Genomic DNA, 55291 nt, shown 5'->3' with positions numbered 1-55291 from the left:
CACCGGTGTTTATCGCCCTGTCAAGAACATCCCAAAAAGTTAGGGGCATCGTTATTCCTTTCCGAGAATTTTCTTACAGACCGCCACGGCCTCAATGGCATCGACGCCATACCCCTCAGCGCCGATATAATGGTTGACCAACCCGTCACCTCGTTTGTAAGCATTCAAGAATTTTATAATTATATCGATCATATCTAACAATTTTTCAATTTAATAAAAACTTTTTGTTCGTGTAAAGCTGCCAAGTTAACGCTCGTGGTCAAAACTCAACTCCAGACCGTTCGACTGTCATTTTCCATTCTCCGAATTGTAATTGAAATAGTGTCGAATAATGGTCGTTGCCCCTCTCGGTAACAAAATCACGCTTTCGTCGGCCGATGAATCTGGCACCGGTTAACGATGGCGGATGAGTTCGCTCACGGAGATCAGAGGTTTTCAGAACGACGCCTGTACAACCTAGCTAGCTGTGTGTATGCCTTCAGTGAATTCTGTGCCTGTTGTATCAGCATCTGGACACTCATTTTGCTAAACCACTCTAAACTTGCGTAGCAAGTTGACGAAATCCTCGGCGATATTTCTGATGGTTCATTCGACTTTCCCTTTCTGCGAGTAGTAGGGTGTGCGGACCGTGGTCCTACGCCGTTGTCCCGGCACAATCACTTCCCCATCCCCTCAAACTGGGCACTGTGGTCTGTGAGAATCTTCTTAGGCTTCGGTGGAAGCCTTTCAAGCAGTCTCATCAGATCGTCTGTATTGGCTCGTGATCAAGCCGAAGACCAGCAAATAGCGGCCATAGTTGTCAATGCAGATGGGAACAAGTATTTTTGCCCGTAGAGTCAGAACGGCCTCTTGGTGTCCAGCTGCCAAAGCTCATCCGGCCTTTTTGCCATGAAACCTTCCAGTCTACTCCTCCCACCCGTACCTGTTGAGCCAGTGTTCCTTCAGGACGTTGTTCATCGCAGTTCTGGACAGGCGGACGCCTTGAACGCATGCAGTCAGCTTTCCTCTCATAAATTTATGAAGAATGGCCAGCGCTTGCTGTACTCTTGCAGTTCTCCATCCGAACGCGGTCTAGATCGCTACGATCGCGGCCTCGACCTTTACGGTTTTTCCCTTCCTTGAGTTCCTCGGCTGGTCCCTAAAGCTTTCTTTTCCACGATGCTTTTTCCGCTTTGTACCACTCCCAAACCGTTTGCCTGCTGACTCCGAAAAACTCTCACTAAATTTTTACTCTCCCCCTCCTAATCATACTCGCCGTCTGGCGGCGTTTGCTGGGTTTTTGTCTAGGCATCGTGAGATGCCTCAATCCACCCTTGCCGGGGGTCTAACTTCTGAGGAATTATGGGGTGTTAAATTAAAAGGTTTACTTTACAGAAGCATAAGCTTTAAAAATTTTATTTTATTATTTTCAAACGGAGGGTCTAAATTGGAAAAGGGTCAAGCAAAAACTTCCGTAGTAATTTATGGGCTATTTGCGGTTGCAGTGATTGCTTTGTTGATCGCAGTTTATGCTATAGTTTCAGTTCCAAAGGTAGTACCAGGCACTACCACGACCGTGATATATACCTATACGACATCACCCACGACTCCGACTCCCACAACTACTCAAACCATAACACCTACAAAAATTAGATTATCTGTAAACACCTATGGGATGGTTTTTGCGCCGTATATTTTGGCCGAGGAAAAAGGTTGGTTCAAAGAAGAACCATTGCTTGATGTTGAGCTTCTTTACTTCGCAGACTGGGGTGGCACATACTCAAGTTTCCTTGTTGGGGACGCTGACATGACTGACATGTCACTGACAGCGGCAGCTACCAACATTATTGAAGGTAAGGACATAGTGATGTTTCACCCTACTTGCACCTATCCTGTGAGGTATTTTGCGCTGAAGACGTCTGGAATTACTAGTGTGGCGGATATGGGAGGGAAAACTTGGGGTTCAGGGGCGCCGGCCTGGACTGGTACTCTACTTTTCAAGATAGTAGCAGGCAAATATGGAATAACAATAGGCGATCCAGTCATCGCGCCAGTCCCAGCGCTTTACGAGTCGATCAAAAAAGGAGAAATAGACGCCGCTTATTTGGATGCGGTAACGTATGCAAAAGCTTGGAATGATCCAGATATGGTTTCCATCAATTTATACGAGGAGTACAAGAAAGTGACCGGAAAGGAATACCCACCAGCCCAGTATATGGTCACTAGATCGGATTTCTTGCAGAAAAATGAGGAAGCACTTAGAGCATTCTGCAGAGTTTTCGAAAAGGCAGTGAACTACCTCAAAGAACACCCGCTGGAGGCAAAGGCATTCTTGCAGATAAAGATGGGAGTGGATGCCTCGACAGCAGCTTTCTATTATGAGAACTATTATGTCTGGCATCTCGGTTTCATCACACAAGAAATGAAAGAGAGCATTATGTTTGCTTGGGATCAACTCTATAGCGTCGGAGCGTTTAAACAGCCAGTTCCTGATCCCGATTCACGAATTGTTGTTCTTAAATAAAATAATAAAACCGCAATAGCCTTTTTTTACTTTTAAAAATAAGTACCGGTCTTTTTAAAAACGCAATTGTTTGATAGTTTTCTACTTTAATATGGATGGTTCCTAAGAAAAATCACTGTTTAAACAAGGCTTTGGTTTTTAAGTCATCTCAAGGCTGGCGGAAAGGCGGACAATGAAAAGGAGGCAATGTCTCTGCAAACAGAACTCATGGGCCCCTTTGTCTGCTCTCCTCCGTAGCCTTCGGAGCGACTACTGAAAGGTTTTAAAAAAATAAAAAACCAAAGGAGAAGGGCCTCGCTTATTGCCTTACTTCCACGAACCAAGCTTCAAAAATACGGCGGCTCTGCGAGGAACTTGGACCGCATACGGTTAATTCGGCCGCGCGCTGCTCCAGCAGGAGGAGCAGAAATGTGGAAGTTCTTCACAGGAGGAAGAACAAAAATTATATCGAGCGACTTTTGAGACAATGAAAGATCACACGAGCGTTTGATAGTTTTCAACCACAGGTTCCGAAAGTGCGAAGATTCTGCTGGGTCTCGCCTCTTTTTGTTACATGTGGCACTATTCGAGGGACCGCCATTAGACAGGGGATGAGGGTTAATATCTAGGTGAAGGTGGGTTTAAATTGTACCGCGAAAAATATTATAAAACTTTTTAAATGATAAAATAAAAAAAATTAACAATATGTACTATCTCGAAGTAAAAAACCTGACAAAAAAATATGGAGACGTTACGGCTCTGTCTAATTTTTCGCTAGAAGTAAAACGGGGTGAATTGGTCTGTGTTATCGGACAATCCGGATGCGGCAAATCCACTTTATTGGGATGTATTTCAGGGATAAAAAGCATTGACGGGGGCACGATAAAGTTTGAAGAGGGTCATAAAAAGCACAAAATAGCGGCAGTATTCCAGGAAGATCGTTTGCTTCCATGGTATACAGCGGAAAAAAATATAGAGCTGGCCGTGGAACAATTTTACTCCGATCCAAATGAAAAAAAGGAACGAGTGGAAAAAGTTTTAGAACTGGTACGTTTGAAAGAGTCCAAGCACAAATACCCTTTGGAATTGTCGGGCGGGATGAGACAGCGCATTTCGATAGCTAGAGCACTAGCCATAGACCCAGACCTCCTTCTTATGGACGAGCCTTTTAGCAGCCTAGACGAGATAACGGCGGAGCATCTTAGAACCGAGTTGGAAAGGATCTGGCAAGAGACCAAGAAAACCATTATTTTCATAACGCACGATATAAGCGAGGCCGTTTGTCTTGGGGATCGGATCATTGTAATGACAGGTGCACCTGGGAGAAACTTTGGTGAAATCAAGGTTAACCTAAAACGGCCGCGAAACAAGACTTCTGAGGCATTTTTCTCTGTTTTGAAAAAATCCATGAGGATGCTTGCCGATGCCTCCAAAGCGTAGAAATATAGAAATTTTCAAGAGGTTATTGATTGGCTTAGTCATCGTGTTGGCAATGTGGTATTTGCTATCGCTTTTGAATCCGCTAGTGCCTCCGCCTCATGTTATTTTAGTTTATATGCTTGATATTGAAAAGATTGGAACTCATTTCTTCACAACCCTTTATCGAATTGGGTTTGGATTTGTGCTGTCAATCTCTGTTGGCTTGTTTCTTGGAATGAGTATGGGTAAATTCAAGACAGTTGAGGCCATTTTAGGTTCTTTCGTTGGATTTGTTTTAACCATCCCAGCAACAGTATGGGCGTTTTTGGCATTTATTCTGTTTGGAGTAACAACTTGGTCCGTGATTTTTGTTGCCATGATAACTACGTTTCCAATGGTGGCCTTCAGCGTCTCTGAGGGTGTCAAAAGCAGAGATGTACGTTACGATGAAATGGCCGATGTTTTCAGGTTCAGCAGATGGAAGAAGATCAGGAGGGTCTTTCTGCCCTATCTGTTTCCCTACATCATCGGCTCGGCAAGGTCGGCTTTCGGAGAGCTCATCAAGATAGCCGTTTTTACAGAATTATTGGGTTCAAATGTTGGAATTGGCTATGTTTTATCTTTCGGATGGAGTGTGGCCTCATTATATCTCATTCTCTCTGCGACTGTTATTGTTGTGGTTTTCATGCTAATAGTTGATTATGGGGTTCTTTACCCCATAGAAATCTATGCCACGAAATGGAAGGGCGGGTCATAAATGAAGCGAAAAGAGATGCTACTGAAAATATTAAAGAACAAATTCGTTGGCACTTTGATGGGAGCATCAATTCTTCTTTTAATCTGGCTGGCGCTTACTTTTGTTTATCCAGATTACTTGGTGCCGCCTATTCAAAAACCATTTGAACTGATTCTTGCTGAACATGATAAGTTCATGTATCACGTCGGCTACACTCTTTACCGAGTTATAATCGGGTTTTCTCTTGCTTTTTTGGTGAGCCTGCCGGTAGGCATAGTAGCTGGTCTGTATAGGCGCGCGAACATTTTGATAATGTCTACAATAAACATTTTGTTTTCTATACCAGCTATATGTTGGGTATTAATATTAATGATAATATTCGGATCAACTGAATTCAGCAGGTTTCTTCTACAAGTTATTGTTTTGTCACCAATAATGATTTTCAGCGTCACCGAAGGAATTAAGAGCAGAGATGTACGTTACGATGAAATGGCCGATGTTTTCAGGTTCAGCAGATGGAAGAAGATCAGGAGGGTCTTTTTGCCCTATCTGTTTCCCTACATCATCGGCTCGGCAAGGTCGGCTTTCGGCGTAGGCGTTAAGTTGATTATAATTGCAGAATTGATAGGCACGACGGTTGGAGCAGGCCTTCAGCTCCTTTATTATTATGGGATGGGAATGTTTGTTTACGTTTACAGCTATGCGATAGTTCTGATAGCCATTTACGTTGTTTTTGACTTAATAGTGTTTGGTGCAATCGAACGTTATGCTACCCGATGGAAAAGACAAGTTTAACCAGCGAGAGTCGGTAGAATAAAATAAAGGATTTTTGAGTAGCTTGATGGTCTTAATAAAAAGTTACTTAAGATCAAGTGCCCTTTTGATGGCCTCACGGTTAAAGCCGACGATAATTTCCCCATTTATATCTAGCACCGGCACACCCATTTGCCCCGATTTCTCCACCATTTCCACAGCGGCAGCTCTATCGCTGGCAACGTTTTTTTCGACAAACTCAATGCCATTTTCCCGCAGAAAGTTTTTAGCCATGATGCAGTAGGGACAGGTCGGGGTGGTGTAAATTTTAACCTCTGGTTGTTTTATCCCCATATCATACCTCATATAATTTTTTAGCTCATGAATATTTTAACTCTTGCGCCGCATTTTTGCCGGGTTAAAAATTGATGATTGCTCCTGCAGATCGATTGAGAGCGTCAAGATCATGAGTTTAATTAGCTATTAAGGGAAGAATCGCATTGAGCTAAATGGTGGTCGGTTCGACGGCAGATTTTATCCGGGCTCTATCTAGGAAAAGTAAAACTTATTATTCAAGGGGAAAACTTTATTGAAGGTGCCAGATGTCAGAATTAAGGGTTAGTATAGACCGGGACAATTGCATTGGCTGTGGTGCCTGTTGGGTGTCTTGTCCCGATGTCTTTGAGCAAAATCAAGCTGATGGCCATAGCCAAGTTGTGGGGCAATACCGGGCCGGAGATAGTCTCAGTGAGGGCAAGATTCCTGAAACTTTGGAGGGCTGTGCCAAAAGTGCTGAGGAAGCGTGCCCGGTGCAAGTCATTCGTTTAACCCGAGCTTAATGGGATAAACTGATTCATGATTTGGTCGGTTTCCAGTTTTTACGTTTCCCCTGTTTTCCCTTTTATTCCTCACAGTAATTATATAACAGAAAGATATAAATACCAGTAATTATTAACTTTTTTCAACTTAAGGTGATGAATCTGGAGAAAACGGCGGTCAGAAAGTCGGTGGCGGAAATAAACGAAAAGATCAAACGAGGCGATGCGGTGGTAGTTACTGCCGAGGAAATGGTCGAGATCGTCAGGGAAAAGGGACCGGTAGGCGCGGCTAAGGAAGTCGATGTGGTTACCACCGGGACCTTTGGTGCCATGTGCAGTTCTGGTGCTTGGCTGAACTTCGGCCACTCGGATCCGCCGATAAAAATGCAGCGCGTCTGGATCAATGACGTTGAGGCTTACACCGGTGTCGCGGCAGTTGACGCCTATATTGGGGCCACGCAGCTGAGCGAGACAAGGGGTATGGAGTATGGTGGCGGCCACGTTATCGAGGATTTAGTCAGGGGAAAAGAGGTTGAGGTCAGGGCCACCGCCTACGGCACCGATTGCTATCCCCGCACCCAGATTGAGACACGAATTACCATTAATGACTTGAATCAGGCGGTGCTCTGCAATCCGAGAAACGCCTATCAGAAATACACCGCCGCTACCAATTCCAGAAACGAGACTATCTACACCTATATGGGTACACTTCTTCCACGATACGGTAATGTCACCTATTCCGGTGCTGGGGAACTGAGCCCGCTGAATAAGGACCCCAATTATGAAACGATTGGAATAGGCACGCGTATCTTCCTCGGGGGGGCTCAAGGCTACATTTTCTGGGAAGGAACCCAGCATAACCCCACCAAGGCCTTGGGCACGATCATGACAGTTGGAAATCTTAAAGAAATGGACGCCCGGTACATCCGTGGCGCAAGTATAGATAAATATGGGACGTCCCTTTTTGTGGGTCTGGGTATCCCGATCCCGATAATAAATGAACGGGTCGCCAAAACTGCCGGAGCCGGGGATGATGAGATTAAGACCAACATCGTCGATTATGGCGTCCCTAGGCGAGATCGCCCGGTGCTCAGGGAAGTAACTTATGCTGAACTGAAGTCGGGTAAGGTCAGGATTGGAGACAGAGACGTGCCGGTTAGCCCGCTGAGCAGCCTCAAGCGCGCAAGAGAGATAGCTAACGTTTTGAAAAAGTGGATAGCCGAGAAGAGATTTTTCCTCACGGAGCCGGTAGAAAGACTCCCAACTGATAGGATTTTCAAGCCAATGAAACAGACGGGGGCAGTCTCTTTCGCGAAGGACTTGATGGTAAAGACGGTGGTGACGGCGAAACCTAATGACACTATTGTCAGCGCAGCCAAGATAATTGCCGAAAAGGGTTTCGACCACCTGCCCATCGTTGATGATGATGGAAGGTTGGTGGGAATAGTTACCTCATGGGACATCGCCGTGGCCGTGGCGACGAAGAAGAAGAAACTTTCCGAGATAATGACGGCGAAAGTCATCACGGCCAAGGAGGATGAGCCAGTAGAACTCGTGGCTAGAAAGCTGGAGAAGTATGGCATCTCGGGAGTTCCAGTAGTGGGATCAAAGGGTGAGCTTAAGGGTATAATCACCAGCGATGATTTATCCAAGTTGCTGAGGCGATAGAATGGTGAGGAAAATTTTGTTGAACTATTCGCTGGAGAGGGTCAAGGAGCCGATATTGTCCTACGTGATCAAGGAAACCGGTCTGGCCTTCAACATCCTCTATGCTGAGTTTGGTGCCAGTGGAGGAGAAATACTTCTTTCCATCGAGGCTCCGGACGCAGAGGTGGAAAGGGCTGTTGAACTCTTCAAGAAGAAAGGAGTGGAAGTAAAGGAGATCAAACGTGCGATTCACCTCGACCGTGATTCATGTATCGATTGCGGTGCCTGCTTGTCTCTCTGCCCCAGCGGCGCCCTGTATCAGGATAAGGATAACACCGTGCTGCTCGACGAGGACAAGTGCGTTTACTGTGAACTCTGTGTGCCAGCCTGTCCGGTAAAGGCGCTGGAGCTTTCCAAGTTCTAGGCGGTTGTCATGCTGGAACGGGTGTGGTCCTTCAAGGAGACCAACCTGCGAATCAAGTGTGACCATGATCGGGCAATAGACGCCGCGATTTCTGCTGCGTTCAAGGCCAGAATGGAAATCGAGCGGTTGATCTTGAGATGTCCTGAGTTTCGTTGGTCTCTTGAACCTTTGAAGCTGAGAGGAGATCATCCCCGCGTCATTGAGCTGATGTTAAGGGCTGGTGAGTTGGCCAAAGTCGGGCCCTTTGCTGCCGTGGCCGGGGCGATTTCCCAGGTCGCGGCAGAGGCGGCGGTGGAAGCTGGCGCTAAAAACGTGATCGTCGATAATGGCGGTGACATCTCGATATTGGGGGAAAGTGACTTTCGGGTCGGCATCTTTGCAGGATTTGCGGCGGGCTCGGGAAAGCTCGGTTTCTTGGTTAAAAAAGAGGAGCTGCCCATCGGGATCTGCGCCAGTTCCGGCACCGTGGGACATTCGCTGAGCTTTGGCTGGGCAGATGCGGCCGTAGCTGTTGCCGACGATGCCGCTCTGGCAGATGCCGCAGCGACAGCGATAGGCAACGCCGTAGTGGGGAATGACGTAGAAAGGTCCATCAGGAGTGGTCTGGAAAGGGCCAAGGAAATTCCGCAGATAAGGGGTTGTTTGGTCGTGAGGGAAAAGCACATTGGGGCCTGGGGAAGGGTGCCCGAGCTAATCGGTGTTGATCCTGGGTCTCGCGAGCTGTTGACCACGTTAGAAAAATACCAGAGTTATGGAAAAGGCGGGCTGGCGCCTTAACATCGTGGCTAAAATAACAAGATCGCTTATGGTTTCTTCACTTCTTTCATCATTTTTAAAAAAATCGCGTAAGGTAAACCCAGCACCAGTTCATCCGCTGAATAACCCGCCAATTCTCTGGCTCCACCGCAGAGCAGCGTCAGATTGGGCCTCTGTTCCGTGAACGGTATGGCCACCGCCTCTCCAGCTATCGCCGAGCCTTGGCAGCTCATGCTTGCCTCTAGGCGCTTTTTCAAAACTCTGCTGAGTGCTTGAACTATTAACATGGCATGGGCGGGGTCGGTAATGATGACGACAATGTCTGGTTCAACCTCGATTTTTCCAAGCGGTGCAATGAGGATTGACTTGGTTTTCGCGGGCTTGATGCGGGGGCAGAGGTCAACATATTGTGGTTCGTTGAAACCTAGGATCACACGTGTGCTGTAGTTGCTTAGATCATCCTCAGTGACCACATAGCTTTTCCCCTCATATGCAGCCTTTCTCACCAACTCGCAGAACAGGGACGGTTCTTTTGGTCTGTTTCCCGCTATTTCCCTGTCTGAAACAAGTATAGCAACCGGTTCGCTCACGATCTGAAAAACCTCCTTGAACTCGCTCGAGAGACGGGCCGGATTCAAGTTCACCCCTATAACTATGTTATTATTTTCTACTTATGAAAATGTAGTTTCGAAATCATCTGACGTGCTTTTGTTTTTATAACAAGTATGAGAACGTTAATATTCGATGAAGGGGAGTTGATATTAATGGTTTGTTGATTGGAATTGCGAGGTGGAATTAGTTCATGCCCAAAATTCCGAAGGAAAGGCTCAGCATTTACCGGGACCTTAAGCGTGATTTTAAGGAGGAAAAGTTCATCAACCTGCACCCGATACAGCGGGGCGGTGTTCTGACTCCAGAGGCCCGCAAGGCCATCGTTGAATTCGCTGATGGTTATTCCACCTGTGACTGGTGCCCTCCGAAGACCGCGAGGCTTGACATGATTGAACGGCCTCCGATTGCCCAGTTTATGCAGGACTTGGCTGAGTTTTTAGGGATGGACGTTGCTCGCGTTGTGACGCGTTGTCGGGAGGCCCAGTTCATAGCCTTCACAATGCTCGGAGATCCTGGTGATTATGTGGTCCTGGACAGCTTGGCCCATTACTCCACCTATACCGCGGTGGAGTTGGCGCGCTTGAGAGTTAAGGAGGTCCCCCACAGCGGCTATCCTGAGTTCAGGGTCAACCTAGAAGCTTATGCTGATAAAATTGAGGAGGTTAAGAGAGAAACCGGGAAGCTACCAGCCGCTGTCCTGCTAACGCACGTTGATTATCTCTATGGCAACCTCAACGATGCCGCCGTGGTTGGCAAGATCTGCAAGGAATATGGAGTTCCTTTCATCTTGAACGCCGCTTACACTGGTGGAATAATGGACATTGACGGTAAAAAGGTGGGTGCGGATGTTATCACTTCCAGCGGACACAAGTCTTGGGCTGCCAGCGCCCCTACAGGAATACTGGCGACGACGTCAGAGATAGGCGAGAAGATCTTTGCTCGTTCCAAAATAGTCGGTGACTGGAGCAAGCGCAAGTTTGGGATTAAGGAGTACGCGTTGCTCGGCTGCACGGTGATGGGTGCGCCGCTGATGACCTTAATAGCCTCCTTTCCTCATGTCGTCGAGCGCGTTGAGAGGTGGCCCCAGGAGATAGAGAATGTTCGCTACTTGGTTGAGCAGCTGGAGAGGATAGAGGGGACGCGGCAGATCGGAGTCAGGCCGAAGAATCATACTTTGACCCACATAGAATCTGACGGCTTTTTCAAGGTTTCTGAGGCGCACAAAAGGAAAGGGTATTTTCTTTACGAGGAACTCAGGCGTCGCGGCATCGTTGGCGTGCAACCAGGCCTGACCAAGCACTTTAAGCTGAACACCTATGGTCTTTCCCGGGAAAAAGTGGAGAAAGTGGCTCAGGCCTTTCTTGAGATAGCAAGAGAGCACGGTCTGGCAGTGAGCTGAAACTTCTTGTGCCCCATTTTTACACGTTAAATAATACTATTGAGATTGGTATTTGGTGTCGAGATGCGGGAGTCAGCTGAGACCCGGAACCGACGGCCGAGGCGGTCGGGAGAAAATCCATTTGGTTTGACTCAAGATCAAATTATCCGCTACAGCCGCCAGTTGATCCTGAAGGAGGTCGGTGGGAAAGGACAGAAGAAACTGTTTTCATCGAAGGTGCTCGTCGTTGGTGCTGGAGGACTGGGCTCACCTGCCGCCCTTTACTTGGCTGCGGCGGGCGTTGGGAAGATCGGTGTAATGGATTCAGATAAGGTTGACCTCAGCAACCTGCAGCGCCAGGTCATCCACTCCACTAGGACGATTGGCAGACCCAAGGCGGAATCGGCTAAAGATGCGATTCAGGCCCTGAATCCCGAGGTCGATGTCGTCACAATTGAGGAACGCCTTGAGCCAGAAAACGCCCTTGACCTCTTGAAGGGCTGGGATTTTGTTATTGATGGTAGCGACAACTTCCGGACAAAGTTCCTCATCAACGACGCCTGTGTGCTTAAGGGCATACCGTTTTCCCATGCCGGTGTCCTCCGATTCATAGGTATGACGACCACCGTTATACCGCGGCAGGGGCCATGCTACCGCTGCCTAATCAGAGAAGCTCCACCACCTGGTGCGGTCCCCACCTGTCAGGAAGCAGGAGTTTTAGGAACTGTCCCGGGCGTCATGGGCACCATCCAGGCCACGGAGGCGATCAAGTTTATCATCGGCGCGGGCAACCTTCTTGTCGGCCGCGTGCTCTACTTCGACGCCTTAAGTATGCGGTTTGACCAGTTTGAGCTCAGGCGAAATCCCAAATGCCCCTCGTGCGGTGACAGGCCCATCATTAAGGATCTGTCTCAGGTGGACTATGGCACTGTCTGCAGGGTGAGATCAGAATGAGGGCCGACCGCACCATCGACATCAGAGGCGAGGTCTGCCCCTACACTTTCGTCAAGTCGAAGCTGGCCCTTGAGGAGTTGGAAAGTGGACAAATTCTCGAGATCATATTGGACCACGACCCCGCCGTGGAAAACGTGCCGCGCAGCATGGAAGCCGATGGGCACAAGGTCCTCAGCGTGAAAAGGGTTGGAAAGGACTGGCAGATCTTAGTAAGGAAGGCCTAGACTACTCGACTGGTTCAAGCTCGACGTCTTGGATTTTCCCATCCCTCATCATGAACGCCTTTCGCTCGATGATTTTTTCTTGACTCAGCCCGAGAATCAACCACACCAGATGTCCCCAGAACTTCATGAATTCCGCATCCCTAGCGCTGACGTAGGCGTGGAGGTTGGGATGGGAGTGATAAATGCCGATGAGCTGCAGGCCCCTGTTTTCCGCTTCTTTGTAGACGTTGTAGACAAACTGGGGATCGGCCTCGAAGGCCACCGGTGAGTTGAGCGTGTTCTGGGCCCTGACCACTTCCCGGACCTCGAATACTCCCTTTTCCGAGGTTCCGATCAGCAGGCCGACGCACTCGTGGGGATAGGTCTCCAGCGCGTGGGCATCAATTTTTCTAATGTCCGAGGATTTTATCTTTAGTTTCATCATCTCACTCAGACAGAATCCTCCCCACCTGCTCCAGCCAGATGCACATCTCGCAGTCCTCACTTCGCGGGGGCGGTGTCTCTGATTCCAAGATCTTCTTCGCCTTGACCAGCACCGGCGGAACTCGATCGGGATCCGTTTTCGTCGGAACCGCGGTTATCTTAAAAGGAAAACATCCCTCTGAGATATCACCCGGTTCCGGGGTAAAATAGAGAAGGCAGCCTCCGGCCACTGGCCTGTAACCGTTATGCTCGAGCAGGTAGGCGTAGCCGTCCAGTTGCATCTGGTAGTAGTAGGGGACCTCTGGTTGTGGCCTGCCAGTCTTGTAGTCAATGATGTGGTATCTTCTGTCCGGTGTCTGGACCAAGGCGTCCAGTTTTCCGCTCAGCGTGACGCCGCTGGCAGGATCGGTGGCTTTCAAGGTCTTGGTGACGTCCAAAAATTTGCCTTTTATCGGGAACCACTCTGGGAGGTTGGATTTCCCGATGAACTGTTTCATGTAGCCCTTTATTACCGAGTCCATCTGACTGGTGATGGCCGCGAAGATTGACGGTGCCGGGCCGACACGTTCGGCCAGCCAAAAGCAGAGGGGACAGTCAAGAACTGATTGAAGATCGGTGACGCTAATCGAGATCGGCTTCCCCATAGGATCACCGAGTTATATTGGTGGCCGTTCCCTTTTTTAGCCGTGGGTTTTCTTTAAAAGGAGGCGATATTTATTATCGGTAGCATGCCGAAATGCTCCGTTTGCGGCCGAGCCGTTTCCGAGGAGCGGATGAGTTACTGTAGCCAATGCGGACGGGCCTACTGTGAGCGCTGTGCGGAGGAGGAGCCATCGATGGCGGCGCTGGGCGTCTGTCCCGACTGCGAGGAAGCTTGGCAGGCGGAGGACGACATGGATGAAGAGTGAAATCCGTTTTGGAATCGTAGCTGGGGCGTTATTTGCGTTTTAGATTAGTTTTAATAACTTCGGTTTACTTTTATAAAAAGGTGCCAACCATTTCCTGTGTCAATTGTTTGTAAAGTGCCGTATTTTCCGTTCCATTTCCAAGCCCTTACGCCTAGCTTCTGAAAAGGTTTTATTTTACAAGTGTCCAAAAGTTCCTCGATGAAATCTTCTTGAAAGATTTGTCCCACAAGAGCATTCAGACAATTTCTCATTTTATCAAAATTAAACAATGTTCCACACTCTTCACACGTCCACAGATGTCCATCAGATTTTCGTAGAGCGGAGTAGCCACATTCAGGACAGGTTAACATTCTTGCACACTGAGATCTATTAAAAAAGAAGTTTAAGATTTTTTGATTCGATACTTTCCTTTTCCTAGGAACTCGATTATGCCATGGTCCCTCAATACCTGTAATTGTTGGCGAATTTTGGGTCGAATGTTTTTGTTAGCTGGATGAAGTTTTGCTAGCTTTTCCTCGAATTCATAAATGTCGGCCAGAGTAAAGATTTCTCGGTCAAGTTGTCTTATGCTGGCAAGCACATCAGAGAGCCATCCACGGGAGTGAACCGACTGCTCCCTTAAAAAGGTGAATCTTTTCCAATTTTCCCTAACAATTTTTTGAGGCATTTCAATCCCATTTTCTATTATTGGAATCCTAGCGTCTAACGGTAGGTTACCAAGCAGAATGTTTGAGCCGATCCAGCCGTGTCTTCTCGCCTTTTCGCTGAGGGGTTTTCTTTTCTCGATAATCGATTCGGAGATGAAATGCTTTGGCACGGCAAAGAGATTAGAAACAACCATGGCTTTTGGGTTGTAATGTAAAAAAAGAAAGTTTGGAATTGTTCCAGCGTAAATTGCTTTAATTTTTGGTTCGTATGCGGAGTTCGTTACCCGGTAACCAAACGGGTGGCTCTGGCTTTTCAGTTGGTAAGATTCTTCACATTCAGGGCAGACAAAATCGATTACCTTTTTTCCTGAAGATGTGGGTTGCAAGTTATCCGTGGAGCAAGCGAGACAATACAGGTTTTCACTTGCCCAAGTTTCGGTTAATACTTTAGCCTGTTGGGAAGGACTTTTGTAACCTTTAGCCAAGTCGATTCTAAGTTCTAAATTCAACCCTATCCCAAAATACAGTAATTAAAGGGGATCTAAAGATCTTTTTTTTATTCACAGTTTTAGAATAACCCAGTGTTTTAGTTGGTGCACGTTCTCGATCGGTTGAATCTGTTTGAAACGCCTTTTTACACAGACAATAAAGTTTAGGTTGATGCTGTTCCGGGAGCTGGCCGAGGTTTGTGAGAGTCTTGCCTCCACCACAAAACGCAGTGAGATGGTCAGAATGGTGGCTGATTTTTTGGCATGCTTGGAGCCTGAAGAAGTCGAGCCTGCTTCATGCATGCTGCTCGGTCGGCCTTTTCCGAAAACGAGCCGGTGGCGGTTGGACGTTAGCTGGGCGACCCTGGCCGAGGTCGTACTTCGGATTACTGGAGCCAGCCAAAGAGAGCTGGCCGCAGCCTTTGACAGGACAGGAGATGTCGGTGCCGCCACGGCCATCCTTTTTCATACCGCAAGGACCAAGCACCAGCAACTTTTTTTAATCAGACCACTCCTGCTGTTGGAAGTTCATGAGATTTTGAGAAAGGTGGCTAGACTGAGTGGCCCGGGCGCCAGAAGGAGAAGGGAGAGGTTGATCGAGGGGTTGCTGAACCGCTGTGAACCGCTTGAGGCCAAGTATCTCGTCAAGATCGTCACTGGTGAAATGAGGACCGGTTTTCAGGAAGGGCTTATGGAACTGGCGGTGGCCCGAGCCTTCGGTGTTCCCTTTAAAGCGGTGAGAAGGGCTGTTATGTTTGCAGGAGATATAGCCGTTGTCGCCGGGGTTGCGGCTAAGTCGGGTGAGGCGGGAATTAAGAGCATAAGTCCCTCACCCATGCGGCCCATAAGCCCCATGCTGGCCCAAGTCTGCAATGAAATTGAGGAGGCCATTGAAGCTCACGGAGGCACGACGAACTTTGAATACAAGCTCGATGGCGCGCGAGTGCAGATACACAAAAGAAGAGGGGAAATCAGGATATTCAGCCGTCGTTTAAGTGATGTAACCGAGAGTCTTCCGGAGATAAAAAATCTAGTACTTCAAGAGCTTCGTGCCGATGAGGCGATTGTGGAAGGGGAAGTAATCGCGGTAGGTAAGGATGGCCAGCCGTTGCCTTTTCAATCATTGCTGCAGCGCTTCAGGCGGGAGCGGGAGGTAGAGCGAGTGGCCAAGGAGATTCCGGTCAGGCTCCAGCTTTTTGACCTACTCTACCTCGACGGCCGAAGTCTTGTGGATTGTTCCTACGAGGAGCGACGGGAGAGACTGAAAACCATAGTTGGGGACATCGAACTGACCGAGCAGCTGACGACTTCCAGAGCCGACCTCGGTAAAGATTTCTTGGAGCGAGCGTTAAGAGCAGGACATGAGGGTTTGATGGCGAAGAAACCAGGCAGCGCCTACGTTCCCGGTGTCAGGGGAAAACTCTGGCTCAAGATAAAACCGATTCTCGAACCGCTTGACCTCGTGATCGTAGGAGCCGAGTTTGGTTACGGTCGAAGACACCGGTGGCTCTCGGACTACTACTTGGCCGCGCGGGATGAAAACACGGGAAAGTTTGAGATAATCGGGAAGACCTTCAAAGGGCTAACCGATGAGGAGATCAAGGAAATGACCCGAGAACTGCAGAAGCTCGTGATCAGGCAAGAGGGGAGGAGAGTCTGGGTTCTGCCGAAGATGGTGGTCGAGATCGCCTACAATGAGATTCAGCGCAGCCCCAAGTACCCCAGCGGCATGGCACTTCGATTTGCCCGGATAATCAGGTTACGTCCTGATAAGTCGCCAATAGAGGCCGATACTATTCAAAGAGTTAGGGGAATTTTTGAGAGACAGGTCAAGAGGATTTAGCGCTTTTGTGGACCATTTTTAACGACCTTTTGCTAGGATTTTCACGGCGCCAATGGCGACTTTTATCGCATTTTCAACGGCAGGAAGAGGGCGGACGATCTTCCCTACCGGGCCGATTATCGCCAGCACTCCACCGCTGCGCCAGCCGTTTACACCGGCCACGGTGAAGATGGTCGCGCACTCCATCTCGGTCGCCAGCACCTGGGCCCGTCGCCAGAGCCCCCAGAGTTCCTCTGCCTGTTTGGACAGCGGGACACGGCCAGGCTCCTCCGCATAAAAGGCGTCCTTGGAGACCACCACGCCCAGATGATATCTTATTCCTAGATTCTTGGCCGATTTAATTAGGGCGTTGGTCACCTCAAGGTCGGCAACTGCGGGATAACTGAGAGGTACATATTGTTGCGAGGTTCCCTCTTCTCTGACAGCGGCGTGGGCGATGACGACATCCCCTATTTTTACATTTTTACCGAGAGCGCCCGCCGTGCCTACCCTGATGAAGGTGTCAGCTCCACATCGGGCCAACTCTTCAACGGCGATGGCAGCCGAAGGGCCACCGATTCCGGTCGATGTCACGCTGATGGGCATTCCATCGACCTTGCCGGTGAAGGTGCGAAACTCCCTGTTGTAGGCGATCTCCTTTGCCTCGTCGAACTTCTTCGCTATCAACTCCGCCCTTGCCGGATCGCCGGGCAGAAGCACATAACGGGCCACCTCCCCCGGTCCGACGCCGATGTGGTATTCCTTTTCACTCACTAGGCGTCTTTGCATCCCGATCCATGTTTACATTACTCGGCAAAGCTTAAAGCGCCTGATTATCGGCTCAGACCGCGGCCAGAACTACTCCAAAAAAGACAACTACCATACCGATGGCGGCTCTGAGGTGCGGTTTTTCTCCAACGATGAAGACGCTGAGGAGAAAACCAAAAGGGATGACGGCGGATGAAAAAGGAGACAGGGAACTGACTTTCTCCATCTCCAGGGCAAACATGAAAAGAAACGTGGCCAAATGACTGAAAAAGGTTGAGGCCAAGGTGAGCGCCAGGATATTTTTCCCAAGTTTCTGTTCTCTCCAAGATCGCTTAATAGCAGCAACCGTGTTCAGGAGCACCGCCGCCGCGACCACTGAAATCCAGATAAAAGCTAGGACATCCATTCCGGAGTTAATTGCCATTTTTCGCAGCACGAGATCTAGTCCCCAGAGAACAGCCGAGATCATAGATAACGGTACCGCGAAGCGCCATTGGTTAGTCTCCTTCCCCCTTGGCATGAAGAGAAGAGACCCGCCCACGACTAAAGCTAGGGAAAGCGGCAGCAGGGGGTTGATCTCCTCACCAATCAGAAAAATAGCGAGCAGGGCGGTCCAGACGGGAGAGGCGTTGCCGATGGTGATAACCTTGTGCGCCGGGGCACGTTTCATGCAGTAAAACAATATCAGGAGGGCAACCGCGAGGCCAAACAGCCCGGCATTTATGGCGATTGCTATCGACCAGATGCTGGCGGTTTTTGGTCTAATGAGCAGGAAGGCGGGCAAAAGTGCCAAGGTCACTGAAGAAAAGCGAATCGCGTTGAAGGTTATTGGGTCCAATTCCTTCATTACCAGCTTGCCCAATACCTGCCCCAGTGCCCAGAAAAAGGCAGCTCCCAGCGCCAGAGTGACCGGTTTAATTTCCGTAGTATCAACATTCAAGTAGTCGATGAGAACAAAAAAGGTTTATTTTAAAAGATTCTGCACTTTTAGAAACGAGTTCAAAATTTCATTTGACGAACCACTTGCCGAGGACGGCCTCGGCTAGCTTGCCGCGAACGCTGTGGCTAATGCTGGGTGAATTATTGGCGTTGAATGGGTCCATGGCGTCATCCCACCAATAACCCACCGACATCAGGCAGTTGATGTAGTTCTTTCCTTCCAGAGCCCTGAGCAGAGCTTCGTAGGCATCGGCCTGTTGCTGCCAGTCACGGATCAGATCGGGGTGAACATCACTGGGCTCGACCCACTTCATTCTGATGGCCCCAACATAGCTCTGAAACTGGACATGGAGCATCACCTTCTTGCCGTAGGCTTTTGCGGCTGGTTCTATTCGCTTGGTAAGGGCTTCCTCAAAGACAACCTGCATCTCAGCTATAGTGGGTCGGTCAGAGTCCGTGATGTGAAGCCCGGTTAGATCGACGTAGATGAAATCAGCCGCGTCCCACATGGTCAGAAATTCCAGCGATGAGGGTTCGTTGACATCTAGTATATCGATCAGACCAATGGTTACCTCTCCATTATAGACCAGCCTCACCTTGTCAACCAATTCACGGATTTTTTCCGAGGTGTAAGCAAAGTCATCCCCCTCGTTCCACATATCCCCTCTGGGTCTGACCTGAAGTGCATCGACTCCAGCCGCTTGACATTTCTCTGCTTCCTCCACCATCAAATCGGTCCACCTTTCCCAGGCCACATCGAGCCATTCCCTAGTGCGCACCTTGCTCCGGTTTGCCAGAGAGACATCGACATCTTCAGTCCATACTGTGCCGATGTTTACGATTACTTTCATGCCCAGCGAGTGAGCCTTTTGTACGAACCTGTTCATCTCCTCTTGGGTAATCGTGTTGACTGGTCTGAGTCCAGTACCCATGAATCTTATCTCGGGAAGTGGATCTAAGGCCGTGTACTCAACGAAGTCCGTAAGCAACACCCACGACACGCTCATCTTCTTCTTCATCCTTTCCATCGATGGTCCTGCGGCGTCCGAGGTGTTCTCAAACCCGATCTTGTTGTAGTTAATACCCCACAAGTCAAAGAAACCCTGACCTAATTCCAAGTCAGGGGCAAGCCCGTTGTTTATGTAGGGGATGAAATCGAAGACCTTTTGGTAGTTCATCTCCTCGGCGTTGGGCCAATCGGGCATGTTGCGGCTTTCGTAGGTTCTCTTGCTCTTAACCACAGTAATTGAGCCACCGACCCCGGTCGGACTTCCATTTTTCAAGTAGCTGTAGCTAAGGGAATCCCCTGAGGTCGCGTTTTTCAGGTAGGCCCAAGTCACCTCATTCACCCGCTGCATTGGGAAAGGACCATCGCCATCAACTTTTATGGAAAATTCGCTTTCGGCTTGGTCGTAGGGAACGGTCAGGGTGAACTTTACGGTGACGGGCTCTCTTCCCGCTCTGGTTAGGATGAAATCCTTCTGGACGGAATTTATGCTTACATGAATAGTATCGATTTCGGTATTGTAGCCCTCTTTCTCGACTATGATTTCGAAGTCCCTTTCCTCCCTAGCCACCTCAAATTCATAATAGCCAGTGGCGTCGGTGGTCGTCAGCAGCCCTGCCATGCCGCCTAAGTGAACGGTGGCCCCAGATATTGGGTTGCCGGCTTCGTCGCGAACGTAGCCCGTGACATTAGCCCGGGGATTTCTCGTCAAAGTGGGTGTCGTCGTCGCGGAGGTGGTTTGGGGTGGCGATGTTGGAACACCACCGGATATCAAAAAGAAGCCAATACTTCCAACTGCAATGATAATCACGATCACGAGCGGTAAAATCATCTTTGAGTTTATCTTCCCACCAGCTTCCAATAGCCTGTTATTTTTTCGTTATAAAACTTCGCCGTTCTTTCTGATTTTGGGGTCCCAGCTGGCTAAAGGTATTTAGAAGGTAGCGGTGATTTTAGTTGGGGTTTGAGTTCATGTCACAAGCCGAGTTACCTCCACCACCCCCTCCAGCAGCTGCGCCTTCGAAGAACTTTGTGACCATAGTGATCGGCCTGTCTTTGGTTGCCATCGGTGCCATACTGATCAACCAAGGGATGAATACGGTGCAGACCGAGATGGCCCTGATAGTCGGAGTCGGATTAATCGCGGCGGGTGGGCTTCTCGTTTTTGCCGGTGCCAGCAGGGTTTGCCAGAAAACTTGGGTCAACCTCGGTTTGCTCTTGGTCGGGATTTGCCTGCTGGTCGCTAGCGGGACGCAGCTCTCCACGAACTGGAGCAAGGCCATCTACGGCATCGTTTTAACCGTCGTGGGCATAGCCATGATAGTTGCCGGAATTTCAATTGCGAAGAATGGCTGGGAAAAATTCACGAAAAAATAGTCCATTTCCCGACTCAAACTCAGCAAGATTTTAGTCCGACTACCAAAGCGGCAATTTTACCGAAATCAGTTCACAGTCTGGTAAATCTAAGTTCTGGCATGACATAGCTATGTCACCTCAAGGCTCAACCATAAATGGAAAGACGGTGAGTTTGATGGGGTCAAAACACAGCTGAGTAAGCGAAGGTTGTGGAATTTTAATTTCAGACCTTTAGGCGGTTAAAACAGTTACTTGAACTCTACATTCTGGAAGGGCAAGATAAAAACTTAAATATGAGGCTTGAAACTATTAAATAAAAAGGTGATTTGTTTGCGGTCATGGAAGCGGATTTCGTTGGCGGCGGTTTCGTTGCTGGCGATGGTCTTATTTTTAAACGTATATTTGGCTGCTGCCTCCCCCGAGGAAGTGAGGATCACTACTTCTTTTCCGCGAATTGAGGTTAACCCTGGGCAGAATATCCAGCTCTCAGTGAACCTAAGTAACCTCAGCTCGGAATACCAGACGCTCAGCTTGGAGGTCTCGGCTCCGGAGGGCTGGCAGGCGACCTTGAAGAGCGGTGGTTACTTGGTCAAAATGGTTACATTAGGACCTTTTGACAATCAGCCCATCTCCCTCACGATAACCCAGCCAACTGGCGTGAACCTCGGCACCTACACCGTGGTGGTCAAGGCGTTGGATGGTTCGGGTAATGTGGTAGATTCCTTGAACATCATCATCGATGTAGCCGAGGTTTCGCCACTGGGGTTGACCCTGAGCACCACCAGCCCGTCCATCGAGGGGCCGGCGGGAAAGAGCTTCCAGTTCTCGGTTGATCTGGTGAATGAAACAGGGGAGGAGCGTGACATCGACCTCTCCTATCTTGCTCCGACCAACTGGACCGTTACCTTTTCTCCAGGTTATGAATCGACGCTGATACGCGCGATTCACATGAAAGCTGGGGAAAGAAAGACATTGAGAATAACAGTTACCCCGGCTTCAACAGCCGATGCTGGGGAGTATTCGATTACAGTTCTGGCAACATCTGGCGCCTACAGCCAGTCCTTGGATCTAAAGGCGATAATCACTGGAACCTACACCATGGATCTATCCACATCTGATGGCCTCCTGAATTTGAATGCTCCGCAAGGAGAGGCTACCATAGTCACCCTTGTTGTTAGCAACACAGGCTCCGGGACTTTGGAAAAGATGAGCTTTAGGTCCAGCGGTCCCAGCGGGTGGGAGATTAAGTTCGACCCTGACAAGATTGATGCCGTACTGCCCGGTACCACTGTCCAGGTGGCGGTGAGCATAAAACCGCCCGCCGACGCGATACCGGGGGACTACGGCCTCAGAATTACCGCGTCAACCAGCGGCACCAACTCTGTTTCTAAAACGCTTGAGCTCAGAGTCACTGTTTTGGGTTCGATGGTGTGGGGCCTAGTTGGGTTGGTCATAATCATAGTTGTCGTGTTGGGGTTGGTCTTCATATTCTGGCGCTTGGGCAGAAGGTAGTCATATGGACCAGAGTTTGGCCATAGAGACCCACGACCTGACCAAGAAGTACAACGACTTTATCGCAGTCGACCATTTGAACCTCTCGATAAGGCCGGGCGAGCTCTTTGGGATGTTGGGCCCGAATGGAGCCGGCAAGACCACAACCGTTTTAATGCTGCTGGGCCTCACCGAGCCGTCAGCCGGAACCTGCAGTGTTTTTGGTCACGATCCGTTCAGGGAGCCGCTGAAGGTCAAGAGCATCACCGGCTATCTGGCCGAGAGAATGGGTCTTTATGAGGACCTGACGCCGGAGCAGAATCTGAGGTACATCACCAAGCTGAACCAGATCCCTGAGGAGGAAGCGCGCAAGCGCATCAAGGAAGCTTTAGCCAGTGTTGGGGCAACCGATTACGCCGACGTTAAAGTGGGAAAACTTTCGCGTGGGATGAGGCAGAGGGTTGGAATTGCTGGCGTGCTGGTGAAAAAGCCGAAGGTGGCCATTTTCGATGAGCCGACTCAGGGACTTGACCCTGAGGGCAAGAACGAGCTGCTGGATCTGATGAAGCGCATCAGCAAGGAGGAGGGGACAACGGTGCTCCTGCTCTCCCACATGCTCGCGGATGTGCAGCACATCTGCGACCGCATCGGCATCATGCTCAGAGGCAAGATGGTTGCCATCGGTACCATCGAGGAATTGAGGACCAAGACTAAAGAGGACTGGGTGATCGACATTGAAGCGGAGAATATCACTTCAAAGCTTATCCATGACCTATCCTCCCTGCACGGTGTAAGGGGCGTCGATAGGTCAGGCAAGGTTATCACGGTTAGATCGGAGAAGGATATCAGGCAAGCCATAATGGAGGTCTTTCTACACAACAAGGCGGTTCCCATCAGCCTGCGGGCGCGGGAGAGGTCCTTGGAGGAGATTTACCTGGGTTACCTGGGGGAGAGCTAATGGTAGGGACGCGCGAGATCTTCATCAAAGAGCTGGCCGATAATCTGGGCAGTAAGAGATTCTGGCTGCTGTTTTTCATCATCTATGCGCTGGGAATTTTCATGACCTATGGTGCGGTACAAAACTTAGGGCTGCAGAGGACCCTGGGCGAAAACGTGTTTCTTCAGCTCTTTGTCATTGGGGCGCAGGGGTTGCCCTCATTTCTGTGGGTGGTCATTTACATTGCCCCGCTGCTGGGTTTCATCTTCACCTTTGACACGATCAACCGGGAGATCTCCAGCGGCACCTTGGGCAACGTTCTTTCCCAGCCCGTGCACAGGGACTCCTTGATCAACGCCAAGTTTCTCGCTGGCGTGGCCACTATCGCCATCACCTTGGTCGGTGTGATCTTTATCGAAGTTGGATTTGCCATCCGAGCCTGGAGCACTCTGCCGACCCTTGAGGAGATAGGCAGGATATTGGTCTTTCTCCTTATTAGCGTCGTTTACCTCTCCATCTGGGTCGCCTTAGGTCTTCTGTTTTCGGTGATTTTCAGGCGGGAGGGGACTTCGGCTCTGGCTTCGGTTGCTGTCTGGCTTTTCTTTAGCTTTTTCATGTACATGATTGCATCACCCCTGAAAAACCTGACGCTGCTGTACTTCTCACCGAACTACATCTTCCTTGAGGCCGCTTATGTGATGCTCAGTCCAACGGTTAGAATTCTGGGCCCGGTTTCGATAGAGAAGTTATATGGGATGGTCGCCAACCCGCTCCCGTTGGACCAAAGCCTGCTGCTGGTCTGGTCGCATATAACTGCCTTGGTGGCGGTTACATTCATCATCTTCGCCATCTCCTATGTGAAATTCATGAGGCAGGAGATCAGGGCCATCTAGTTACTCAATTTGAATAGCGCACCCGCCGCCGTGATCGGTTGCCCATGGATTTAATTTAAAATTGTTGCCTTAGAGGAGTTACCAAAAAAGTTTTTAAGAGAAAACTATGCGTTTGAAACGGGAAGTAATGGAAAAAACGTAAAGGGTGAAAATTTGGCAGCCCAATATTATACAGTAGGTAAACCGTCTATCAGGAAGGACGCGATTCCAAAGGCCACGGGGCAGGAGAAATTTACCTGTGATGTGGTTGTGCCGGGAATGCTTTATGGCAGAATTTTGAGAAGTCGCTATCCACATGCTAGAATCAAACGCATCGACACCAGCAAGGCTGAAGCTATGGGGGCAATCTGCATCACTTTTGATGACGTTCCTAAGATTAAGTACAACGAACGTATCGTCAGCGTTCCCTCAGCGACGTTTAAGGACAGAACTGTTCTTACCAATAAACCCCTGCACGTGGGCGAGGCAATCGCGGCCGTCGCTGCAGAGACGGAGGAAAAAGCCGAAAAGGCGCTTCGATTGATTGAGGTAGAGTATGAACCACTGGAACCGGTTTTCGATCCGATAGCGGCTATGAAACCGGGAAAACCAAGTCTCCATGACTCGATAATTATTCAGGACAAGGTCGTGGAGATAAAGAACAACATCGCTGCCAAGGTGGAAATATCTGAGGGTGACGTTGAAAAGGGTTTCCAGGAGGCGGACATTGTCATTGAGGGCACGGCAAGGACCAGCAGGGTTTATCACGCCCAGCTAGAAACCAAGTCAGCTGTCGTTGTTCCGGAGCCAAACGGTGGAGTGACCATCTGGACAACAACGCAGAGCATCCACAACTGCCGGATACTCATCGGCGAGATCTTTGGCATACCCTTGAACAAGGTCAACGTTAAGAAGATATCGTTGGGTGGGTCTTTCGGCTCCAGCATTCAGATGAATTCGGTACTCCCTATTACGGTTGCTCTAGCTCTGAAGGCAAGGAAGCCGGTTAAAATGTGCACTACCCGCGAGGAGGACATGTACGACCACTGCCGATATCCTATGATTCTGAAGTATAAGTTAGGTGCCAAGAAGGACGGTAAGCTCGTTGCCGGAGAGATGGAGGTCATCGTTGATATCGGGGCCCATAACATCCAGGCCTACCCGCTTTTGGGTTGCACCGCCGGATGGCTGGTTTCTCTCTATAAGATGCCAAACCTGAAGTTTACTGGTAAAGCCGTTTACACCAACAAAGCCCCGGCCTGTGCGATGCAAGGCTTTGGAAATCCGCAGGTGAACTTCATCGCCCAGACCATGATGAACGAAGTTGCGGAGAAACTGGGCCTCGACCCCATTGAGGTTGAGCTTAAGAACTACGTTGGACTTGGCGATGTCTTCTGGGGACAGGGACCAACGGTGAGATCGGTAATAAGGAGCTGCGGAGTTGAAGAGCTGATCAAAAAAGGAGCCGAGATGATCGGGTGGAAAAGCCGTGGCAGACCTCAGGACAAGAAGGGGGACATCGTCAGGGGCATTGGCATGGCGCGCGGTTTCCACACCTCAAGTGCCGGAGGACCGCTGCCCGGCGAGGCGGTCGACTTTTCCGGCGCAATGATCAAGGTAAATGAAGACGGAACGGTAGATGTTATTGCCTCGCTTCAGGACATGGGTGGCGGCGCGCTTGAAGCCGGCCTGAAAATAGTGGCTGAGACGCTTGGGGTGCCACTTGATTGCGTGGAACTGGCACCCACAGACACTTGTAACTCTGTTTATGATGTCTGTCTGCACGCCACTAGAGGAGTGTACGCCGGCGGTGGAACTTTAAAGAAGGTCGCCGAACAGGTGAGGCAGAAACTGCTGGAATACGCGTCGAGGATTTTGGGAGTTTATCCCCATGCGCTAAAGATCAGGCCCGATGAAAAGCTCAAGCAGGGAATAATCTACGCCGAAGGAATTTCTGGGAAGGAGATAACCGTCAAAGAGGTGGCCGCAACCGCCAGAAATAAGAACTGGGGGACAATCGCCGCGGTTGACAGCCTCAGACAGGGGCAGTGTCCTCCGGCCTACACCGTCTACTTTGTCGAGGTCGAGGTCAACAAGAGAACGGGAGAGGTGAAACCGGTGAGGGCCGTCATAGGAGCCGACTGCGGGACGGTCATCGATCCTATCTATGCGGTGGCGCAGATACATGGGAGCTTTTACCGTGGCCTCAGCTACGTTCTCTGTGAGGATACCAAGTACAACAGGAAGACCGGAGAACTGACTAATAAAGGATTCTTCGCAGGCTACAACATTTTGAAGGCCGAGGACATGCCCAATCCTGATGATATTCAAGTATTTTTCGCCAACACCTATGAGGATACGGGACCGTTTGGAGCCAAGGGGATCGGAGAGGCCGCGATAAATCCAGTTCCTGCCGTGATTGCCAACGCGATCTACAACGCAATCGGGGTCTGGATCAGGGAGATGCCGATAACGCCGGAAAAGGTTTTAAAGGCCTTGAAGGAAAAGGAGGGGAATTAAGATGGTGAACACGAGGATATTGTTTAATGAGTTCGAATACCATGAGCCTAAGACAGTTGCTGAAGCTGTGGATCTTCTTGCCAGATATGGAAAGGACGCCAAGATACTGGCCGGAGGAACCAACCTGATCGTTGACATGAAACTCGAAAAGATCAGTCCAAAGCATTTGATCTATATTGGCAAGATACCGGAGTTGCGTTCGATAGCGAAGGTTGGATCTGATTTGGTCGTTGGAGCCAACGTTTCGTTTTTTGACATGATGAGAGCGCCTGAGCTCAAGGATTATCAAATACTGCGCGAGGCCTTTGAGAGCATACAGCTTGAGATCAGAAGAATGGGCACAATAGGCGGAAACATCTGCAATGCGGCTTCGACTGCGAGTGCCGCACCACCGCTGTTGGCGCTTGAGGCACGAGTAAAAGTCGTTAGCAAGAGAGGTTCCAGAATAGTACCCCTTGAAGAGCTGTTTGTCGGCGATCGCAAGACTTCACTGGCTCCTGATGAGCTGCTCACCGAGATCCATCTGCCAGCGCTAGATGGGAGATGCGGCGCCGCATACGGTGAGATAAAGAGGAAGATAAAGTTCGCTGTGGTCATTGGTCGCCAAGGGGAAAAGTGCAGGTACTGCAGGATAGCAATGGGCGGTGATATTGAAAAGCCCAGACGAGTGAAAGAGGCGGAAAGCTTGCTTGAAGGGAGGAGTTTTGACGACAACGCCGTGAATGCGGCCTGCGAAGCAGCGGTGGCCGGAATAGATCCTGAAGAGTGGTATCTCAGAGAAATTGCGAAGTATCTGTTTCAGAAAGTGGTACAAGAAGCTTGGCAAAGGGCGAGGTGATTGGTGTGGAAGAGAGGAAAATTAAGATTAAGGTCAACGGAAGAGATTGTGAACTGAACGTGAAGCCGAATGAACTTCTCCTTAATGTGCTGAGGAATAAGCTGGGGCTGTGTGGGACCAAGTACGGGTGCGGGACGGGAGATTGTGGTGCCTGCACGGTTTTAGTTAACAACGAGCCGAGGCTTTCCTGCTTGACCTTGGCGGTGACCGTCGACGGTGCTGAGATTACCACCATTGAGGGTCTGGTGACAAATGGAAAGCTGCATCCGATCCAAGAGGCTTTTGTAAAGCACGGTGCCATCCAATGTGGGTTCTGTATTCCTGGAATAATAATAATGACAAAGGCCTTGCTTGATGAGAATCCCCACCCCACCGATGAGGAGATAAAGGAGGCACTGAAGGGACACCTCTGCAGATGCACCGGCTACATCAACATCATTAAGGCGATAAAGGCAGCTTCTCTTGAGATGTCGCAAGCGTAGGAAACATGGTCAAAGTTAAGGTTTTCGAAGGAGGACACCTAATTCAGGAGCTGACGATAGAGGAAGCTCTAGAGCTTATAAAGCGGAGATTCTTTGAGGGTCAGTCCGTCATCATCGATGGAGTTTATGTCGATGCCTCGGATATTGAAAAGGTTAAGGAGAAGCTCTCCAAGGCCAAGGAGGGCATCTCCTTTTTCCCATTGATCGGTGGCGGAGAGTTATAGGTAGAATTTTAATTTACGGCATTACCATTGACATTACGGCTTTTTGTACGTGCAACCTGTTTTCAGCTTCCTCGAAGTAGAGAGAGCGTTTGTAAGTGTCAAGGACTTCGTCGGTGACTTCCTGCCCCCGATCGGCTGGGCCGCAGTGCATGTAGTAGGCTTTGTTTGTCTTGTCCAGCAGTTCCATGGTGGTTATCCAGTTCTTGAATTTTGCCTGATAGGCCGAGGCTCCCTCCTTGTCAACGGTATTGTTGTAGGGCGGTACAAACTGTTTTGGTGACCAGGCCTTGGGATAGACAAAGTCAGCCCCCTCAAAGGCTTCCTCCATGTCATAACAGATTTCGAAGCTACCGCCATACTTTTCCACGTTTTCTTTGCAGGCCTTGATGATGCTGTCCTCGAGCTCAAATCCCTTTGGATGGGCCAGTACCACATCCATCCCCATCTGTGTGGTTATGAGAACCTCGTTCTGGGGGACGGCGAGCGGTTTCAGGCCTCCAGAGTAGGCGTAGGAAACGACGAACTTTTTGCCCTCCAGTTTCGGTTCGACTGCCCGCGCCGCCTGCATGTCGGCCAGAGCCTGGAATGGATGGTGCATGTCGTCCTCCATGTTTAGGACCGGGATATCTGCCCACTTGGCGAACTCCTGAATTACCCGATGACCGCGCCCGATGGTCCACTTAGCAGCGTCCCCGTAAATCCTAATGGCGATAGCGTCGCCGTATCGGCTCAGAACCCGGGCCACGTCAGATATGGCCTCAGTGGCGTAAGGAACCATGTCCTCGGGCAGGGTCGGCGTGTAGAGGTCTTGGGGGCTGAGGAAATGTGCGTGCCCCCCGAGCTGATAGATTCCCGCCTCGAATGAGTTGCGCGTGCGGAGCGATCGGTTGTAGAAGATCATGAAGAGAGTTCTGCCGGGAAGATAATTTGTCGGGGTTCTTTTTCTGAATTTTTTCTTCAGGTCATCCGCAGCATCAAGAATCTTTTTGATCTCCGCCTGTGTGAAATCCTGCGTGTTGATAAAATCTTTTCCCTTCATGGAGCCAACATATTTTGGAATTGGCACTCAAATCACCGAGAATAACAGTTTGTTTCATAATTTAAGGCTTTATCCCAGCTTATTTTGACCCCGTTTGGTATGATGGCGGAATCGTGGAAAGGTTATCCGCCTGAAAGGTCTTTATCCCAGATGCTCAAAATTTCTTTGGTGTCGATGAGGGGCCTGCTGCTGGACGTTGATTTTGCAGAGGAAGAGGACAAACCTAGCGTAAAGCTTTTTGTAAAGGTAGGATCGGAGACGGTAATGGCGGTTGACAGCCGGTTTGAGGAATATTTTTATGTGGTTGCAGATAACCCCGCCAAGACCTGCAAGCTCATCGAAAAGATCGAGCTGGATGAAGATGGTGCGCTGATAAAGCCGAAAAGTGTTGAGATTGTCAGGCGAACCCTGCTGGGCAATGAGGTTGATACGATAAAGGTCTCATTTCACCAGCCGCGTGATGCTGCGAAGTTGAGGCACAAGATTCGTGAGTTACCTGGGGTTAAGGAAATCTATGAGTTTGATATCCCCTCAGTTAGGCGTTACCTGATCGACCGCGGTCTAACTCCGATGTCGGGCGTCGAGTTCAGCGGCAGAGTTGAGGTGAAGAACGGAGTCAAGACGGTGGTCATGGAGGGAGTCCCGAAACCGGTTCCAGTGGATGAGCCCAAGCTGAACATAATGAGTTTTGATATCGAGGTCTACAATCCCACCGGTAGCGTTAGACCAGACAAGGACCCAATAATAATGATCAGCTTAGCGGATAACCGCGGTCTGAGAAAGGTCATCACTTGGAAAAATTTCGATAGAAAACCGGAGTATGTCGAGGTGGTCGACAGCGAGCGGGAGATGATAAAAAGGTTTGTCGAGTTGGTGAAGGAGCGGGACGCCGATATCTTGCTGGGATACAATACTGACCTGTTTGATTTGCCCTACATTCGAAGCCGGGCCAAGCAATTGAAGGTGAAGCTGGATTGGGGCCGCGATGGTTCTGAGCTGGTGGTGCGCAAACGCAGATTTGCGACCGTGTCAAAGATCCGGGGTCGCGTTCATGTCGACGTGTTTGCCATGGTTGATTTCCTAGCCACCATTGGCTCGATAAGATTAATTCATTATTCACTGACCGACGTTTACCGTCACTTTACCGGCAAGGAGAAGCCGGATTTTGAGTTTTCCGAGATGACCAACGCTTGGGAGAAAGGGGGCGATGCCGGGCTCAGGTTTCTGGAATACTCCATGTCGGATGCCGATGCCACGCTGGAGGTTGGTTTGGAGCTGCTGCCTCTTTTTCTCGGGCTGACCCGCGTTGTGGGGCAGACGCTTTTTGACGTTCAGAGGATGACTCCGGGGCAGCTGGTGGAGTGGTTGCTGGTGGCTGAGGCGCACCGGATTGGTGAGCTGGTGCCACCGCGGCCCGTTGGTGAGGAATTTGAGGAAAGGGTGGAGGAGACATTTACCGGCGCTTATGTGATGGAGCCGGTTAAGGGACTCCACGAGGATTTGGTGGTTTTCGATTTCAGATCCTTGTATCCCTCGATAATTGTCACCCATAACATCGACCCATCCACGCTGAACTGTCAGGATTGCAAGCCGGGCGAAAGGGAGCAGGTGCCGGGATTGAGTTATTACTTCTGCAAGCGGAGAAGGGGCTTTATCCCGACAATCCTTCAACGCATTATTGAAGAGAGAACCAAGCTGAAAGCCGAACTCAAAAAAATCGGCCGTGAGACCAAGGAGTATCGGGCCTTGGATGCGCGGCAGTGGGCGATGAAGATAGTCGCGAACTCATTCTACGGTATGCTGGGATATCCGCGAGCTAGGTGGTATTCCAAGCAGTGTGCGGAGAGCGTGACCAGCTTCGGCAGACATTATATTCACCGGACAATTGAAATGGCAAGAGAGTTTGGCCTTGAGGTGATTTACGGTGACACCGACAGTCTGCACTGCAAGCTAAACGGCAAGAGGCGGGAGGAAGCGATGCTTTTTCTCAAGAAGGTCAACGAGAGCCTTCCCGGGATTATGGAACTGGAGCTGGAGGGATTTTATCCGCGCGGCATTTTCATCACCAAGAAGCGATATGCCATGATCGATGATGAGGGCCGCATGGTCGTCAAGGGTTTGGAGTTCGTTCGCAGGGACTGGGCGGCGATAGCCAAGAAAACACAGGAGGAAGTGCTGAGGGCAATCCTGCGCGATGGGTCACCCAAGAAGGCCGCGGAGATCATCAGAAAGACCACCCGAGACGTCTATGAAGGGCGGGTTAACCTCGAAGATTTGATCATCTACACTCAGTTGAAGATGCCCATCGAGAGCTACAAGGCGATAGGGCCACATGTGGTGGCGGCAAAGCGCCTCAGACAGCTGGGTCATGAGATTGAGCCGGGCATGATGATAGCCTACATTGAGGTTAAGGGTCCGGGAAGTATAAGCGACCGTGCGGTTCCAGTGGAGGATTTTGAGGGCAAGGAGTACGATCCGGATTATTACGTCGGACATCAGGTACTCCCAGCGGTGATGAGGATTATGGAGGTTCTCGGTTACAGCGAGGAGGATTTGAAGTTTGAGAAAGAGAAGCAGGTTGGTCTTGACAGGTTCATGAGATGAGGATTTCGCCGTTTGAGGTCAGGGCAATCTCAAAGTTTTTAGTTATGGAACGGCCGTGAATTCTATCCCCGGCCTCTTCCTTTATTCTGGCAATGATCTCGGCGGTTCCCTGCTTCACCCGGATCTTGGCGGCATCGGCGGCATCAAAAATTTTTTTCGGCACTTGGAGGATGTCTTCCCCCGGTTTCACGGTGATGGTCACCGGAGCCTTTAGTCTCTCAAATAGTTTCAAGGTTCTTTCTGCGCGGGCAATGTTCTCCCTAGCCCTGCGCTCGAGAATACTGACGTTGGCCCGGGAAGTGTTGAGCCGACGGGCTATTTCGGCCTGGGTAAGTCCCCTCATTCTGAGCTCGAGAACTCTTAACTGGGACTCGGTCAGAAAGGTATCCTCCATGTACCCCAAGTTTTAATTGCTCCCGTGCATTAAACAACTTTCGTCTGGTGATGTCGTGTTGGATCCAGAGGAGTTGGAAAAGTACCGGAAAGCAGGAAAGTTGCTGGCCGAGGTTCGCGAACAGCTGCGGCCGATGGTCAAACCCGGGGTCAGCCTGCTTGAGATAGCTGAGACGGCCGAGGGACTCATCACTGAGCGGGGGGCCAAGCCGGCCTTTCCCTGCAATGTTTCGGTCAACGAGGTGGCGGCCCACTACAGTCCACCTGCCGATGATGAAACCGTGATTAAGTCGGGAGACATGGTCAAAGTTGACATCGGAGCCCATGTGGATGGTTATATAGCAGACACGGCTTTCACGGTGGCTACAGGAGAGAAGGCCGAGATGGTTCAGGTAGTAGAAAAAGCGCTCGAAGCCGCGATTGCAGCGGTGAAGCCCGGAATTGATGTCGGGGAGATCGGTAAGGTGGTTGAGGAAACGGCAACGGCAGCCGGTTTCAAGCCCATTCGCAATCTGACCGGACACAGCTTGGCCAGATGGGACCTTCACTCGGGGCTCACGATACCCAACGTCAAGGAAACTACTGGAATGATTTTGAAGGCGGGCGATGTCTTGGCCATCGAGCCGTTCATCACCGATGGGGCCGGATTTGTTGAGGATAGAAAGAGTCTCTATATCTTCAGATATCTGCGTGACGTTCCGACCCGGTTGAGGATGTCGCGGGAACTTCTGCGCGATGTGAAGCGTGACTATAATGGTTTGCCCTTCGCCGAGAGGTGGTTGGCTAAACGTATGTCGAAACTTCGCCTTGAGCTGACCCTTAGGGAGCTGGTTGGGATCGGAGCCTTCTGGCCTTACTATGTCTTGGCGGAGCGGGCCAATGGTAAGGTAGCACAGGCAGAGCACACGGTGATAGTTACCGAGTCAGGCTGTGAAGTCACGACACGTTGAGTCGTAATATTTCCTCTAAACACCTGAGGTTGAACTTGGTGTTGGCACAGCCATTCTTGATCAGATATACCGCTTGAGCCGGCAGACTTCTGCTTTTAAGGTATGCTTCCGCTTGTTTGATCTCTTGGCTGCAGGCGACGCCTACCACGCCATCATAGGGGTTTCTTTCTAGTATCATGGGTAGACAGGTCCCACCTGGTAAGATGTAGATGTCGTAACCACAGTCTCGACCAAGCGCCACTGCTTGGTTTACCAAACAGTCTGGGGAACAGCTGTGGCAGTAGTAGGAGGGCACGTCCGGGTCGAAGCTTGCTTGGCATCTACCGTCCATATATTTTCTGGCACAGTGAGGCAAGAAGAGTGCCCTTCGTTTGCTTTTTTGAAATCTTTCTCTTTCCATGATGTTGTGTAAATGAATATCAACTAGGTCTTCTATCAAGGTTGAAACATCCGCCATGTTCAGACCGCCAATTTCTTGAATATTGAGCTTTTCGGTCAAGCGTCTGACAGTCCATGCAATTTTCTTGTGCATATTCTTCTGGTAAGCCATCTCGACCAAGGCATTGAAAAAAGCATGCGGCACCCGCGACAGGTCGAAGCTAAATCTATAGGGCATGGTTTTACCTCATCTCCTCAGGACGAACATTGCATGGTCCTTCTCGTAGGGATCGAGAACCTTCACGTCGATGATTTCCATTTCCTTCTCCAGCTTTTCCATTTCATTTCTGAATATCTCGCGTGGCTCTTTGGTCACGTCGATACTTCTGGCCTTCAATGATAGCATCGCATAGCCGCCTTTAGGTAGGAAAATTTTCGCGTTGGCCAGCAGAATTTCAGTCTGATCCGGTTGTGCTATGTCCTGATAGATGACATCCACCTTCTTAACCAGTGAGCAGTAACAATGGGGCAAACGGGCATCGGCCAGTATGGGTAGCATGTTTTTCCTTTTAGCGCAGACGCGGAGCAAATCCCTTATCGGGCGGGAGGAGACCTCCACGCAGTAAACGCATCCTTCTTCCCCCACGATGTCTGAGACATGCGAAGAGGTAGTTCCGCTTGCCGCCCCAAGATAGAGGACATTTTTTCCATTGGTTATCGGATTGACCTTTATATTTCTAATGATGGCAGCAGCGAGCTTGCTCCGGTAGGGATCCCAGAGCCGGTATTCGACCCCATCCAGCTCGATTAACTTTTCGCCGTAGACCTGAGCCCCGCGATCGAGATTTATCGTGGCCAGCTTGCGGGTGCCGTCATCGAGTTCGATCCAATAAACTGATTTGAAGCGTTCGTGTTCGACAGCTTTCATGGCTTTTTCCTTACCTTTCTTTTGATTTCGGCGATTCTCGCTTTAAGTTCAGCTTCCAGTCTGTCGCCAACGAACTCGCCGGACATTGCATCGACCCTCGCGGCGATGGCTACCTTTCCAGCAAGCGCGCGCGCAATCTTGCCCCTTAGCTTTTTTGGCGCCCCGCGAACCTCAGGATATTGGAAGATCACGCCGTGTTTCGGAGGGCTACCCTTCCTTTTCAGGGCCCGGAAAAGCGCTTTTTCGGCTCCTAAAATTTGGATGGTGCTAGCCGGCATACGGGAAAGCTCCTGAAGACCTCCAGCGATGGCTATCAAGCGGGCTCCAATGGCGCTGCCGACTACCGCGCGCAAGTTGGGAGCAATCTGTGCCATCAAGCCGTCAATGTACTCAGATATCTCTTTCCTCAACTCATAGAGTTCGAATATCTCCTTGCAGGCATTCTTCAGCGATTTTAAGTCTATTTCGTCAAACCGTGCGCCGAGAGATTCCGCAGCGGCTTGGGCTATTTTTTCAGATTCCTCCTCCGAAAGCCCGGACGCGCTGGCGACAGCTTCCTTGGTAAAATCATCCCGCAAGCCGATTTTGGTAATCAGCTGGAGGAAGACTTCGTGATCTGGGACCAGGCGATCAAGCTCAGGGAAATGGATGGAGTACCACTCTCTAACCCTGACGATAAGTATGTTGGTGAATCTGTCGATGTCGTCAAGAAGCCCAATTGACTGGATGATCAGGCTATCTCTCTGGGCAGCTTCAGTTCGGAGCTTGTGGCGCGTGAGGATGAAGTTCACCTCCCGGGTAAACTCATCGACTTTTTCAAACCCCAGATCCTCCGCGATGTCTTGAAGCTTGTCCCGCAGAATTGAGCCGGCCACGTTTGGTATTAATACTTCAAACTTGGCTCTCTTGAATTCTTCCTTAAACCTGTTGACGAGCGGCTGGGACTCGAGGGTGAACTCGCGATGGCCTTTTCCCACCAGCTCGGCAATTAGCTCGCGATGTTCATCGGTGGGTGTACCCATCTGAACGCTGGCAATTTTTCCAGCAACCACCACCGGGTCGCGAGGGAATTTTCTGAAGGATATCATCTTACCCTCGTCGTTAAAGGCAATGACGCCCAGTACGCTTTCGGCAATATGTATGGGCATGGGCCTCGCTTAAAATTTCTCGAGCTTCTATAATAACTTACTTAATCTAGGCGAGGCCTGATCAAAATCTTTGTAACTGCAGTATACAACATCTCAGCCAAGTTTTTCAAGTCATCTATTCAAGGAACTCCTTTGGGTCTATTAGTCAACTTAATGGGCGTGTTTTAGGCTTTAAGTATAGCCGTAGATCAAGTAGTGGAAATTTTGGCGTCCAAGCCATTGTTGATCAATAGCTTCCATTTTTTAAAATAACACCTTGAATCAAATGCGAGTTTGAACAAATAAGATCGCGCAGATTAACGCGGAAAAATTTCAAATTTTCCAGCAACTTATTTAATTATCAAATTTTCCAGCAACTTATTTAATTATGGTGGGGAATTTCAATGCTGGAGGAAAAACATGAAAAAAATTGGTATTAATGGTTTTGGGAGAATTGGCCGCGTCTTTCTGAGAGCTGCCTTGGCTGATGAGGAGTTTATGAAAAGGTTTGATGTGGCGGTGATAAACAGCCCCTCTCCAGCAAAGACCTATGCCCACCTGCTGAAGTACGATTCAGTTTTTGGTGTGTTAAAGAGGAAAGTTGAGGGAACGGAGAACTCGATTATCATTGATGGAAAGGAGATAAAGGTCCTTCATCATAAGGAGCCTGCCGACATCCCTTGGGGGGATTTGGGTGTTGATTACGTGCTGGAATCTAGCGGTAAGTTCAAAGACCGAGAAGAAATTGCCAAACATCTAAACTCCGGCGCCCGCAAAGTGATAATCTCTGCTGCGATAAAAAAACCCGATGTCATGATAGTTCTTGGCGTCAATCATGAGATCTATGATCCTGAAAAGCACAACCTTATTTCAATGGCCTCCTGCACCACGAACTGCCTAGCGCCAATGGTAAAGGTCTTGGACGATAAATTTGGTCTGGAAAGAGGGTTCATGACGACCTGCCACGCGGTGACCAATGACCAGAGAATTTTGGACCTCTCCCACAAGGATCTCCGGCGGGCCAGGTCAGCGATGACTTCGATAATACCCACCACCACAGGCGCTGCCACGGCAATAGGAAAAGTTATTCCCAAGTTGGCCGGAAAACTGGATGGAATCGCGCTTAGGGTACCAGTCGCCGATGGCTCCATAACGGACCTGACCGCTGAACTGAAAACGGAAGTTACTGTAGAGGAGATAAATCTGGCGTTTAAGGAGGCCGCGGCTGGGGAGCTGAGGGGCATCTTGGAGTACACCGAGGATCCGATAGTCTCGGCCGATATCGTTGGCAACCCCCACTCATGTATCATCGATGGCGAAAGCACTATGGTCATGGGTGAACGGAGTAATTTTGCCAAGGTCTTCGGTTGGTACGACAACGAGTGGGGTTACTCCTGCAGGCTGGTGGACCTGTTTAAATTTGTAGATTCAAGGGAGCGCTGACGAAACCTTTATATTTTTACCTTTAGGCGATAATTGACTATTGGTGATTCAGTGGAGATAGTATTCGGTTCTGAGCGGCTCAAACGTGGGTTCGCCAAGATGCAGAAGGGCGGGGTCATCATGGATGTCACGACCCCGGAGCAGGCCATCATAGCCGAGGAAGCCGGGGCGGTGGCCGTCATGGCGCTTCAGGCGGTTCCGGCGGATATCCGGGCATCGGGTGGGGTCGCGCGCATGGCCGATCCTGCCATTATTGAGGCCATAATGAATGCGGTGACGATTCCTGTCATGGCCAAGTGCCGCATCGGTCATTTTGCCGAGGCTCAAGTTCTTGAGGCCTTGGGTGTGGATATGATAGATGAGAGTGAAGTCCTCACAGTGGCGGACGAGGAGGCCCATGTTGACAAGCGCAAGTTCAAGGTACCGTTTGTTTGCGGTTCCCGTGATTTGGGGGAGGCTCTGAGGAGGATCAACGAGGGAGCGGCCATGATCAGGACCAAGGGCGAGGCCGGCACAGGGAATATAGTCGAGGCCGTGAGGCACATCAAGACCACCAAGCGCCAGATAGCGGAGCTGGCCGGGTTGAGCCGCGACGAGCTGGAGGCAAAGGCCCGCGAATATCGGGTGCCGGTGGAACTGGTTGAGGAAACCGCGAAACTTCAGAGACTTCCAGTGGTTTGGTTCTGCGCCGGGGGAATAGCCACTCCAGCCGATGCTTCTTTGGTCATGCAGATGGGTGTGGATGGAATCTTTGTCGGCTCCGGCATCTTCAAGTCAAGCGATCCGCCGAGGATGGCCAAGGCGATAGTTGAGGCGACAAGATACTATGACGATCCTGAGGTTGTCTTGGAAGCCTGCAAGAACCTGCCACTACCGATGAAAGGAATTGATGTTAAGATGCTGAGGCCGGAGGAGCGACTACAGGTTAGAGGTATCTGAATTTTTTGATGGGATTACATCCAGAGCAACTGGAGCAATAGATGGGCCACCAGAACCGCCGCTATTGTTGGAGCTAGGCTGATCTTCAGGTACTCCTTAAGTTTTACACTATAGCCTCTTTTTTCAAGCAAACCGCAGGCGAAGACGTTAGCCGTCGCACCGACGGGAGTTATGTTTCCACCGATTCCCGTGCCGATTAGTGTTCCGTACATGAATGGGTAGGCCAGACCGCCCGATCCCAGTGCTAATGCCGCGTTCTTAGCTACGGGAAGCATGAGCACGGAGTAGGGGACGTTGTCTATAAATGAGGAAAGAGCAACTGACAGCCAGACCAAGATAATCAATGTCAACGTAGGAATGTTAAAGCCGAGAGCACTTATGCCCTGGGCAAAATCCCCGAGAATTCCAACTTCATCGACAGCACCAATTACAATGAAAATCCCAATTATGAAGAAGAACGAGTTCCAGTCGAATTCCTTTATCATTTTGGACATGTTTTTGAAACCGAGAATAGTAGAAATCACTCCCACGATTAGACCAATGACTCCAGGACCAACCCTCAAATATGAGTTTAAGGCGAGGGCAACTATCCCAAAAATGAAAACCACCGTCGGCAGATAGTTCATCTCGATCTTCTCCTCCTCCTCGATGTTGACTTTTGTTTTCATTTTTCTGAAGTGGCAGAGATAAAGGGCGACTAGTCCGATTACGGCGGCGATGGCGGAGATTACTCCGAGCCCCAGCCTACCTTGAAACCAGTAGAAATCCATGAAGTACATTCCAGCTTCTGAGGCCAGAATTATCGCCGGAGGGTCGGCTATCATCGAAACCGTAGTCACCATGTTGGAACTGATGGCGATTGAGATTAAGTATAAGAAAAGAGGTGATTTGGTCCTCCTAGCAATTTCCATTGCAATGGGGGCCATTATCAGGACCACGCCGACGTTTTCCAGAAAGCTTGAGAGAAAGGCGGTTATGGCGCAGAGGGCGAGCAGAGCCCTCCCTTCATTTTTTGTGTGAGCAAGCACATGTCGGGCCAGATGGTCTGGAACCCCGCTTTCTGAGAAGATAATAGAGACCATCATGAAGCCCCAGTAAATACCAAGGACATCCCACCTGATTGAGTTCAACACCCGTTCTGGGGTCATCACGTTGGCGGGCAAGAGAATGAGGAGAAGAATGGCTGCGGAGGCAAGGCTGACGTAGACGATTTTAACCTTTCGTGATATCGCTAGCCCATAGCACGCCACGAAGACCAGCAGCACGATTATTTTCAGCGTTGCGTCGATCAGTTGTACACCCTTTTAAAGTATCCCAACCCCATTTTAAAGCAACCTTCTTCCTGTTTGTTAATTTAGAATTAGAGGCTTGAGCGATGGTCGTACGGGAGAGATTATCCTTCAGGAGTATCGATTTTTATCAATGAAAATATCTCGTAGTTTTTCCCGATGGCTTCTCTTCCACCGAGGTAGCCAAGCTCGATGAGAAAGCCGATGCCAACGACCTTGCCACCGAGCTTTTCGACGAGTTCAATGTTGGCCTTCATCGTGCCGCCGGTCGCTAAGAGGTCATCGACGAGCAGAACGTTCTGGCCTGGTTCAATGGCGTCCTCGTGAATTTCAATCACGTCGGCCTCGTATTCTTTTTGGTAGCAGTAGTCCACGCACTTGGCAGGCAACTTTCCCTTTTTTCTGATGGGAACAAAGCCAGCGCCGAGTTCATATGCCAGTGGGGCAGCTATTATAAACCCTCGGGCCTCGTTGGAGACCACCACATCTATTTTTTTATCCTTGAAGTGCTCGGCCAAGAGCCGGATAGCTTCCCTGAAAGCCAAACGGTCCTTCAGCAACGGGGTGATGTCCCAGAAGACCACGCCCTTGAACTCAGGGATTCTCCTAATCTTTGACTTTAAATCCAGCAACGAATCACCTCTTCAAACAAATGCGTTTTTCAGCGCGTTTTTACATTCACAGCTCCTTTCCTGTGGTATGATAGCTATGGTTTCAGCGATCAATCGTTTGACCTTTTCCAAGTTACTTCTCATCGTCTTCAGGACTTCCTCAGTACTCACCGGATGTTCCTTCCACACGTCGTAGTCGGTGACGGTGGCTATTGAAGCGTAGCATATCTCGGCTTCGCGGGCCAGAACGCATTCTGGGACCAAGGTCATGCCGATTACATCAGCGCCCCAACTCTGGAACATTCTGGATTCAGCCTTGGTGGAGAATCTGGGCCCCTCGATGCACACGTATGTCCCCGTAGGATGGGCCTCGATGCCGGTTCTTTTTGCCGCTTCTATCAAAGTTTTTCTGAGTTCAGGGCACATCGGATCGGCCACGGAGATGTGGCACACCTTATTTCCCGTATAGAAGGATTCCTCTCGCCGGGTGGTTCTGTCAATGAACTGGTCAACGAAAACGATGTCCCCGGGCCGGTATTCTTCCTTCAGGGAGCCCACCGCCGATGGTGCAAGGACCCTAGTCACGCCGAGCTGCTTCATCGCGAAAATGTTGGCGCGGTAATTTATGTCGGTCGGCCTGATGGTATGTTTTTTGCCATGTCGGGGGAGAAAAGCCAACTTTCTTCCGTTTAGCTCACCCAGAGTTATGGAATCGGACGGGGAGCCATAGGGGGTTTCCACCTCGATTTCTTCGATATTTTTAAGAAGTTTCGGGTCGTAGAGACCGGTGCCGCCGATAATTCCAATTTCAGCCCTCATACTTACTAGTTTCTCGATCGCGACCTATAAAAATAACGAGCCAGTTAATTTCTAAATGTTTAAAGATAATTTTTAATTAAGTTTGTTAGGATTTTGATGACAAGACAGCCCGTGCATATAGTTCCTAGACAATCGAAAAATTAGGTAGTTGTGGCAATGAGCTAAAACCAAATGTGTTGTTGGCCATTGTAAATTTCTCCACCCACACGGAATAGCTTAAACCGGTTAGCCAGAGATTAAGCTTTTGTTTTTAGAACCCGAAAACCTTATATAGTACTATGATACTATTATTAAATGCGATGAAACGCCCGCCGACAGAGGGTGGGTGGCAGAGCCTTAACTCGAGCTAAAAGGAGGAATCATAATGCCGTTAAGGATGGTAGCAGGAGAGAAAATCGAAACTAGGGAAGAGCGTATTCCGTTATGGAAATTAAAACTAGACCCTACGAACGTTAGGTTCTCACATTTGCCCGGGCCGCTTTCTGACAAAGAACTCGAAGACGAAATATGGAAAGAAAACGAAACAAGGGACCTCATGAAATCTATTCAAGCTGCAAAGGGGCTTATAGAGCCACCTTTTGTTATGGAGGGAGACGGGTATTACATAATAAAAGAAGGGAATCGTCGGGTAGTCGCCTTGCGAAAACTGAAGGAGGCAGTCGATAATGGTGAAATAGATGATTTCCCAGCCAGCTATTTTGATAAGATTCCATGTGAGATTATCCCAAAAAAAATTGATCCCATTCGCATGGATATAATGTTAGCTGTATGGCATGTTTCAGGGAAAAAGGAGTGGGATGCTCTGAACAAAGCGAGTCATATTTTTAAAATGCACCGCGATAAGGGGCTTACTTACGATATTATAGCAGAGTATATTGGAGTATCAAAGAGTACTATAAAACGTGCGTTGCTTGCATATGAAGAATGCCAGAGATTTCTTAAGAAGTATCCAAATGATCCTGTTGGTATAAAACGCTTCACTTACTTCGATGAATTTTTCAAAAAATCTTATCTCGTGCAGAAGGCCACAGTAGATCGCTCATTTCGAGATAAATTCATGGAATGGTTGGCAGCAGGGAAATTCAGAACCCATAGGGACGTTAGGGTGCTTCCTGACATACTTGAAGATACAGACGCTACAAAAGAACTTGAGAAGGGCACCATTGAAGATGCATTAAATACACTATATCGCAAATATCCTGATAGGGGCGATCCTCTCTGGGAAACAATCGCATCAGCGGTAGAGGTACTACGCAGTATGCCGCGATCTGAAGTAAAAGCTATTTTAGAAGACCAAGCTAAACGTCATCTGTTTTCGAATCTTGTTTCAGAAGTGGATACACTTAAGGCGGAGTTAAATAGGATTAGGAATGGTCGATCTTCTAAGCTTAAATAGTGATAAGATGTCGTGGTGGACGCACATTCGGCGAGTGATAATTGCAAGGGAGAGACATACATGTTATAGGTGCGGTCGGATTGGCCCATTAGTAATTCACCATAAAAAATACCCTGCAAAAAACCCTGATGATTTTGTTGCACTATGCAGATCATGTCATGCGAAAGTTCACAAAGGCGATATCCTCCGCCTGTTTCGTAAAAATCAGAATTAAGATAAAATAACATTGTCCAAGATATAGAAAAAATTCAGGGATCATTTAAAATTTTTATTTTCTTACTTACAACCTAAAAATTAAAAATAATTAAGATCTTATCTTTTTATCGTGTTTGCGGAATTTAAGCCATATAACTCCGTAATCATGTATTATCATAATCCTGCCGTCAATTCGACTTCTCACCCCCAGAATGTTTTTACTTACCAAGTTACCATAAGTTGCCAAAATGGGCTTTTCCACCGTATCTTTGATGAAAAAGCCGTCTATTGTTTTGGAGACCACAACCATTTACCCAACTGGGTCCTAGAGCATTTTCTGGCGTTATATAATTTAACTTGGTTGCGATATTAGCGTACTTTACGGTAAATAACAGCCGGAGTTGGGTAAAGCAGATGAAGATTTTTTGCCAGAGTTTAACCGGATTATTGGAAAAATTTAGCTTGAAATTCATCAGAGCCGCATAGCGCGTTGGAAACTTCAGATGATTAGGACAACAGGCTCGAGCTCTTTTTAATACATTTAAAGGTGCGGGCAAGAGAATTTGGGCAAGTCCTTTTGAAGAACGTCGGATTGGCGGGCCCGTCGGGATTTGAACCCGAGTCCTAAGCTCCGCAGGCTCATGTCCTATCCAGGCTAGACTACGGGCCCGTTATCAAATTGTTGCTCAATGTTTTAATTTGATAAGGTGACTTAGTCTAAACAAAGTTAATTTAAATCGGTGGGGTTGGAAGCAGATCTAAAACCGGAGCTGAAAAAACCAGAGCTGTGTAACCCTCCCGATATTTTGATGCCTAATTTGGAAGTTTTGGATTAACCCTTTTATTGCTTTAAGAGTAAGGCGTCAATTTTTATAGATGTTACAACCAACGGATATGGCGAGACCATGGTAAACGTTTGCACCTCTTGCAATCGGGACATCCCCCAGGGTGAAATCGTCGTGAAATTCCTCTGCCCCAACTGTGGTGAGGTCGAGATCCTGCGCTGCGCTAAATGCAGGCGCCTTAGCAATCCCTATCGTTGCTCCAAGTGTGGGTTCACCGGGCCTTGAGGTGATCGGATGGCTGAAGTTGCCGTTACTCTACGCGTCATGCCTGACAGTGCTGATGTGGATTTGAGTCAGCTTGAGGCCAGTGTCCGAGCGCGCGTTAAGGTTCACTCGATTTCAAGGGAGCCGATAGCCTTTGGGCTGACAGCGTTGAGGGTAGTTGCTGTCATTGAAGACGCAGCAGGTGGAACCGAACCCCTGGAGAATGAGATTTTGAGCATTCCCGGCGTGGGTAACGTTCAAGTCACCAGCATCACTAGGCTTCTCTGAGCTTTTCGACCGATGAATTGCCTAAAAGGAAAGTTAGATTAAGACAGGCGGGACAATTTAGACCAGAGTGTGACCAAGAGGAGTTGAAACCTTGACGAAAAGCGTTGATGAGGTCAGGGCGGACATACCTTTTTTGCGCACGGGGATCATCTACTTGGACAACGCAGCCACCACGCCGACACCAGAACCGGTAATTGAAGCGATGCTGAGCTATTATCACGAGTTCAGCGCGAATGTAGGGCGGGGATTGCATCGGGCAACTAGGCGAGCTACTGAGGAGTTTGAGGCGGCCCGGGAAAAGGTTGCTCGGGTCATAGGCGCCAAGCCAAGTGAAATAATTTTTACCAAAAACACAACCGAGGCCATAAATATCGTGGCCAGGGGGCTGGATCTGAAAAAAGGCGACAAGGTGATAACCTCGTTGTTTGAGCATCACAGCAATCTTTTACCCTGGCAACGGTTGGAGAAAGAACGCGGCGTGAGGCTGGAGGTGGTCGGAAGCTCTAAGGAATGTCTGCTTGACCCCGTTGAGTTTGAGGTGGCGATGGACAAGAACACACGTCTCATAACCACCCACCATGTTTCTAACGCGATCGGTAGCATTCAGCCGGTTGAGGAGATCGGGAAGCTGGCCCGGGATCATGAGGTTCTTTATTTGGTTGATGCTGCGCAGTCGGTAGGACATATGCCTGTTGATGTTCGTAGGATAGGCTGCGACTTTTTGGCAGCGCCTGGACACAAGGGACTTCTTGGGCCGCAGGGAACAGGATTTCTTTATGCCCGTGAAGATAAGATTTTCGAGCTTGAACCCCTTTTAACAGGGGGTGGAATAGTGGAAGATGTTGAGTTGCACGGCGCAAAGTTGGTCGATCCACCCCAGCTCTTCGACGCCGGGACGCCGAACATTCCGGGCATCATCGGTCTGGGAAAGGCCTGCGAGTATGTGATGGATATAGGCATTGATAAAATTGCAGAGAGGGAGAAGAAGCTTACCGAGCGGATGCTTGTGATAGGAAAATACAGCCAAGTGGAAGTCTATGGTCCTATGAACTTGAACCGGCGTGGTGGAGTGGTTAGTTTCAACATCAGCGGGCTTGGCCCTCATGAAGTGGCCTCCATGCTCGATGAGCTGGCCAAGATTGCCATTCGTTCAGGACACCACTGTGCCCAGCCCACTTTCAGACACCTTAAGATCAACGGCACTGCCCGCGCTTCGGTACACTATTTCAACTTGGAGACTGAGGTAGAAAAATTCGTTGAGTTGGTGGGGCAGATAGCTAGAGAGATGGGAACTTTATAGCGACCATTTTTCAGCGAGGGCTTTCTTTACCTCTTCGATTACCTTTAAGCGTGTTTTTTCTTCCGGCGGCGTGAACTTTTCACCCTGCATTGCCCGGACCACATAAACAGCGCCGCTGGCAAGGGCTTCCAGGTCATATCCTCCCTCGAGCAGAAAAACCGCCTTGCCGCCGCACCATTTTTCCGCCTGCTCAATCACAGCGCTGGCCAGCCAACCGTACGCTTTGGTGGACAGGTGCAGGCCGGTCAGCGGGTCATCGAAGTGAGCATCAAACCCGGCCGAGACGGCGAAGAAATCAGGTTTAAACTTTTCACAGAGCGGGATGAAGATCTCTTTCATCGCTGCCCAGTATTCGATATCTCCGCTGCCGGGTTCCATCGGCACGTTGACCTTCAACCCTATACCTTCACCCTCGCCAATCTCGTCGGGAAAACCAGTTCCGGGGTAGAGGGTCAACGGGTGCTGGTGCAGCGACATATAGAGAACGCTGGGGTCTGCGTAGAATATTTCCTGCGTTCCGTTGCCGTGGTGGGCGTCAAAGTCGAGCACAAAGATTCTTTTCAGCTTGAAGTCCAGCTTCAGGCGTTCAATCATTATGGCGATGTTGTTGAAGTAGCAGAAACCACCTCCGTGGCTTCTGCAGGCGTGGTGGCCTGGTGGCCTCACCAGAGCGAAGGCATTTTTGGCCCCACCCGACATCACAAGATTGCCGGCGGTGATGGCGCCACCAGCTGCGAGCAGCGCCAGTTCAAAGGTATTTTTTTTAGCCGGGGTATCGCCGTCAATCGGTCTTTCCATCGCGCTCAATTTTTCCACCAGTGAGATGTACTCAGGATCGTGGACCAGCTTAATGTCCTCGAGCTTGGCTGGATAGGGTTCGACCACCTTGATTTCCTGTGTGTTCCAGAGGTTGAACCTCTTGAGGCCGCTGACAATGGCCTTCAGGCGCTCCGGTCTTTCCGGGTGACCCAGCCCAGGGTTATGTTCTAAGTATTTGTCCGAATAAACAAGTGCGGTTCTCATAGATCACTTCTCCACAATCCTAGCTTGTTTGATAAGTAAATACCCGTTGGTCCCGCTCCAGATCCTTTCCGCGTCGATGATTTCGATCCTTTTTCTGAATATGGGTGCATCTAAAACGAAGCTCTCATATTCTCCTCCTTCACCACTTGGGTTTATCCCGTACTTTTGGCACAGCTTTTCCAGTTCCTCGACAGCTTTTTCGTCGATTCTCCTTCCCAGCCAGCTTGGGCCAAATCCTTGGGCGGCCACACTAGTAATGATGATGTCAAAGCCCACCTTTATCATGTCGCGAAGGAGCTCAACCGGATCTAGACCCCAAAGTGGAGATAGGGAGACCAAGCCCAGCTCTTTAGCGATCAGGTCAACTCGGTTCTTCTGGTAGGAGCTGGAGATGCTGCCGCTGATGATTCCGTCTATCTCTCCCTTTACTTCCTCGATGGCTCCTTTAAGATCCTCCAGCTCGTATTCTTTTTTACCCAGCGTTTGTCTCATAATCTGTTTGATCCCCACCGCCTCGGCTTGGAGCTTGGTGGCGTTGATGTTTACGGAATGAAACATCCAAGAGAATGGGTTTTTGGATGCCATGGTGATGAGATACTTCACCTCAAAGCCTTTCTTAAGGGAGAGATAAGTGGCATAAGTTGAGTCCTTTCCACCGGTAAAGAGCACGGCAACCCTCATCTTGGCACGACCAATCAGGAGGATTCGATTGCAACTTTAAATAGATAGATTCAGAGTCAATTGTGGTGCCCGAGTGAGGAGGCCTTGGATAGCTATTGTTATTCTTGTGGTCGGAATCTTTTTGATGCTGGAGGGATCCAAGCTTTACACCGTTTCGTTCATGACAGACTTGGTCATGCTTGTCGTTGGCGTAGTCCTCACCATTTCCTATCTACCGCTGATAGGAGACTGCTTGGAAAAGAGGTTCGGAGGCAACTCCATCGTAACCTATCTGCCCATTCTGGCAACGTTGGGCGCGGGATTGCTTTGGCAGTCAGTCTCCAGGGCTCTGGCTTTGATGGATAGGGTGATATTTGTCGGAGTTGGGATCGTCTTAATCGTTTCTTCAATGGTTTACCTTCGCCGCGCCATGAAATTAAGACCGAGATAACCTATCGGTGTTAAAGTACTCCTCGGCTAAAGTGTCCCGTCGTGTAACCTTTCTTAATGTTGTGATCGTCAAATGGTTCAAAGTTCAGTATCTTTCGGTAGATGCGGATGAATTTGTCCACTTCTTTTTCAACATCGATGTAGAAGTATTTTATGCCGGCCCGAACGTAATCTCGAGCCTTGTTGAAGAGCCCCAGCTGTTTCCAGTTGAGAATCTCAGTGATGCCGTGATTGATTCTAACCCTGAAGCGCCTGCCTTGTTCGTCGACGAGTTCCTTAACCCCTAATTTTTGTTTGCTGCTCATCAGGATTATGTCTCCATGTATCATCACGATGAAACGCTTATTTTTCAGGGAGATCGTCTCTTTAAAGTTAAGCTCGGGGGAGATGATGGGGACGCCTGGGTAACATTGAAGATCGACATCGTTGAAACAGTTGAAGGAATAATCTAAGTGCAGGTCAAACCCACTTAAAAATTTTAACAGACCACGGTTACCTACCAGCACGCCGGCGGGCTCTATTTGGCTTATTTTTTCAGCTATCTCGGTCACTTGCTTGTCGGAGAGGATTCGTGGCGTGTAAACAAAGAAACGGGATTTCCTCATCAAGTTTTTAACTTGCTTGCAATCCTCCTTGAGGACATCGTAGTAAACCACATCAGCTCCGGCCCTTTCGGCGGCTAGGACCATTTCCTTATCGTGTGCTTTGACAAAGATCATAATCCTTGAATCGTTTTCAACGGCCTTAAACTTAGGTAAGGTGATTTTTCTCGGCCTGAGTCTGGGCTCCACAGGCCATATTTCCTCACCCAGTTCAAGCTTGATGTCAACTGACGAGGTTTTGTAGACCGGAGATCCGTCTTTTGCTCCCTTGATATCAATCTCGACCTCATCGCCGGTGAAAGCTTGGCTGACCTCGGTGCCGTCCTTTAAGATCTTGTTTACTTTGTAGCCAATAATGTCACCGTTAATCCAGATAGCCACACCATCACCGATTTTCAGGTCAGCCCTGAGCTTCAATTTGCCGCCTTTGAGAGTGCCTAGGAACAACCCCCGATTCATCGGCCTCTTTGGGTCCACAACGTTATCGTTAAAGGCAAAGCCCGTGGTGAATCCTCTGTTAAAGACCACCATGAGGTCTTCGATATCTTTTCTCTCGATGTTGAACTTTCCCTGATAGTAGGCGTCGATGTACTTACGATAGATTCGTGCCACGGTGCCCACGTAGAGAGGGCCCCTCAGCCTTCCTTCTACCTTCATGGAAGTAACGCCGGCCTCGATGATCTCAGGAAGCTTTGGCAGAAGGCAGAGATCCATGGTGCTCAGCGGATATCTGTTGTTGTATTTCTTTCGGCAGGGCTGGGCGCACATCCCCCTGTTGCCGCTTCTGCCGCCCGCAAGCGAGGAAAATAGACACTGTCCACTGTAGCTGAAGCAAAGCGCCCCATGGACAAAGACCTCAGTGGGGAATTTCTGAGATATTGCTTTTATCTCATCATAACTCAGCTCCCTGGCGAGAATGACTCGGTCGATATCTTTAGGTATGGAGTAGCTGTTGACCGTTGTCGCCTGGGTGGACAGATGAATGCCCAAATCGGGAAAGTTTTGCCTGAGCAAAGGGACAAAACAGGGGTCTTGAATAATGATGGCATCCGCCTCCGCTGAATAGGCCACGTTTATTAGCTTGAAATAGTCCTCCAGCTCCTCATTTTTGACCAAGGTGTTAAAAGGCCACGTAGACTTTAACCTCCCTCTCGTGGCAGTAGTCTACCGCACTGAAGATTGTTTTTTCGTTAAAATTTTCGGCCAACATCCTAGCGTTGAATCTACTTAGGCCGAGGTAGATGGCGTCGGCTCCATTTTTTACTGCGGCCCTTAAGCACAGCTCATCTCCAGCGGGCAGAACCAGCTCCACTCTCGACATCCAGTCGATAATTGAACCTCGGTTTGTAAAAGACTTGATCCACATGATATCGGTGCGCCGCCACTTATTTTGGAGAAAACGCGGATTGGGATTTAGGGGATTCGATGAATATCTCGTCAGGAGTGCTGTTTGGGCTGGTTGCGATGCTTTCTTGGGGGATAGCTGATTTCTTTGCCGCCAGAGCAATTAGAAGGGCCGGAGTGTTCAAAACACTTGTCTGGGGTCAAGCGGTTGGCCTTCTCGTTTTAATCGCCGTGGCTTTTTTAGTCGGTCTTGCCGTTCCATCATTTTACTTGGTGATAATCATTTTGCTCGCGGGATTTCTTAACGTGGTCGCCTGTTTGGCTTTTTATCATGGACTGCAGGTTGGTAAGGTTTCCATAGTCAGCCCAGTTTCGGCCTCTTGGGTTGTGGTCACGGTCATTTTGAGCCTAGCTTTTCTCGGCGAAAACCTTTCACGGTCGCAGGCGATCGGAGTTGTTTTGACCATTTCCGGAGTTTTTTTGACCTCATTTAAATTCCGTGACTTGCTAAAGCTCAGGTTGAGAAATCTTGCCACCGGGGCGCAATTTGCAGCGATATCGATGGTGGCCTGGGGCGTACACTATATTTTCATTGATGTTCTCGTAGCCGAACTCGGTTGGTTTTTACCAGTTCTCTTAGTCAAGGCCGTCACCGTCTTTAGCTTGCTGATGTATTCAGGTTTTGCAAATAGAGACATCTCTTACCCCAGAAGCTTCGTCCCGATGGTAGTGGTAGTCGGAATTCTGGAGGCCACGGCTTTCACCGCTTATGGAGCGGGCGTAGCTTCAGAGTTCACCGCGATCGTGGCTCCAGTCGCGGCCACTTTCCCTGTCGTCACCATCCTTCTGGCGAGGATATTTTTCAAAGAAATGGTGGAGATTAACCAGAAGATAGGCATCTGCGCTGTTTTGGTCGGGTTGGTTCTGCTGTCGATATAATAGCAGTGTCGGTATTGGTAAATTATTTAAGCTAATTCGCGGCCGTGCGTAATAAGCCGGTTGAAGGTGCGCTTTGGAATTTACTGATCAGAGATTGGGAAGGAATCGAAATTTGGAACGGGTTTATCCAGCCAGGTTCTAACTTATCAATTTTAGCTTCTTCAGACCATTAATGATTTGATTGGTTATCAGTTCCGGGGGCGCATCCACGGAATTGCAGGTGACGGTGATTATCGGTAGCCTTTTTCTATAGTACTCCAAAAGAGGCTCGGTCTGTTTTTCATATACCCTAAACCTTTCCTCGATGACCTCTTCTTTGTCGTCATCTCTTTGGAATAAAGGCCCGCCACATTTATCACAAATTTCGTCCACCTCTGGCTTCAGAACCAAGAGGTTGTAGACCTCCCCGCAGTTCCGGCAGATTCTCCTCGCCGATAGCCTTTTCACGATGATTTCCTTCGGTACCGCTAAGTTGATGCAGGCATCTATTTTCACGATTTTATCCAGGGTCTTGGCCTGCTCCAGCGTCCTGGGAAATCCGTCAAGAATGAAGCCATTTTTACAGTCAGGTTGATTGATCCTTTCTTTTATTACCTCGATCACGATTTCATCTGGAACCAGCTGGCCGTCGTTTAGGTATTTTTTAATTCTTTTCCCCAGTTCCGTCCCCTCTTTAATCTCATTCCTAAAGATATCACCCGTGGAGATGGCCGGGATGCTAAGCATCGATTTTAGCCTTGAGGTCTGAGTGCCTTTGCCCGATCCCGGTGCTCCTAGCATTATCAATTTCACCTTCATCGCCTCGTCAAATTTTCCGGTTCAAGAATCTATTTGAGCACCTCTATAATAAACTGTCGTAAACTGAGGAAAGGCTCTTGAGAGTTGAGAGATACGGGGTTATTGAAGGGGGTGAGCGGATTATCGAGATAATAATCTTTATTTTGGGCTTTTTCTTAGGGATCCTTCTCTGTTTTCTCTATCTGCGGGAGCGGTTGTCGGTCCAATTTGAACGCTGGAAGTCGGAATTCGAGTGGAGGATCAGGCAGGAGGTTCTTGAGAGAAGCCGGGCGGCGCTTAAGGGAAAGATAGGTGAGCAGCTCGCTCCGCTATTGCCCATTTTCAAGCACGAGCCCGCCGATGCTAGATTTCTGGGCTCCCCAGTGGACTATGTGGTTTTCGATGGCTATAAAGAGGGGGAACCAAGAAGAGTAACTTTCGTCGACATTAAGACCGGTAAGAGTGCCGAACTCACGCCGCTGCAGCGGAGACTCAAACAGGTGATCGAGGCGGGCAAGGTAAGTTGGGAGACAATTCATTTGGGTGAACTGGAAGGCGAATAAATTTAATGCTTTTTTTGAACATGGAATTATTTCAGAGACCAAGTGCGGTTAAAGCGATATTCTTTGCTCCGGCGAAGAAGAGCATGCAGGGCAGCATGAGCACCCCCATGCAATGGGTTCTTTTTACTTTGGTTAAAGCGGGCAGCGTTCCAACTGCTGTGGCCGTAACCAGCACCAGAATCCCGATTAACCCAGAACAGTAAAAGGTAAGTCCCAATATAAAAGTCATGACGGCGACACCGAGGCCCCGGTAGGGTAGTCGGTCCATGTGCCCGGCGGCGAGCTTTCCCAGTTGGAGCTCTAGGATAGCGGCAATGCCTCCGGCGAGTAGAGCCACACCAATTATCAGCAGCGGGTTGACGTTGCCGGCCTCCATGATCTTCTGGACAGCAACGGCAGCCCCGCTTCTGGCCCTTCCGATGGCAAAAATCGCGAGGAAGGAAAAAATGGCCTTAGAGGTGTTCACGCTGCTTACTGACAGCAGAAATTCTTCGGTGCCCCTAGAGCGGGCAACCAGCTGGGCCAGCACGGTACCTTGGGAGGGGCCGATGCTTGGCACAATTCCGGTTAGGATTCCAGCGGCAGTCCCAGCGCAGACAGGTTTCAGACCAGTTTGGATTTTAATCGCTTTCTCATCCGTGTATTGTTCAGGAAGTGAGCTGCAGTTGATAATGCTGGGCAGCAGCACGCTGGCTCCGAAAAGTCCTGAGAGTAAGGGCAGCAGCGCGGTGTCAGCAGGCATGATGCCGGAGTCAAGGGAGACAAGGCCGAGTAGCCCCGACACTAGAAAAATTGCTAACGCCCAGACAATTTTATTCCAAGACCTCTCTAGGGAGATCATTACACCGGTGACGGCGAGGAGCAACCAGTGCATCAGTGGCTTGATGAGGTCATAAATCGGACCAAGGGCAGGCATAAACGGCAAGGCCAGCGCCGCGGATAGCATCACACCACCCAAGCAACCGGTTGCCGAGAGCCTGATTGCCTGATATCCTCTCCCCTCGAGGAGAAGTCGGTGGGCAGGCAACACGGAGAGTTCGGTGCCCTCTTCAGGCGCGGCGAGGAAAGTTGAGGGAATATAACTTATGAAAGCATTTGTGATCGACATCGCGACTATCAAGGCCACCATCTCCCTCGAGGCACCGGCGGCCAGAGCGATCAAGATCGGGGTCAGGTTGTTGACGTGGAGTCCTAGTATCAGTCCGGTTAACGTTCCCAGCGCCACACCCGCCATGACGTAAGCGAGCGTTTCCAGCATCTAAGCATCCTCAACCAAGTGCAGATGCGAGGCATTGGTCAGCTTTAGCTCAACCTCCCCATTGTAGAGCTGAATCCAGCCATCAACTCGGACAGTATCGCCGACGTGAACCTCAGGTAAACCATCCTCGGCGATCCAAGAGGGGACGAAAACCGGCAGTCTGTTCCCGTCATTCTCCAATGTTAGCACCAGGTTACCGCTCCCAACGATTTCTCGCTTGGAAATTATACCTTGTACCTTGACCGGAGCGCCTGCATTTTCTTTGCCGATTTCAGAAAGCTTTGTCGGTGCCGTGTGCACAATTTTGACATGCTTGGCCCCCTCCGGGATTACCTCAAGTTCTCCTTGGTAAAGGGCAACTTCTCCGGTTATTTCCACGATGTCAAGAAGTTCAATTGATTCTTCGAGCTGCGAACGAGTTCTGGAGAATATCGGCACATTGACCAGCCCCCCGGATTTATCCTTCAGCTTGAGAAAAAGGTGGCCCTCCTTGTGGTCACGGTAGTCGACAACTTGACCTGAAACGGAAACTCTGAGTCCGATGAAACTTTCGTTCAGGCTAGCGATTGGGGTTATCTTGGGTCGGACTGTAACAGCGGCCGCGTATATAGCAACCAAGCCCACCAAGGAACATATCAGGCTTAGCTTGGTCGTGTTCACCTCCACTTTCACCCGCCGGAGCTTTGCGCGCGGGGCATTAATAAATGAAGAATATCGGAAAGATTAGCTTATATAGTCACTGGCGTTGTTTGGTTGACAACACCTGAGAAAACACTGGCGTGGTCCCGCTAGTTTTCTGGTTAGGCGATAATTATTATAACCCGTGGGTTTAGTTAATTTTGACCTTTATGTTTGGATTCACCGGAACCGTCGTGGGCCTGAGATGCAAGGAGGGCATAGCGCTAGCCTCTGACACTAGAGGGACCTCTTATTATCTCGTGGTTAGCAAGAGGGTTCCCAAGCTGTTCAAGCTGGATGATTTCATCGGTGCCGCGATTTCAGGAAGCTCCGGCGACATCCAGAGCTTTGTGAGCCTGCTTCGGGCCGAGGCCAACCTTTACCGGTTGAATCGGGGTCGTCCCATCACGACCAAAGGTCTAGTCCAGGTGGCGTCGAACCTCCTCTTTGGCAGGAGAATTTTTCCTTACATAGTCGCAGGTGTTATCTCGGGAATAGACCCGGAGGGGCCTTGTCTATACTTCCTTGACCCCGTCGGTGGGAAGATCGAGGAGGAAAAGTTTGCCAGCGCCGGAACAGGGTCGACGATTGCCTACGGTGTGCTCGAGCAGATGTACCGGGACGATATGTCGCTAGAGGAATGTGCCAAGCTGGCGGCGCAGTCGATAAAAACGGCAATAGAGAGGGATGCGGCCACAGGCGAGAAGACGATGGTGGCGGTCATCGATAAGAACGGCTACCGGGAACTCTCTGAGGAAGAAGTTGCCAAGCTACTGAAGTAAGTTTTTAAACAACCTGGCTGCACCTATCTGAAGATGTGGAACAGGTAGTCCGTTTCGTTGCGAAGAACATCCTTGTAATTTATCGCCTGCTCCAAGCTTTTGATCTCAGTTTCCACGACGACGGTTTCTGCCTTTTTTATTTTAGCTAGCCTAGCGTAGTGTTCCAGATTATAATGTTTCATCATCCCCAGTTCTAGGTGCAATGGCGGCCGCAAGGTCATTTCTTCTGGGACATAGTCGCTCAGATGAAGCTCCTTGATATAATCGGGCGATATTGATGCAAGGGAGCTTTCCGGATGTGCCATTGTTTGTCGGGTAAATTCAGCATTGGTCAGCCAATTTCCAATGTCAAAGTTGAAGTAGATGGGCACACCCTGCTCCCTTACTCTTTTCACCAACCTGAGGCATTCATCGATTTCATAGCAGATGCCATCGAAGGCGACGTTGTTCTCCAGGTGAAGGGCTAGGCCCAGCTCGTTGGCAAATTTTCCCAGTTCCACCAAGCTGTTGACCAAAGAGTTGTGTACCATCTCCCTATAATTCCCGGTCCTGTTTTCAGCAGGAACGTTTCCAGGGCATAGACTCACATATTTTGCGCCGATATCAGCGGCGAGTTGAATGTGCTTTTTTTGAATCTCCGTTGCAGCTTCCCTGTCCTCTTCCCTGAGCGAGCCAATGCCCCCGTTGGTGAATGAGTGGGGCAGGTTCACGGACAAAGTCAGCTCGTTTGCTTTAGCCAGTTCGTTGATGCGCTCCCTTTTTTCAGGGTAAAAATCCAAGTAGGCATCGGTGGAATCCAGCTCGATTTCAAGATGGGACATCCCGAGATCAGTAATTATCTCAATCTGCCTTTCAACGTTCAACTTGGCTTTTTTTAGCACTTTTGGATTTATTGAACTTAAACTTAGCTCCCCTTTAATGAAGGCGAGCTTTTCCCGCTCGTCTAGGTGCTCTATCAGGAGGCAATTTTTGAAGTTTCGGCCGAGGCTAACCATTTTTATCCCAGTATAAACTATTACTCTACTTTTTACGCTTTACGGGAGTGTTAGTGACCGTCAGTGGGCAACTTTATGCCCGTCATTATGACTCAGGCCTCTTATTTTTTAGCAAGATCGGACTTAAATGGCCCAGTAGCAGGACTCCCCAGAAATGGCAAGAGGTTCGTCCGGAATCTCGACTAGGGAGATCGATAAAATGTTTTCAATGACTTTTCATTCCAAAGCCCTACGTCCCTGCTCGGTCGGTTTGAGCCTAGAGTCCAAGTAACCCAGCATCTGGAGCCTTCTTATCTGTCCTTTGGCCACGATTAGCGGCATGCCAGCAGCGGAGGCCGCCCGGTCTATCGAAGCTCCCTTATCCAAGGCCTTCATTATTGTTCTTCCGGCTTCACCAACCAAAATTTCGTCCGCGATTCTCCTCTTCACTGCGGGGTCTATGTTCGGCCTAGCGTCCATTATTCGGGTGAGAAGCTCAAAACCTTCAACATCGCCGTATTTGCTTCGAAGCACCTTTTGGGAGATGGTCGAGCCAGCTATGGCTGCGC

60 protein-coding genes and 1 tRNA gene (1 of these 61 running past the window's edge) are annotated in these 55291 nt (G+C 49.6%); 33 read left to right on the top strand and 28 right to left on the bottom strand.

Annotation, left to right across the window (positions count from 1 at the left end; all coding sequences use genetic code 11):
- Nucleotides 1-51: 51 nt before the first annotated feature.
- Nucleotides 52-192, bottom strand: coding sequence for a hypothetical protein (locus QXT02_RS03580; protein ID WP_342811977.1), 141 nt, complete (start codon nt 190-192; stop codon nt 52-54).
- A 1105-nt stretch (nt 193-1297) separates the two neighbouring features.
- Here QXT02_RS03580 and QXT02_RS03575 point away from each other — a divergent pair.
- The 4 genes from QXT02_RS03575 to QXT02_RS03560 all read left to right on the top strand — a co-directional run bounded on the left by QXT02_RS03575 (nt 1298) and on the right by QXT02_RS03560 (nt 5432).
- Entirely contained in the window at nt 1298-2503 is a 1206-nt protein-coding gene (locus tag QXT02_RS03575) for an ABC transporter substrate-binding protein (RefSeq protein WP_342811976.1), read from the top strand.
- A 684-nt stretch (nt 2504-3187) separates the two neighbouring features.
- On the top strand, nt 3188-3922 hold the full coding sequence (locus QXT02_RS03570) for an ABC transporter ATP-binding protein (RefSeq protein ID WP_342811975.1): 735 nt from the start codon (nt 3188-3190) through the stop codon (nt 3920-3922).
- Nucleotides 3906-4658: an ABC transporter permease gene (locus QXT02_RS03565; protein WP_342811974.1), complete on the top strand. Its 753-nt coding sequence runs from the start codon at nt 3906-3908 to the stop codon at nt 4656-4658. Before QXT02_RS03570 ends, QXT02_RS03565 begins: the two co-directional genes overlap by 17 nt.
- Nucleotides 4659-5432, top strand: a complete 774-nt coding sequence (locus QXT02_RS03560; protein WP_342811973.1) for an ABC transporter permease — start codon at nt 4659-4661, stop codon at nt 5430-5432.
- A 63-nt stretch (nt 5433-5495) separates the two neighbouring features.
- Here the strand turns inward: QXT02_RS03560 and QXT02_RS03555 are convergent, their stop codons facing one another.
- The gene (locus QXT02_RS03555) at nt 5496-5744 is read right to left on the bottom strand and encodes a glutaredoxin family protein (RefSeq protein ID WP_342811972.1); all 249 of its coding nucleotides are present in this window, start codon (nt 5742-5744) and stop codon (nt 5496-5498) included.
- 248 nt (nt 5745-5992) lie between these two features.
- Here QXT02_RS03555 and QXT02_RS03550 point away from each other — a divergent pair, with 248 nt between their 5' ends.
- The 4 genes from QXT02_RS03550 (at nt 5993) to QXT02_RS03535 (ending at nt 9056) form a co-directional block, all read left to right on the top strand.
- Entirely contained in the window at nt 5993-6229 is a 237-nt protein-coding gene (locus QXT02_RS03550; RefSeq protein WP_342811971.1) for a ferredoxin, read from the top strand.
- A gap of 135 nt (nt 6230-6364) precedes the next feature.
- Complete coding sequence (locus QXT02_RS03545; protein ID WP_342811970.1) at nt 6365-7876, top strand: homocysteine biosynthesis protein; 1512 nt, start codon at nt 6365-6367, stop codon at nt 7874-7876.
- 1 nt (nt 7877) lies between these two features.
- On the top strand, nt 7878-8279 hold the full coding sequence (locus tag QXT02_RS03540) for a 4Fe-4S binding protein (protein ID WP_342811969.1): 402 nt from the start codon (nt 7878-7880) through the stop codon (nt 8277-8279).
- Between the two features lie 9 nt (nt 8280-8288).
- Nucleotides 8289-9056 carry a UPF0280 family protein gene (locus QXT02_RS03535; protein ID WP_342811968.1) on the top strand — a complete coding sequence of 256 codons (768 nt, stop codon included), beginning with the start codon at nt 8289-8291 and terminating at the stop codon, nt 9054-9056.
- A gap of 26 nt (nt 9057-9082) precedes the next feature.
- Here QXT02_RS03535 and QXT02_RS03530 read toward each other — a convergent pair whose 3' ends face one another.
- Nucleotides 9083-9673, bottom strand: a complete 591-nt coding sequence (locus tag QXT02_RS03530; RefSeq protein ID WP_342811967.1) for a DUF169 domain-containing protein — start codon at nt 9671-9673, stop codon at nt 9083-9085.
- 164 nt (nt 9674-9837) lie between these two features.
- Here QXT02_RS03530 and pscS point away from each other — a divergent pair, with 164 nt between their 5' ends.
- The 3 genes from pscS to QXT02_RS03515 all read left to right on the top strand — a co-directional run bounded on the left by pscS (nt 9838) and on the right by QXT02_RS03515 (nt 12203).
- The gene (pscS, locus tag QXT02_RS03525) at nt 9838-11046 is read left to right on the top strand and encodes an O-phospho-L-seryl-tRNA:Cys-tRNA synthase (RefSeq protein ID WP_342811966.1); all 1209 of its coding nucleotides are present in this window, start codon (nt 9838-9840) and stop codon (nt 11044-11046) included.
- A 63-nt stretch (nt 11047-11109) separates the two neighbouring features.
- Nucleotides 11110-11979 (top strand): HesA/MoeB/ThiF family protein, encoded by an 870-nt coding sequence (locus tag QXT02_RS03520; protein ID WP_342811965.1) that lies wholly within the window; start codon nt 11110-11112, stop codon nt 11977-11979.
- Nucleotides 11976-12203 (top strand): sulfurtransferase TusA family protein, encoded by a 228-nt coding sequence (locus QXT02_RS03515; RefSeq protein ID WP_342811964.1) that lies wholly within the window; start codon nt 11976-11978, stop codon nt 12201-12203. Before QXT02_RS03520 ends, QXT02_RS03515 begins: the two co-directional genes overlap by 4 nt.
- Nucleotide 12204: 1 nt before the next feature.
- Here QXT02_RS03515 and QXT02_RS03510 read toward each other — a convergent pair whose 3' ends face one another.
- Both QXT02_RS03510 and QXT02_RS03505 read right to left on the bottom strand, forming a co-directional pair.
- Nucleotides 12205-12624: a M67 family metallopeptidase gene (locus QXT02_RS03510; RefSeq protein ID WP_342811963.1), complete on the bottom strand. Its 420-nt coding sequence runs from the start codon at nt 12622-12624 to the stop codon at nt 12205-12207.
- A 4-nt stretch (nt 12625-12628) separates the two neighbouring features.
- Nucleotides 12629-13270, bottom strand: a complete 642-nt coding sequence (locus QXT02_RS03505) for a PD-(D/E)XK nuclease family protein (RefSeq protein ID WP_342811962.1) — start codon at nt 13268-13270, stop codon at nt 12629-12631.
- A gap of 84 nt (nt 13271-13354) precedes the next feature.
- Here QXT02_RS03505 and QXT02_RS03500 point away from each other — a divergent pair, with 84 nt between their 5' ends.
- Nucleotides 13355-13534, top strand: coding sequence for a hypothetical protein (locus tag QXT02_RS03500; RefSeq protein WP_342811961.1), 180 nt, complete (start codon nt 13355-13357; stop codon nt 13532-13534).
- Between the two features lie 382 nt (nt 13535-13916).
- Here QXT02_RS03500 and QXT02_RS03495 read toward each other — a convergent pair whose 3' ends face one another.
- On the bottom strand, nt 13917-14690 hold the full coding sequence (locus tag QXT02_RS03495; RefSeq protein WP_342811960.1) for a DpnI domain-containing protein: 774 nt from the start codon (nt 14688-14690) through the stop codon (nt 13917-13919).
- A gap of 151 nt (nt 14691-14841) precedes the next feature.
- Here QXT02_RS03495 and QXT02_RS03490 point away from each other — a divergent pair, with 151 nt between their 5' ends.
- Complete coding sequence (locus QXT02_RS03490) at nt 14842-16512, top strand: ATP-dependent DNA ligase (protein ID WP_342811959.1); 1671 nt, start codon at nt 14842-14844, stop codon at nt 16510-16512.
- Nucleotides 16513-16530: 18 nt separating this feature from the next.
- On the opposite strand, the gene udp is transcribed toward QXT02_RS03490, so the two are convergent.
- From udp to QXT02_RS03475, 3 genes are all read right to left on the bottom strand, one after another.
- A complete protein-coding gene (gene udp / locus QXT02_RS03485) occupies nt 16531-17280 on the bottom strand; it encodes a uridine phosphorylase (protein ID WP_342811958.1) in 750 nt (249 codons plus the stop codon).
- Between the two features lie 52 nt (nt 17281-17332).
- Nucleotides 17333-18199, bottom strand: a complete 867-nt coding sequence (locus QXT02_RS03480; RefSeq protein WP_342811957.1) for a DMT family transporter — start codon at nt 18197-18199, stop codon at nt 17333-17335.
- A gap of 67 nt (nt 18200-18266) precedes the next feature.
- Complete coding sequence (locus tag QXT02_RS03475) at nt 18267-20066, bottom strand: carboxypeptidase regulatory-like domain-containing protein (RefSeq protein ID WP_342811956.1); 1800 nt, start codon at nt 20064-20066, stop codon at nt 18267-18269.
- Nucleotides 20067-20161: 95 nt separating this feature from the next.
- Between QXT02_RS03475 and QXT02_RS03470 the strand changes: the two genes are divergently transcribed.
- The 8 genes from QXT02_RS03470 (at nt 20162) to QXT02_RS03435 (ending at nt 27924) form a co-directional block, all read left to right on the top strand.
- Nucleotides 20162-20581, top strand: a complete 420-nt coding sequence (locus QXT02_RS03470) for a hypothetical protein (protein ID WP_342811955.1) — start codon at nt 20162-20164, stop codon at nt 20579-20581.
- A gap of 309 nt (nt 20582-20890) precedes the next feature.
- Nucleotides 20891-22072: an NEW3 domain-containing protein gene (locus tag QXT02_RS03465; RefSeq protein ID WP_342811954.1), complete on the top strand. Its 1182-nt coding sequence runs from the start codon at nt 20891-20893 to the stop codon at nt 22070-22072.
- A 4-nt stretch (nt 22073-22076) separates the two neighbouring features.
- A complete protein-coding gene (locus QXT02_RS03460; RefSeq protein ID WP_342811953.1) occupies nt 22077-23009 on the top strand; it encodes an ABC transporter ATP-binding protein in 933 nt (310 codons plus the stop codon).
- The gene (locus QXT02_RS03455; protein ID WP_342811952.1) at nt 23009-23881 is read left to right on the top strand and encodes an ABC transporter permease; all 873 of its coding nucleotides are present in this window, start codon (nt 23009-23011) and stop codon (nt 23879-23881) included. The genes QXT02_RS03460 and QXT02_RS03455 overlap by 1 nt, the downstream gene beginning before the upstream one ends.
- Before the next feature lie 153 nt (nt 23882-24034).
- Nucleotides 24035-26380, top strand: coding sequence for a xanthine dehydrogenase family protein molybdopterin-binding subunit (locus QXT02_RS03450; protein ID WP_342811951.1), 2346 nt, complete (start codon nt 24035-24037; stop codon nt 26378-26380).
- Between the two features lies 1 nt (nt 26381).
- A complete protein-coding gene (locus QXT02_RS03445) occupies nt 26382-27218 on the top strand; it encodes an FAD binding domain-containing protein (protein WP_342811950.1) in 837 nt (278 codons plus the stop codon).
- A 5-nt stretch (nt 27219-27223) separates the two neighbouring features.
- The gene (locus QXT02_RS03440; RefSeq protein ID WP_342811949.1) at nt 27224-27700 is read left to right on the top strand and encodes a (2Fe-2S)-binding protein; all 477 of its coding nucleotides are present in this window, start codon (nt 27224-27226) and stop codon (nt 27698-27700) included.
- Between the two features lie 5 nt (nt 27701-27705).
- Entirely contained in the window at nt 27706-27924 is a 219-nt protein-coding gene (locus tag QXT02_RS03435) for a hypothetical protein (protein WP_342811948.1), read from the top strand.
- A gap of 13 nt (nt 27925-27937) precedes the next feature.
- On the opposite strand, the gene QXT02_RS03430 is transcribed toward QXT02_RS03435, so the two are convergent.
- Nucleotides 27938-28963, bottom strand: coding sequence for an ornithine carbamoyltransferase (locus tag QXT02_RS03430; RefSeq protein WP_342811946.1), 1026 nt, complete (start codon nt 28961-28963; stop codon nt 27938-27940).
- A 174-nt stretch (nt 28964-29137) separates the two neighbouring features.
- Between QXT02_RS03430 and QXT02_RS03425 the strand changes: the two genes are divergently transcribed.
- Complete coding sequence (locus QXT02_RS03425; RefSeq protein WP_342811945.1) at nt 29138-31567, top strand: DNA-directed DNA polymerase; 2430 nt, start codon at nt 29138-29140, stop codon at nt 31565-31567.
- Here the strand turns inward: QXT02_RS03425 and QXT02_RS03420 are convergent.
- A complete protein-coding gene (locus QXT02_RS03420; protein WP_342811943.1) occupies nt 31557-31961 on the bottom strand; it encodes a Tfx family DNA-binding protein in 405 nt (134 codons plus the stop codon). The two genes, QXT02_RS03425 and QXT02_RS03420, sit on opposite strands and share 11 nt — an antisense overlap.
- A gap of 55 nt (nt 31962-32016) precedes the next feature.
- On the opposite strand from QXT02_RS03420, the gene map reads away from it, so the two are divergent.
- The gene (map, locus tag QXT02_RS03415; protein WP_342811941.1) at nt 32017-32910 is read left to right on the top strand and encodes a type II methionyl aminopeptidase; all 894 of its coding nucleotides are present in this window, start codon (nt 32017-32019) and stop codon (nt 32908-32910) included.
- On the opposite strand, the gene QXT02_RS03410 is transcribed toward map, so the two are convergent.
- The 3 genes from QXT02_RS03410 to QXT02_RS03400 are packed head-to-tail and all read right to left on the bottom strand — an operon-like array spanning nt 32897 to nt 35364.
- Nucleotides 32897-33526 (bottom strand): DUF116 domain-containing protein, encoded by a 630-nt coding sequence (locus QXT02_RS03410; protein WP_342811940.1) that lies wholly within the window; start codon nt 33524-33526, stop codon nt 32897-32899. The genes map and QXT02_RS03410 overlap by 14 nt on opposite strands.
- A gap of 9 nt (nt 33527-33535) precedes the next feature.
- A complete protein-coding gene (locus tag QXT02_RS03405; protein WP_342811939.1) occupies nt 33536-34216 on the bottom strand; it encodes a fibrillarin-like rRNA/tRNA 2'-O-methyltransferase in 681 nt (226 codons plus the stop codon).
- Entirely contained in the window at nt 34213-35364 is a 1152-nt protein-coding gene (locus tag QXT02_RS03400; protein WP_342811938.1) for a C/D box methylation guide ribonucleoprotein complex aNOP56 subunit, read from the bottom strand. The genes QXT02_RS03405 and QXT02_RS03400 overlap by 4 nt, the downstream gene beginning before the upstream one ends.
- 399 nt (nt 35365-35763) lie before the next feature.
- On the opposite strand from QXT02_RS03400, the gene gap reads away from it, so the two are divergent.
- Both gap and pdxS read left to right on the top strand, forming a co-directional pair.
- Entirely contained in the window at nt 35764-36786 is a 1023-nt protein-coding gene (gene gap, locus QXT02_RS03395; RefSeq protein ID WP_342811937.1) for a type I glyceraldehyde-3-phosphate dehydrogenase, read from the top strand.
- A gap of 57 nt (nt 36787-36843) precedes the next feature.
- The gene (gene pdxS / locus QXT02_RS03390) at nt 36844-37725 is read left to right on the top strand and encodes a pyridoxal 5'-phosphate synthase lyase subunit PdxS (protein WP_342811982.1); all 882 of its coding nucleotides are present in this window, start codon (nt 36844-36846) and stop codon (nt 37723-37725) included.
- Nucleotides 37726-37739: 14 nt separating this feature from the next.
- Here pdxS and QXT02_RS03385 read toward each other — a convergent pair whose 3' ends face one another.
- From QXT02_RS03385 to QXT02_RS03375, 3 genes are all read right to left on the bottom strand, one after another.
- Nucleotides 37740-38990 (bottom strand): SLC13 family permease, encoded by a 1251-nt coding sequence (locus tag QXT02_RS03385; protein ID WP_342811935.1) that lies wholly within the window; start codon nt 38988-38990, stop codon nt 37740-37742.
- Between the two features lie 128 nt (nt 38991-39118).
- The gene (apt, locus tag QXT02_RS03380) at nt 39119-39643 is read right to left on the bottom strand and encodes an adenine phosphoribosyltransferase (protein WP_342811981.1); all 525 of its coding nucleotides are present in this window, start codon (nt 39641-39643) and stop codon (nt 39119-39121) included.
- Between the two features lie 15 nt (nt 39644-39658).
- Nucleotides 39659-40444 (bottom strand): S-methyl-5'-thioadenosine phosphorylase, encoded by a 786-nt coding sequence (locus QXT02_RS03375; protein ID WP_342811934.1) that lies wholly within the window; start codon nt 40442-40444, stop codon nt 39659-39661.
- A 376-nt stretch (nt 40445-40820) separates the two neighbouring features.
- Between QXT02_RS03375 and QXT02_RS03370 the strand changes: the two genes are divergently transcribed.
- On the top strand, nt 40821-41840 hold the full coding sequence (locus QXT02_RS03370; RefSeq protein WP_342811933.1) for a ParB N-terminal domain-containing protein: 1020 nt from the start codon (nt 40821-40823) through the stop codon (nt 41838-41840).
- Between the two features lie 304 nt (nt 41841-42144).
- Here QXT02_RS03370 and QXT02_RS03365 read toward each other — a convergent pair whose 3' ends face one another.
- Both QXT02_RS03365 and QXT02_RS03360 read right to left on the bottom strand, forming a co-directional pair.
- Nucleotides 42145-42345, bottom strand: coding sequence for a hypothetical protein (locus QXT02_RS03365; RefSeq protein WP_342811932.1), 201 nt, complete (start codon nt 42343-42345; stop codon nt 42145-42147).
- A 283-nt stretch (nt 42346-42628) separates the two neighbouring features.
- A tRNA-Arg gene (locus QXT02_RS03360) sits at nt 42629-42705 on the bottom strand.
- Between the two features lie 235 nt (nt 42706-42940).
- Between QXT02_RS03360 and QXT02_RS03355 the strand changes: the two genes are divergently transcribed.
- The 3 genes from QXT02_RS03355 (at nt 42941) to QXT02_RS03345 (ending at nt 44672) form a co-directional block, all read left to right on the top strand.
- Nucleotides 42941-43105 (top strand): zinc finger domain-containing protein, encoded by a 165-nt coding sequence (locus QXT02_RS03355; protein ID WP_342811931.1) that lies wholly within the window; start codon nt 42941-42943, stop codon nt 43103-43105.
- Between the two features lie 9 nt (nt 43106-43114).
- Nucleotides 43115-43372: an elongation factor 1-beta gene (locus tag QXT02_RS03350; RefSeq protein WP_342811929.1), complete on the top strand. Its 258-nt coding sequence runs from the start codon at nt 43115-43117 to the stop codon at nt 43370-43372.
- Nucleotides 43373-43463: 91 nt separating this feature from the next.
- Nucleotides 43464-44672: a cysteine desulfurase gene (locus tag QXT02_RS03345; protein WP_342811928.1), complete on the top strand. Its 1209-nt coding sequence runs from the start codon at nt 43464-43466 to the stop codon at nt 44670-44672.
- Here QXT02_RS03345 and QXT02_RS03340 read toward each other — a convergent pair.
- Both QXT02_RS03340 and QXT02_RS03335 read right to left on the bottom strand, forming a co-directional pair.
- Nucleotides 44667-45695: a histone deacetylase gene (locus tag QXT02_RS03340; RefSeq protein ID WP_342811927.1), complete on the bottom strand. Its 1029-nt coding sequence runs from the start codon at nt 45693-45695 to the stop codon at nt 44667-44669. The two genes, QXT02_RS03345 and QXT02_RS03340, sit on opposite strands and share 6 nt — an antisense overlap.
- Before the next feature lie 3 nt (nt 45696-45698).
- Nucleotides 45699-46376 carry a diphthine--ammonia ligase gene (locus QXT02_RS03335; RefSeq protein ID WP_342811926.1) on the bottom strand — a complete coding sequence of 226 codons (678 nt, stop codon included), beginning with the start codon at nt 46374-46376 and terminating at the stop codon, nt 45699-45701.
- 73 nt (nt 46377-46449) lie between these two features.
- Here QXT02_RS03335 and QXT02_RS03330 point away from each other — a divergent pair, with 73 nt between their 5' ends.
- Nucleotides 46450-46806, top strand: a complete 357-nt coding sequence (locus QXT02_RS03330; RefSeq protein ID WP_342811925.1) for a hypothetical protein — start codon at nt 46450-46452, stop codon at nt 46804-46806.
- 10 nt (nt 46807-46816) lie between these two features.
- On the opposite strand, the gene QXT02_RS03325 is transcribed toward QXT02_RS03330, so the two are convergent.
- Both QXT02_RS03325 and QXT02_RS03320 read right to left on the bottom strand, forming a co-directional pair.
- The gene (locus tag QXT02_RS03325) at nt 46817-48523 is read right to left on the bottom strand and encodes a U32 family peptidase (RefSeq protein ID WP_342811924.1); all 1707 of its coding nucleotides are present in this window, start codon (nt 48521-48523) and stop codon (nt 46817-46819) included.
- Between the two features lie 4 nt (nt 48524-48527).
- On the bottom strand, nt 48528-48728 hold the full coding sequence (locus QXT02_RS03320; RefSeq protein ID WP_342811923.1) for a hypothetical protein: 201 nt from the start codon (nt 48726-48728) through the stop codon (nt 48528-48530).
- 104 nt (nt 48729-48832) lie between these two features.
- Here QXT02_RS03320 and QXT02_RS03315 point away from each other — a divergent pair, with 104 nt between their 5' ends.
- Nucleotides 48833-49690 (top strand): DMT family transporter, encoded by an 858-nt coding sequence (locus QXT02_RS03315; RefSeq protein WP_342811922.1) that lies wholly within the window; start codon nt 48833-48835, stop codon nt 49688-49690.
- A gap of 138 nt (nt 49691-49828) precedes the next feature.
- Here QXT02_RS03315 and QXT02_RS03310 read toward each other — a convergent pair whose 3' ends face one another.
- The gene (locus QXT02_RS03310; RefSeq protein WP_342811980.1) at nt 49829-50482 is read right to left on the bottom strand and encodes an adenylate kinase; all 654 of its coding nucleotides are present in this window, start codon (nt 50480-50482) and stop codon (nt 49829-49831) included.
- Between the two features lie 83 nt (nt 50483-50565).
- Here QXT02_RS03310 and QXT02_RS03305 point away from each other — a divergent pair, with 83 nt between their 5' ends.
- Nucleotides 50566-51030, top strand: coding sequence for a Holliday junction resolvase-like protein (locus QXT02_RS03305; RefSeq protein WP_342811921.1), 465 nt, complete (start codon nt 50566-50568; stop codon nt 51028-51030).
- A 31-nt stretch (nt 51031-51061) separates the two neighbouring features.
- Here QXT02_RS03305 and QXT02_RS03300 read toward each other — a convergent pair whose 3' ends face one another.
- Both QXT02_RS03300 and QXT02_RS03295 read right to left on the bottom strand, forming a co-directional pair.
- Complete coding sequence (locus tag QXT02_RS03300) at nt 51062-52288, bottom strand: tripartite tricarboxylate transporter permease (RefSeq protein WP_342811920.1); 1227 nt, start codon at nt 52286-52288, stop codon at nt 51062-51064.
- Nucleotides 52289-52960, bottom strand: coding sequence for an OB-fold nucleic acid binding domain-containing protein (locus tag QXT02_RS03295; protein ID WP_342811919.1), 672 nt, complete (start codon nt 52958-52960; stop codon nt 52289-52291).
- 176 nt (nt 52961-53136) lie between these two features.
- On the opposite strand from QXT02_RS03295, the gene QXT02_RS03290 reads away from it, so the two are divergent.
- On the top strand, nt 53137-53748 hold the full coding sequence (locus QXT02_RS03290; protein WP_342811918.1) for a proteasome subunit beta: 612 nt from the start codon (nt 53137-53139) through the stop codon (nt 53746-53748).
- A 23-nt stretch (nt 53749-53771) separates the two neighbouring features.
- Here the strand turns inward: QXT02_RS03290 and QXT02_RS03285 are convergent, their stop codons facing one another.
- On the bottom strand, nt 53772-54743 hold the full coding sequence (locus QXT02_RS03285) for a sugar phosphate isomerase/epimerase family protein (RefSeq protein WP_342811917.1): 972 nt from the start codon (nt 54741-54743) through the stop codon (nt 53772-53774).
- A gap of 216 nt (nt 54744-54959) precedes the next feature.
- A protein-coding gene (locus QXT02_RS03280) for a hypothetical protein (protein ID WP_342811916.1) crosses the window boundary here: on the bottom strand, nt 54960-55291 show its 3' portion. 250 nt of this gene lie beyond the right edge of the window; 332 of the gene's 582 nt are visible here — the last part of the coding sequence; its start codon lies beyond the right edge, outside the window; the stop codon is at nt 54960-54962.

Origin of the sequence: Hadarchaeum sp. (SeqCode), assembly GCF_038871235.1 — an archaeon.
GTDB lineage: Archaea > Hadarchaeota > Hadarchaeia > Hadarchaeales > Hadarchaeaceae > Hadarchaeum.
The sequence above is the reverse complement of the archived record's forward strand: the minus strand, read 5'-3'. Positions and strand labels throughout refer to the sequence as shown.

Bases quoted from the DNA above. Each gene is read 5' to 3' on its own strand.
- QXT02_RS03580 (WP_342811977.1), bottom strand. From the start codon at position 192: ATGATCGATATAATTATAAAATTCTTGAATGCTTACAAACGAGGTGAC.
- QXT02_RS03575 (WP_342811976.1), top strand. From the start codon at position 1,298: ATGCCTCAATCCACCCTTGCCGGGGGTCTAACTTCTGAGGAATTATGG.
- QXT02_RS03570 (WP_342811975.1), top strand. From the start codon at position 3,188: ATGTACTATCTCGAAGTAAAAAACCTGACAAAAAAATATGGAGACGTT.
- QXT02_RS03565 (WP_342811974.1), top strand. From the start codon at position 3,906: ATGCCTCCAAAGCGTAGAAATATAGAAATTTTCAAGAGGTTATTGATT.
- QXT02_RS03560 (WP_342811973.1), top strand. From the start codon at position 4,659: ATGAAGCGAAAAGAGATGCTACTGAAAATATTAAAGAACAAATTCGTT.
- QXT02_RS03555 (WP_342811972.1), bottom strand. From the start codon at position 5,744: ATGGGGATAAAACAACCAGAGGTTAAAATTTACACCACCCCGACCTGT.
- QXT02_RS03550 (WP_342811971.1), top strand. From the start codon at position 5,993: ATGTCAGAATTAAGGGTTAGTATAGACCGGGACAATTGCATTGGCTGT.
- QXT02_RS03545 (WP_342811970.1), top strand. From the start codon at position 6,365: ATGAATCTGGAGAAAACGGCGGTCAGAAAGTCGGTGGCGGAAATAAAC.
- QXT02_RS03540 (WP_342811969.1), top strand. From the start codon at position 7,878: ATGGTGAGGAAAATTTTGTTGAACTATTCGCTGGAGAGGGTCAAGGAG.
- QXT02_RS03535 (WP_342811968.1), top strand. From the start codon at position 8,289: ATGCTGGAACGGGTGTGGTCCTTCAAGGAGACCAACCTGCGAATCAAG.
- pscS (WP_342811966.1), top strand. From the start codon at position 9,838: ATGCCCAAAATTCCGAAGGAAAGGCTCAGCATTTACCGGGACCTTAAG.
- QXT02_RS03520 (WP_342811965.1), top strand. From the start codon at position 11,110: ATGCGGGAGTCAGCTGAGACCCGGAACCGACGGCCGAGGCGGTCGGGA.
- QXT02_RS03515 (WP_342811964.1), top strand. From the start codon at position 11,976: ATGAGGGCCGACCGCACCATCGACATCAGAGGCGAGGTCTGCCCCTAC.
- QXT02_RS03510 (WP_342811963.1), bottom strand. From the start codon at position 12,624: ATGAAACTAAAGATAAAATCCTCGGACATTAGAAAAATTGATGCCCAC.
- QXT02_RS03505 (WP_342811962.1), bottom strand. From the start codon at position 13,270: ATGGGGAAGCCGATCTCGATTAGCGTCACCGATCTTCAATCAGTTCTT.
- QXT02_RS03500 (WP_342811961.1), top strand. From the start codon at position 13,355: ATGCCGAAATGCTCCGTTTGCGGCCGAGCCGTTTCCGAGGAGCGGATG.
- QXT02_RS03490 (WP_342811959.1), top strand. From the start codon at position 14,842: ATGCTGTTCCGGGAGCTGGCCGAGGTTTGTGAGAGTCTTGCCTCCACC.
- udp (WP_342811958.1), bottom strand. From the start codon at position 17,280: ATGCAAAGACGCCTAGTGAGTGAAAAGGAATACCACATCGGCGTCGGA.
- QXT02_RS03460 (WP_342811953.1), top strand. From the start codon at position 22,077: ATGGACCAGAGTTTGGCCATAGAGACCCACGACCTGACCAAGAAGTAC.
- QXT02_RS03455 (WP_342811952.1), top strand. From the start codon at position 23,009: ATGGTAGGGACGCGCGAGATCTTCATCAAAGAGCTGGCCGATAATCTG.
- QXT02_RS03445 (WP_342811950.1), top strand. From the start codon at position 26,382: ATGGTGAACACGAGGATATTGTTTAATGAGTTCGAATACCATGAGCCT.
- QXT02_RS03435 (WP_342811948.1), top strand. From the start codon at position 27,706: ATGGTCAAAGTTAAGGTTTTCGAAGGAGGACACCTAATTCAGGAGCTG.
- QXT02_RS03430 (WP_342811946.1), bottom strand. From the start codon at position 28,963: ATGAAGGGAAAAGATTTTATCAACACGCAGGATTTCACACAGGCGGAG.
- QXT02_RS03425 (WP_342811945.1), top strand. From the start codon at position 29,138: ATGAGGGGCCTGCTGCTGGACGTTGATTTTGCAGAGGAAGAGGACAAA.
- QXT02_RS03420 (WP_342811943.1), bottom strand. From the start codon at position 31,961: ATGGAGGATACCTTTCTGACCGAGTCCCAGTTAAGAGTTCTCGAGCTC.
- QXT02_RS03410 (WP_342811940.1), bottom strand. From the start codon at position 33,526: ATGCCCTATAGATTTAGCTTCGACCTGTCGCGGGTGCCGCATGCTTTT.
- QXT02_RS03405 (WP_342811939.1), bottom strand. From the start codon at position 34,216: ATGAAAGCTGTCGAACACGAACGCTTCAAATCAGTTTATTGGATCGAA.
- QXT02_RS03400 (WP_342811938.1), bottom strand. From the start codon at position 35,364: ATGCCCATACATATTGCCGAAAGCGTACTGGGCGTCATTGCCTTTAAC.
- gap (WP_342811937.1), top strand. From the start codon at position 35,764: ATGAAAAAAATTGGTATTAATGGTTTTGGGAGAATTGGCCGCGTCTTT.
- QXT02_RS03375 (WP_342811934.1), bottom strand. From the start codon at position 40,444: ATGAGGGCTGAAATTGGAATTATCGGCGGCACCGGTCTCTACGACCCG.
- QXT02_RS03370 (WP_342811933.1), top strand. From the start codon at position 40,821: ATGGTAGCAGGAGAGAAAATCGAAACTAGGGAAGAGCGTATTCCGTTA.
- QXT02_RS03365 (WP_342811932.1), bottom strand. From the start codon at position 42,345: ATGGTTGTGGTCTCCAAAACAATAGACGGCTTTTTCATCAAAGATACG.
- QXT02_RS03355 (WP_342811931.1), top strand. From the start codon at position 42,941: ATGGTAAACGTTTGCACCTCTTGCAATCGGGACATCCCCCAGGGTGAA.
- QXT02_RS03350 (WP_342811929.1), top strand. From the start codon at position 43,115: ATGGCTGAAGTTGCCGTTACTCTACGCGTCATGCCTGACAGTGCTGAT.
- QXT02_RS03340 (WP_342811927.1), bottom strand. From the start codon at position 45,695: ATGAGAACCGCACTTGTTTATTCGGACAAATACTTAGAACATAACCCT.
- QXT02_RS03335 (WP_342811926.1), bottom strand. From the start codon at position 46,376: ATGAGGGTTGCCGTGCTCTTTACCGGTGGAAAGGACTCAACTTATGCC.
- QXT02_RS03320 (WP_342811923.1), bottom strand. From the start codon at position 48,728: ATGTCGAGAGTGGAGCTGGTTCTGCCCGCTGGAGATGAGCTGTGCTTA.
- QXT02_RS03315 (WP_342811922.1), top strand. From the start codon at position 48,833: ATGAATATCTCGTCAGGAGTGCTGTTTGGGCTGGTTGCGATGCTTTCT.
- QXT02_RS03300 (WP_342811920.1), bottom strand. From the start codon at position 52,288: ATGCTGGAAACGCTCGCTTACGTCATGGCGGGTGTGGCGCTGGGAACG.
- QXT02_RS03290 (WP_342811918.1), top strand. From the start codon at position 53,137: ATGTTTGGATTCACCGGAACCGTCGTGGGCCTGAGATGCAAGGAGGGC.
- QXT02_RS03285 (WP_342811917.1), bottom strand. From the start codon at position 54,743: ATGGTTAGCCTCGGCCGAAACTTCAAAAATTGCCTCCTGATAGAGCAC.